The 57,671-nt window shown below is 45.4% G+C and carries 46 protein-coding genes (1 of these 46 running past the window's edge); 28 read left to right on the forward strand and 18 right to left on the reverse strand.

The genetic code is table 11. From position 1 onward, the window contains the following. The 3 genes from LIX84_RS11295 to LIX84_RS11305 form a co-directional block, all read left to right on the forward strand. On the forward strand, positions 1-1,458 hold the 3' portion of the coding sequence (locus LIX84_RS11295) for a fimbria/pilus outer membrane usher protein (protein WP_226421411.1). It extends 918 nt beyond the left edge of the window; only the last 1,458 of its 2,376 coding nucleotides appear in the window; its start codon lies off the left edge, out of view; the stop codon is at positions 1,456-1,458. Continuing rightward, complete coding sequence (locus tag LIX84_RS11300) at positions 1,455-2,426, forward strand: Csu type fimbrial protein (protein ID WP_226421325.1); 972 nt, start codon at positions 1,455-1,457, stop codon at positions 2,424-2,426. Before LIX84_RS11295 ends, LIX84_RS11300 begins: the two co-directional genes overlap by 4 nt. A gap of 141 nt (positions 2,427-2,567) precedes the next feature. Next, positions 2,568-3,287, forward strand: a complete 720-nt coding sequence (locus LIX84_RS11305; protein WP_226421326.1) for a carbonic anhydrase — start codon at positions 2,568-2,570, stop codon at positions 3,285-3,287. Positions 3,288-3,359: 72 nt separating this feature from the next. On the opposite strand, the gene LIX84_RS11310 is transcribed toward LIX84_RS11305, so the two are convergent. After that, positions 3,360-4,463 carry a mechanosensitive ion channel family protein gene (locus tag LIX84_RS11310; RefSeq protein WP_046875767.1) on the reverse strand — a complete coding sequence of 368 codons (1,104 nt, stop codon included), beginning with the start codon at positions 4,461-4,463 and terminating at the stop codon, positions 3,360-3,362. Between the two features lie 300 nt (positions 4,464-4,763). Here LIX84_RS11310 and LIX84_RS11315 point away from each other — a divergent pair, with 300 nt between their 5' ends. Further along, on the forward strand, positions 4,764-5,111 hold the full coding sequence (locus LIX84_RS11315; protein WP_005375109.1) for a helix-turn-helix domain-containing protein: 348 nt from the start codon (positions 4,764-4,766) through the stop codon (positions 5,109-5,111). Between the two features lie 91 nt (positions 5,112-5,202). On the opposite strand, the gene lldD is transcribed toward LIX84_RS11315, so the two are convergent. Together lldD and LIX84_RS11325 are read right to left on the reverse strand one after the other, a co-directional pair. Then, positions 5,203-6,342: an FMN-dependent L-lactate dehydrogenase LldD gene (gene lldD / locus LIX84_RS11320; protein ID WP_005383962.1), complete on the reverse strand. Its 1,140-nt coding sequence runs from the start codon at positions 6,340-6,342 to the stop codon at positions 5,203-5,205. 315 nt (positions 6,343-6,657) lie between these two features. Continuing rightward, positions 6,658-8,349, reverse strand: a complete 1,692-nt coding sequence (locus tag LIX84_RS11325) for an L-lactate permease (RefSeq protein ID WP_226421327.1) — start codon at positions 8,347-8,349, stop codon at positions 6,658-6,660. A gap of 162 nt (positions 8,350-8,511) precedes the next feature. Between LIX84_RS11325 and LIX84_RS11330 the strand changes: the two genes are divergently transcribed. Together LIX84_RS11330 and LIX84_RS11335 are read left to right on the forward strand one after the other, a co-directional pair. Then, positions 8,512-9,411: a LysR family transcriptional regulator gene (locus LIX84_RS11330; protein ID WP_226421328.1), complete on the forward strand. Its 900-nt coding sequence runs from the start codon at positions 8,512-8,514 to the stop codon at positions 9,409-9,411. A 121-nt stretch (positions 9,412-9,532) separates the two neighbouring features. Beyond that, positions 9,533-11,566 (forward strand): prolyl oligopeptidase family serine peptidase, encoded by a 2,034-nt coding sequence (locus LIX84_RS11335; protein WP_226421329.1) that lies wholly within the window; start codon positions 9,533-9,535, stop codon positions 11,564-11,566. A gap of 241 nt (positions 11,567-11,807) precedes the next feature. Here the strand turns inward: LIX84_RS11335 and LIX84_RS11340 are convergent, their stop codons facing one another. Beyond that, a complete protein-coding gene (locus LIX84_RS11340; protein ID WP_226421330.1) occupies positions 11,808-13,439 on the reverse strand; it encodes an ABC transporter ATP-binding protein in 1,632 nt (543 codons plus the stop codon). Between the two features lie 86 nt (positions 13,440-13,525). Then, positions 13,526-14,023: a hypothetical protein gene (locus tag LIX84_RS11345; protein WP_226421331.1), complete on the reverse strand. Its 498-nt coding sequence runs from the start codon at positions 14,021-14,023 to the stop codon at positions 13,526-13,528. A 187-nt stretch (positions 14,024-14,210) separates the two neighbouring features. Between LIX84_RS11345 and LIX84_RS11350 the strand changes: the two genes are divergently transcribed. The 3 genes from LIX84_RS11350 to LIX84_RS11360 all read left to right on the forward strand — a co-directional run bounded on the left by LIX84_RS11350 (position 14,211) and on the right by LIX84_RS11360 (position 19,852). Further along, entirely contained in the window at positions 14,211-16,571 is a 2,361-nt protein-coding gene (locus LIX84_RS11350; RefSeq protein WP_226421332.1) for a Lon protease family protein, read from the forward strand. Between the two features lie 294 nt (positions 16,572-16,865). Beyond that, entirely contained in the window at positions 16,866-18,494 is a 1,629-nt protein-coding gene (locus LIX84_RS11355; RefSeq protein WP_005394881.1) for a methyl-accepting chemotaxis protein, read from the forward strand. Between the two features lie 398 nt (positions 18,495-18,892). Further along, positions 18,893-19,852 carry a porin gene (locus LIX84_RS11360; RefSeq protein ID WP_226421333.1) on the forward strand — a complete coding sequence of 320 codons (960 nt, stop codon included), beginning with the start codon at positions 18,893-18,895 and terminating at the stop codon, positions 19,850-19,852. A 122-nt stretch (positions 19,853-19,974) separates the two neighbouring features. On the opposite strand, the gene LIX84_RS11365 is transcribed toward LIX84_RS11360, so the two are convergent. Then, positions 19,975-20,721: a flagellar brake protein gene (locus tag LIX84_RS11365; RefSeq protein WP_443083699.1), complete on the reverse strand. Its 747-nt coding sequence runs from the start codon at positions 20,719-20,721 to the stop codon at positions 19,975-19,977. A 127-nt stretch (positions 20,722-20,848) separates the two neighbouring features. Between LIX84_RS11365 and LIX84_RS11370 the strand changes: the two genes are divergently transcribed. Both LIX84_RS11370 and LIX84_RS11375 read left to right on the forward strand, forming a co-directional pair. Further along, positions 20,849-21,124: a GNAT family N-acetyltransferase gene (locus tag LIX84_RS11370; RefSeq protein ID WP_006741945.1), complete on the forward strand. Its 276-nt coding sequence runs from the start codon at positions 20,849-20,851 to the stop codon at positions 21,122-21,124. Between the two features lie 2 nt (positions 21,125-21,126). Next, positions 21,127-22,101 carry an ecdysteroid 22-kinase family protein gene (locus tag LIX84_RS11375; RefSeq protein ID WP_301579098.1) on the forward strand — a complete coding sequence of 325 codons (975 nt, stop codon included), beginning with the start codon at positions 21,127-21,129 and terminating at the stop codon, positions 22,099-22,101. A 43-nt stretch (positions 22,102-22,144) separates the two neighbouring features. On the opposite strand, the gene LIX84_RS11380 is transcribed toward LIX84_RS11375, so the two are convergent. Next, a complete protein-coding gene (locus tag LIX84_RS11380; protein ID WP_164665886.1) occupies positions 22,145-22,645 on the reverse strand; it encodes a GNAT family N-acetyltransferase in 501 nt (166 codons plus the stop codon). A gap of 395 nt (positions 22,646-23,040) precedes the next feature. Here LIX84_RS11380 and napG point away from each other — a divergent pair, with 395 nt between their 5' ends. The 4 genes from napG (at position 23,041) to LIX84_RS11400 (ending at position 26,534) form a co-directional block, all read left to right on the forward strand. Then, a complete protein-coding gene (napG, locus tag LIX84_RS11385; protein ID WP_006741942.1) occupies positions 23,041-23,811 on the forward strand; it encodes a ferredoxin-type protein NapG in 771 nt (256 codons plus the stop codon). Beyond that, positions 23,811-24,665 carry a quinol dehydrogenase ferredoxin subunit NapH gene (napH, locus tag LIX84_RS11390; protein ID WP_226421335.1) on the forward strand — a complete coding sequence of 285 codons (855 nt, stop codon included), beginning with the start codon at positions 23,811-23,813 and terminating at the stop codon, positions 24,663-24,665. Before napG ends, napH begins: the two co-directional genes overlap by 1 nt. A 204-nt stretch (positions 24,666-24,869) precedes the next feature. Beyond that, entirely contained in the window at positions 24,870-26,051 is a 1,182-nt protein-coding gene (locus tag LIX84_RS11395) for an MFS transporter (protein WP_005394895.1), read from the forward strand. 171 nt (positions 26,052-26,222) lie between these two features. After that, positions 26,223-26,534, forward strand: a complete 312-nt coding sequence (locus tag LIX84_RS11400; RefSeq protein ID WP_043884592.1) for a YrhK family protein — start codon at positions 26,223-26,225, stop codon at positions 26,532-26,534. A 124-nt stretch (positions 26,535-26,658) separates the two neighbouring features. Here the strand turns inward: LIX84_RS11400 and LIX84_RS11405 are convergent, their stop codons facing one another. From LIX84_RS11405 to deoD, 9 genes are all read right to left on the reverse strand, one after another. Then, a complete protein-coding gene (locus tag LIX84_RS11405) occupies positions 26,659-27,498 on the reverse strand; it encodes an energy-coupling factor transporter transmembrane component T family protein (protein ID WP_226421336.1) in 840 nt (279 codons plus the stop codon). Continuing rightward, positions 27,495-29,234 carry an ABC transporter ATP-binding protein gene (locus tag LIX84_RS11410; RefSeq protein WP_226421337.1) on the reverse strand — a complete coding sequence of 580 codons (1,740 nt, stop codon included), beginning with the start codon at positions 29,232-29,234 and terminating at the stop codon, positions 27,495-27,497. Before LIX84_RS11410 ends, LIX84_RS11405 begins: the two co-directional genes overlap by 4 nt. Positions 29,235-29,240: 6 nt before the next feature. Beyond that, a complete protein-coding gene (locus LIX84_RS11415) occupies positions 29,241-29,789 on the reverse strand; it encodes an ECF-type riboflavin transporter substrate-binding protein (protein ID WP_005375133.1) in 549 nt (182 codons plus the stop codon). Positions 29,790-30,126: 337 nt separating this feature from the next. Continuing rightward, on the reverse strand, positions 30,127-31,257 hold the full coding sequence (locus LIX84_RS11420) for an HlyD family secretion protein (protein WP_226421338.1): 1,131 nt from the start codon (positions 31,255-31,257) through the stop codon (positions 30,127-30,129). Next, the gene (locus tag LIX84_RS11425) at positions 31,257-31,637 is read right to left on the reverse strand and encodes a DUF3302 domain-containing protein (RefSeq protein WP_006741936.1); all 381 of its coding nucleotides are present in this window, start codon (positions 31,635-31,637) and stop codon (positions 31,257-31,259) included. The genes LIX84_RS11420 and LIX84_RS11425 overlap by 1 nt, the downstream gene beginning before the upstream one ends. A gap of 243 nt (positions 31,638-31,880) precedes the next feature. Beyond that, complete coding sequence (locus LIX84_RS11430) at positions 31,881-33,464, reverse strand: diguanylate cyclase (protein WP_226421339.1); 1,584 nt, start codon at positions 33,462-33,464, stop codon at positions 31,881-31,883. Beyond that, a complete protein-coding gene (locus LIX84_RS11435) occupies positions 33,448-34,932 on the reverse strand; it encodes a tetratricopeptide repeat protein (RefSeq protein ID WP_226421340.1) in 1,485 nt (494 codons plus the stop codon). The genes LIX84_RS11430 and LIX84_RS11435 overlap by 17 nt, the downstream gene beginning before the upstream one ends. A 160-nt stretch (positions 34,933-35,092) precedes the next feature. Continuing rightward, positions 35,093-36,562, reverse strand: a complete 1,470-nt coding sequence (locus LIX84_RS11440; RefSeq protein ID WP_005394913.1) for a hypothetical protein — start codon at positions 36,560-36,562, stop codon at positions 35,093-35,095. Positions 36,563-36,633: 71 nt separating this feature from the next. Continuing rightward, a complete protein-coding gene (gene deoD / locus LIX84_RS11445) occupies positions 36,634-37,344 on the reverse strand; it encodes a purine-nucleoside phosphorylase (RefSeq protein ID WP_005394915.1) in 711 nt (236 codons plus the stop codon). Between the two features lie 397 nt (positions 37,345-37,741). On the opposite strand from deoD, the gene LIX84_RS11450 reads away from it, so the two are divergent. The 4 genes from LIX84_RS11450 to LIX84_RS11465 are packed head-to-tail and all read left to right on the forward strand — an operon-like array spanning position 37,742 to position 41,853. Further along, positions 37,742-38,692 (forward strand): YbgA family protein, encoded by a 951-nt coding sequence (locus tag LIX84_RS11450; protein WP_046875782.1) that lies wholly within the window; start codon positions 37,742-37,744, stop codon positions 38,690-38,692. After that, positions 38,682-39,485, forward strand: coding sequence for a MerR family transcriptional regulator (locus LIX84_RS11455; RefSeq protein WP_047009571.1), 804 nt, complete (start codon positions 38,682-38,684; stop codon positions 39,483-39,485). The genes LIX84_RS11450 and LIX84_RS11455 overlap by 11 nt, the downstream gene beginning before the upstream one ends. A gap of 19 nt (positions 39,486-39,504) precedes the next feature. Beyond that, positions 39,505-40,920, forward strand: a complete 1,416-nt coding sequence (gene phrB, locus LIX84_RS11460; protein ID WP_226421341.1) for a deoxyribodipyrimidine photo-lyase — start codon at positions 39,505-39,507, stop codon at positions 40,918-40,920. Between the two features lie 6 nt (positions 40,921-40,926). Further along, on the forward strand, positions 40,927-41,853 hold the full coding sequence (locus LIX84_RS11465) for a L,D-transpeptidase family protein (protein ID WP_005394922.1): 927 nt from the start codon (positions 40,927-40,929) through the stop codon (positions 41,851-41,853). A 26-nt stretch (positions 41,854-41,879) separates the two neighbouring features. Here LIX84_RS11465 and LIX84_RS11470 read toward each other — a convergent pair whose 3' ends face one another. Beyond that, the gene (locus LIX84_RS11470; protein WP_005375145.1) at positions 41,880-42,134 is read right to left on the reverse strand and encodes an Lpp/OprI family alanine-zipper lipoprotein; all 255 of its coding nucleotides are present in this window, start codon (positions 42,132-42,134) and stop codon (positions 41,880-41,882) included. Positions 42,135-42,686: 552 nt separating this feature from the next. Here LIX84_RS11470 and LIX84_RS11475 point away from each other — a divergent pair. The 6 genes from LIX84_RS11475 to LIX84_RS11500 all read left to right on the forward strand — a co-directional run bounded on the left by LIX84_RS11475 (position 42,687) and on the right by LIX84_RS11500 (position 52,812). Continuing rightward, the gene (locus LIX84_RS11475) at positions 42,687-44,030 is read left to right on the forward strand and encodes a DEAD/DEAH box helicase (RefSeq protein ID WP_104972894.1); all 1,344 of its coding nucleotides are present in this window, start codon (positions 42,687-42,689) and stop codon (positions 44,028-44,030) included. 326 nt (positions 44,031-44,356) lie between these two features. Beyond that, positions 44,357-46,354 carry a prolyl oligopeptidase family serine peptidase gene (locus LIX84_RS11480; protein WP_226421342.1) on the forward strand — a complete coding sequence of 666 codons (1,998 nt, stop codon included), beginning with the start codon at positions 44,357-44,359 and terminating at the stop codon, positions 46,352-46,354. Beyond that, positions 46,355-48,493 (forward strand): TonB-dependent hemoglobin/transferrin/lactoferrin family receptor, encoded by a 2,139-nt coding sequence (locus tag LIX84_RS11485; protein WP_226421343.1) that lies wholly within the window; start codon positions 46,355-46,357, stop codon positions 48,491-48,493. 12 nt (positions 48,494-48,505) lie between these two features. Further along, positions 48,506-50,758: a proprotein convertase P-domain-containing protein gene (locus LIX84_RS11490; protein ID WP_226421344.1), complete on the forward strand. Its 2,253-nt coding sequence runs from the start codon at positions 48,506-48,508 to the stop codon at positions 50,756-50,758. 25 nt (positions 50,759-50,783) lie between these two features. Continuing rightward, entirely contained in the window at positions 50,784-52,235 is a 1,452-nt protein-coding gene (locus tag LIX84_RS11495; RefSeq protein ID WP_182036017.1) for an Lcl domain-containing protein, read from the forward strand. Position 52,236: 1 nt separating this feature from the next. After that, a complete protein-coding gene (locus LIX84_RS11500) occupies positions 52,237-52,812 on the forward strand; it encodes an Lcl C-terminal domain-containing protein (protein WP_053808314.1) in 576 nt (191 codons plus the stop codon). Positions 52,813-52,921: 109 nt separating this feature from the next. Here LIX84_RS11500 and LIX84_RS11505 read toward each other — a convergent pair whose 3' ends face one another. Next, positions 52,922-54,565: a methyl-accepting chemotaxis protein gene (locus LIX84_RS11505; RefSeq protein WP_226421345.1), complete on the reverse strand. Its 1,644-nt coding sequence runs from the start codon at positions 54,563-54,565 to the stop codon at positions 52,922-52,924. Between the two features lie 328 nt (positions 54,566-54,893). Here LIX84_RS11505 and LIX84_RS11510 point away from each other — a divergent pair, with 328 nt between their 5' ends. The 3 genes from LIX84_RS11510 to pstA all read left to right on the forward strand — a co-directional run bounded on the left by LIX84_RS11510 (position 54,894) and on the right by pstA (position 57,637). Next, positions 54,894-55,715 (forward strand): phosphate ABC transporter substrate-binding protein, encoded by an 822-nt coding sequence (locus LIX84_RS11510; RefSeq protein ID WP_005397879.1) that lies wholly within the window; start codon positions 54,894-54,896, stop codon positions 55,713-55,715. 103 nt (positions 55,716-55,818) lie between these two features. After that, a complete protein-coding gene (gene pstC, locus LIX84_RS11515) occupies positions 55,819-56,751 on the forward strand; it encodes a phosphate ABC transporter permease subunit PstC (RefSeq protein WP_006741921.1) in 933 nt (310 codons plus the stop codon). A 22-nt stretch (positions 56,752-56,773) separates the two neighbouring features. Further along, a complete protein-coding gene (gene pstA / locus LIX84_RS11520; protein WP_226421346.1) occupies positions 56,774-57,637 on the forward strand; it encodes a phosphate ABC transporter permease PstA in 864 nt (287 codons plus the stop codon). The last annotated feature ends 34 nt before the right edge of the window (positions 57,638-57,671 follow it).

Here is a 57,671-nt window from a genome sequence, read left to right on the forward strand (position 1 = left end):
CCATTTTTCCTTTCAGCTAACTTGCTGAAGGCTAACTACACCTCTTACAACGCCAGTTTTGGTGCTTTACGCCAAAACTATGGCAACGCTTCAAATGACTATGGCGATGGTGCTGTTGTCGCAGCTGCGAGGCACGGAATGACAAACTGGCTAACGTTGGAGGCACAAACCGAAGCGAAAGATGACTTAATTGTTGCGGGAGTCGGTTTTGTTACCAACCTATTCAATATGGGAACGATTGATGGGGCGGTAAGGTTTAGCAATTATGAGCAGAGAGCGAGTTCCTATTCAGTTGGTTATAGTTATCAATCTCGAATGTTTAGCTTTTCCGCTCGTACCCAAGTTGAGAGCGAGGGATTTTACACGCTCTCCCAAACACCAGAGAACTTGAGAAGTGACGACACTAACGAGCGAGAGAATTTATCTCGGCATGTCTCTCAGATAAATGTTGGCGCCCGGCTGAATGAGTGGGGTTCGTTATCAGGGGGATACTTTGATGTTCAGCAAACCGACTCTCGATCGAGAATACTTAATGTAACTTACAGCCGCTCGCTTCCGTTCGATATCAACATGTCATTATCGTTTAATCGGAGCATAGGTGGAGAGGCCGTTACGCTAGCACAATTCTCATTACCTTTGAGTGCCTTCTCTGGTAGCGCGGGATTAACCATGAAGCGTGAAAGCGATGGTCATATTGGTGGCCGTGCTAGTGTTAGTCGACTTGCGCCGATTCGAGGTGGTTGGGGAATCAACTTAGCGCATGATATTAATGAAAAGCCTGACAATAGAAAGCAGGCCGATGTTACTTACCGAGCCTCTTGGGCGGAGTTCCGAGCGGGCTTAAATGGGACGAGTGGTAATTACGATTATTTTGCCGAAATGTCGGGTTCGGTTGCGTCACTCGATGGTGAAATATTCCCTGCAAATAATGTGTATGATAGTTTCGCTGTTGTCAGTACTAGCGGTTTTGAAGGTGTGCCCGTCAAATATGAGAATCAAGTTGTTGGATTGACTGATGATGACGGTTACTTACTTGTGCCTTGGGCAATGGCATATTACACCGCAAAATATGAAATTGATCCGCTTAGATTACCAGCCAATGCTTTTTTCCCAACAACAGAACAATACGCGTCGATACATTCTGGGTATGGCTATTTGCTCGAGTTCCCAATAGCTTTGCAAGTTGCGTTAAGCATGGAGGTTGTTGATGAAAATGAAGCCTACTTGCCGTTAGGAACTTATGGTCAATCAGATACTGGAGTGGTTGGGCAAATTGGTTGGGATGGAGTAACGTATTTTGAGGGGCGTAATGTAGGTGAGTACATTATCTTTTACCCCGAAGGCTTTCCACCATGTAAAGTGTTTATAACGGGACTCTATCAAACACGGAGCGAGAAGATACAGACATTAGGTAAACAAGTCTGCACGAAAGAGCAAAAAGCAGAGGTACAATTATGAGTTGGTATTCTCGTTATCTTTGGTTTTTTCTTCTTTTTATATCGTCCGGTAACATGGCTTGTGAGCTCACTGCGCCGACGCCTTTGATTCAATTTGGAAGCGTTTCCTCGTTTACCGTTTCAACTATTCAGCAACAGAGCTCAGCCCAGCCTCACGCAGGGATAACGTGTGACTTTTCTACACTTGTTTCTTTGTTGAGTGGCGATTATGTGTCTGCAACGTTTAACAGCGCTAACGATGGGCGGTTGCTTAATGCGGCGGATATCAGTTCGGAACTTAGCTATCAGATTTTTGGAGACCCAAGCCTTTCGCAAGAGTACATTTTTGGCCAAACTTACAATTTTTTTGAAATTGGGCTGCTCGATTTACTAGGTTTATTTGGCACTCAAGCTGAATTTCCGCTTTATGCCCGGACAGGAGCTGGTAGTAATCTCTCAGCAGGGACTTATCGAGACCAAATTACGGTGTCTTGGATTTGGAATTATTGCTCAGGAATTGGAGTTGGAGGCGTATGTCTTGGGCGAGAAACAGGCAATGCACAAAGCTTGATTACGGTAGAGTTGGAAGTCACTCCCGATTGTATGATCACGGCGCCAGATATTAATTTTGGTTCATCGCCATTGGTGGCAGGTTTTGACCCTGTCAGTCAGGTTATATCATTAACCTGCACCAAGAACAGTGCTTTTACCATTGGTTTAAACGACGGTGTGAATGCCTCCGGAGGCCAACGACGCATGGCATCTGGCGGTAACTATTTGGAGTATGAAATCTATAAATCCTCATCGACGGAGCGGTGGGGGGGTACTGGTTCTGAACGTCGTGAACAGAGCGATGTGGATACGGGTGACACCATTCCCGATGGCATCACTCCGCAGAACTTCAATTATCGCGCAGAGATAATAACAAGCCAAACCACCCCTCCAGCTGGTATGTATACCGACTCGATAATCGTTGATGTTCAATTTTGAGCATCATATCAATTGCATAACTAGAGGCATCTATTCCAAAAAACTTTTGTAATCATAGTTTTCACTCTATTCCCGCTTAATTCTGTGCGATTAGTATGGTTTTGTTTTCACAACATTTAACTTGAAGGAATAAGGAAAACTATGAAGAAGTCACTGGCAGCACTAGGTTTGGCGTTGGTATTTACAGGAACAGCTTACGCAGCAAGCTGGGGCTACGAGGGGAGTCACGGGCCTGAGCATTGGGGCGAGTTTGCGTCTGAATGTTCCAAAGGTCAAAACCAAAGCCCAATTAATATTGTCTCCGCAGCAGAAGCGAAGTTAGACAAATTGCAGTTTGACTACCATGGCAAAGCAATCTCATTGCTTAATAACGGCCACACCCTGCAAACCAGCATAGAGGGTGACAACACACTGTTGATTGATAGCAATGCATTCACGTTAAAGCAGTTCCACTTCCATACTCCGTCAGAAAACCATGTGGATGGCAAAGAATACCCATTAGAAGCGCACTTTGTGCATGCTGATACAACTGGCCATTTGGCGGTTGTGGCAGTGTTTTTTCAATCCGGAAAAGCGAACCCAGATTTAGCTAAGTTACTAGCAAACATACCAAGTAAAGATCAAGATGTAGAGATTAAATTGCCATTTGAAGCGGATGCATTGCTTCCAAAAGACAAAGCGTATTATCGCTTTAATGGATCTCTAACGACACCACCATGCTCTGAAGGGGTACGTTGGTTAGTGATGAAAGAAGCACAAACCATTTCCCCTGAGCAGATTAAAGCGTTTACGAAAGTGATGGGGGAAAACAATCGTCCCATCCAACCATTGAATGATCGTATGGTGTTAATGCAACACTAACCAATCCAAGCAAATAAAAAATGAAAAAGCCCGCTTAAATAAAGCGGGCTTTGTTACTGGTATTGGTGGAAATTAGAAGCCGTGATCTTCTTGCTCTTCAGCTTTTATCATTTGAACTGGGTCGAGCTTGAGTGTTTGAGTTGGGAAGGCGATATCTGCTTCGTGTTCTTTAATGATGTTAATTACTTGAAGAAGAACATCCTGTTTAACCTCATGGTATCTCACCCAATTCACGGTTTTTGTGAAGGTATAAATGAAGAAATGCAGTGACGATGGACCGAACGTATCGAAGTTGACGATAAGCGTTTGGCGTGCATCAATATCTTTGTGATTCTTAAGCATCTCTTTCACCGCTGTAATGATTTGCGGCATTTTTTCGGCGTCGTCGTAACGAAGTCCAATTTTTTCGTAGATGCGTCGGTTTAGCATGCGAGATGGGTTTTCTACGACTATGTTGCTAAACACAGAGTTTGGCACATAAAGAGGGCGCTTGTCGAAAGTTCGTATGATGGTCATTCTCCAGCCAATTCGCTCTACCGTACCTTCAATTTGGCGATCTGGAGAGCGGATCCAGTCGCCAACTTTAAACGGACGATCGAAGTAGATCATAAGGCCGCCAAAGAAGTTCGACAGCAGATCTTTCGCCGCTAAACCAACGATTAAACCACCGACACCACCAAAGGTGAGCAATCCTGACAGTGACAAGCCAAACGCCTGCATCACAGTGAGAATTCCGACGGTAATAAAGAACAAGCGCGCGACTTTAGCTATCGCTTGCACTGTGGTTTCATCTCGGTTTTTTTGTTCTAGGACGTATTCTTCAACATTGGTGATGAGTCGCATAACGGTCCAGACGAAGATACTGATCACCAAAATCAGTTTCAGCGTGCTTAACCAGTTTATTTTATCGTTGAGCTCGCTCTCTAATATGATGCCGATAGAGACGGTTGCAGGCCAACACCAAATGAGTGTACTGACTGGCGCTTTTAGCGCATCAAGCAACATGTCATCCCAGTGGAAAGGGGTTTTCTCTACTAGTACTGCGAGACGAGAGCGGATCAGTCGCCAAGCTATCCAAGCAATAAAGCTGGCGAGTGTAATGAAAAGGACACTCCCACTCCAATCTTGATGAGATGTTTCAATATAGCTTTGCAAATCGGTAAACCACTGTGACATATGTAACTTCTTTCTAGTGAACCATGGAAGGAAAGGTAGCAGATATTACTCCTTCACCCCAGTGATTTCCTTTAAATCATTTACTTATGTATAAATCGCCTGAGGTAGGCTAGTTCGTGAGGTGAAAAGTGAGTGGTCGAAACTGGGTGATGAGCCGCCGTTCCATTCGTGTGCGGAGCTTCGTCATCTCCGATGTGCGTTGATATTTGAACGATCAATTATAACTTCTCTGACTTATCGCTAACATTTATCTTAAGTAAGTGTGAGAGTGTATTGGCTCTTGAATTAGCGGAGGCAGATATGGAATTTACAGAGCTGGATCGAAACGCGCTCTACGACATCTGGATGTCACAAAAAGCCAAAATGCACATCACTCAAATGGAAATGGCGAAGCGCCTTGGTTTGAGTCTACACGAGTTTTCTGGCTTGTTACGTGGTAATTCTCCACTGACGCTAGGTTTTGTAAAACAGCTATGCGAGCAGCTACATGTACGTCCTGGTCAGGTGATTCCGTCTTTGACGGAGCGTGATCTATCTGCATCTGGTACGGTTTATTTACAAAATCGTGTGACGGTGGATGGCGATATCAGTAACGTGTTTATCGACGGAAACCAAGTCGTGATTGAGTACGTTCATCAAGTAAGCTAGCTTGCTCGTCAAATTATCGGGTTGAAGAGCAATAAAAAACGAGCCAATTTTGGCTCGTTTTTTCGTTTCTGTTTTTAATCGCCTGCAAAGATTATGGGATTTTCACCAAGGAATCGCGAGAAAGGTCCGCGATAGACTTCGCACCAGTAAGCGTCATAGCTACACGCATTTCTTTGTCGTACAGATCCAGTAGGTTTTCAACGCCTGCGCCGCCTTGTGCAGCCAATGCGTACACAAATGAACGACCAAGCAGTGTGCAGTCAGCACCCAGCGCGAGCATACGAACCACATCAAGACCAGTACGGATACCAGAGTCAACAAAGATCTTAAGATCGCCTTTTACCGCATCTGCAATGCTTGGTAGTGCTTTAGCACTTGAAAGTACGCCATCTAACTGACGACCACCATGGTTAGATACTACAATGCCATCCGCGCCGAAACGTACCGCATCTTTCGCGTCTTCTTCGTCGAGGATGCCTTTGATGACCATAGGGCCATCCCAAAAGTCACGAATCCACTCAAGATCTTTCCAGGAGATAGACGGGTCGAAGTTTGCGCCTAACCAGCCGATGTAATCTTCTAGTTTTGTTGGTTCGCCGCGATACGTTGAGATGTTACCTAAGTCGTGCGGTTTACCAAGTAGACCCACATCCAGTGCCCAGCTTGGGTGGCGCATCGCCTGGAAGACACGACGCATGGCTGCGTTAGGGCCGCTCATGCCTGAGTGCATGTCACGGTAACGCGCGCCAGGAACTGGCATATCAACGGTAAACACCAGCGTTGTGACGCCCGCTGCTTTTGCACGCTCAAGCACGTTTTTCATAAAGCCACGGTCTTTAAGCACGTAAAGCTGGAACCACATTGGACGTTCAATTGCAGGTGCGACTTCTTCAATCGGACAAACCGAAACAGTCGACATAGTAAACGGGATGCCTTTTTTCTCGGCTGCTTTTGCTGCTTGCACTTCGCCTCGGCGCGCGTACATACCAGTTAGACCAACAGGAGCTAGCGCGATTGGCATTGCCAGTTTCTCACCGAAGATCTCGGTTTCTAGGCTCAAATCTGTCATATCGCGTAGGACGCGTTGGCGAAGAGCGACATCACCCAAATCGTCAGTATTACGCTTCAGCGTGCGTTCGTCGTAAGAGCCGCCATCAATATAATGGAATAGAAACGGGGGAAGCTTGGCTTTCGCGGCAGCGCGGTAGTCAGTAGAAGCTGAGATAATCATAATGGTGTCCTAGCGGTTATTCTAAGCAAAGTTGTGGAGCAATTTGCTCTTTCGTTGAGCCTTCATCGCAAAGCAGTGAAGGCATCAAAATGAGTATAGTTACCTATGGTTCACTTACTTTTGAACTGCTGATGTTGGTAACTCATTTACATAATTGATTGAAAAATTTTGTTAAATCACTCAATCAGTTATACAAATTGGAAAGGATGACACAGCTGCCGGGGGGATTGATGTAGCAAGCTAAATCAACATGTCGGGGTAGTAGTGCTGACAGCTGTGTCAAATTTGGCAGGGCTACAAACCCTGCGTTTCGCGTTACTTCATCAAGACATCTGTCATTTGGAGGCCGTAAATCAACACCAAACCAATAATGCCCGTCATTACAATGTAGTAGAACGTAGGGATAATCGTCTTACGCAATGTTGCGCCTTCACGACCAAGTAAACCTACGGTGGCTGATGCGGCAACAACGTTGTGAATCGCAATCATGTTACCTGCGGCAGCACCAACGGCTTGAAGCGACACAACAATCACACTCGAAATAGACAGTGTTTGTGCGACTTCGAATTGGAACTGGCTGAACATCATGTTTGAAACCGTATTTGAGCCAGCGATGAAAGCACCCAGCGCACCAACAGTGGCACTCAGTGCTGGGAACGCAGAACCGACAAGGTCAGAGGCAAAGTTCGCTGTTGTGACCGGCATACTTGCTAGGTCAGCGCCGTTAATGCCAGAGTTGATGAAGATACGAACCATCGGGATGGTAAATACCAAGACAAAGCCCGCACCAATCAGTGTTTTGCTTGACTCGCCAAACGCTTCACGCAATGGTTTTGCGCTGCCACTTTGTAGCATTGCGGCAAGCAGTGCGACAAACACCAGAATGCCGCCTGGCAGGTACAACGGCTGAATAGCGGCGCTCACACCAGTCTCACCAAGAATATTGCTGAACGACAAACTTACGCTTTGTACAAAGCCTTTCAGTTCCGGACTTACGCGGCTTGCGACGAGAATTACTGCCAGCATTACATATGGTACCCAAGCTTTTACGATGCTCATTGGTTTGCCTGGATTGTCGTTTAGATCGACTTTTAGCGAGCCCAGCCATTCAGCAGGCCATTTGTCTTCGCTTTCGAAATCCCACTTAGTCTTTGGTACTAAGAAGCCTTTTTTCGCTGCGGTAACAACAATAGAAAGACCAACCAAACCACCGATTAGTGAAGGGAATTCTGCGCCCAAGAACACACCGGTTAACGCGTATGGCACAGTGAAAGAGACGCCTGCGAATAAAGCAAATGGTAGAATATCCAGACCTTCACTCCAGCTTCTGTTCTTGCCGAAGAAACGTGTTAACATCATCGCCATTAATACAGGGATCATCGTACCTACAACAGCGTGAATCACAGCAACGTGCGCGGTGATATCTTGCAGGTACATTTCCCATGTTGCGCCTTGTGCAGTCAAAGACTCACTGATGTTATGGGTGTCTAAACCTTTGTTTACACCCACGATGATTGGCGTACCCACCGCACCGAATGAAACAGGCGTTGACTGAATCATCATGCCCATTAGGACAGCGGCTAGCGCAGGGAAGCCGATTGCAACCAGTAATGGTGCAGCAATTGCTGCCGGGGTACCGAACCCTGATGCGCCTTCAATGAATGAGCCAAAACACCAAGCAATGATGATGGCTTGCACACGGCGGTCAGCTGAAATATCGGTAAATCCATTACGGATAGTGGTGATCGCTCCAGTGTGTTTTAAAGTGTTGAGCAAGAAGATGGCACCAAACACGATCCATAGAACAGAGACAGTAATGCCTAGCCCTTGGAATACAGAAGCCAGTACGCGATTGGCTGACATATCCCAAAACATTAGGGCAATAGCGACGGTTAAACCGAACGCAACAGGCATGGCTTTTTTAGCAGGCCAGTTGAGACCAACCAATAAGATGGCGGCAACAACAATTGGCGAAAATGCCACTAGGGCAAGTAGGGTTTCACTCATTTGTACATCCTTCGTACGCTGACTTCTCGAACGGTGTCAATCCGCTGTAGAGGTGACTTTTTGTTGTAATGGTTTTGTTAATTTGGCGTGAATTTACTCCTTTATTTTTTGTTGATATAGGGAAATAATGAAAATAATTAATTCCAAAAGTGACATAATCGTATGAGAGCAGACGACTTAATCCTATTTTCTCAAGTAATCGAACTGGGCAGTTTTAGTAAGGTTGCAGAGGCAAATAACCTTACAAATTCGGTAGTTAGCAAAAGAATGGCAAGGTTGGAGGAAGAGATAGGGGCGCAGCTATTATATCGAACAACGCGTAAATTGACCTTAACCGAAGCAGGTAAGGTGTTACTCCACAGTGCTAAAAATGTGAAGCAGGCCACTCAGGAGGCTATGGACGCTGTTGCAGGCTTTGGAGAGAATGTGAGCGGTCACATAAAAATGTCCGTGCCGTGTATCTCTGGAGATTTGATACTTGCTGATGCTGTTGCCGAATTTTGTAACCTTCATCCGGGTCTGACCGTGGACATGTCATTGGATAACCGCTTTGTCGATTTGGTTGCTGATGGTTATGATTTGGTCATTCGAACCGGTTACCTAGCGGACTCCAGCTTAATTGCTCGACATATTCTCGATTCTCAATGGGTGGTGTGCGCGTCCCCCTCATATATCGCTAAAAATGGGAAGCCGATCGAGCCTATTGATCTCACTACACACAATTGTCTGCAATACGCTTACCAAACCACGGGCGCAACAGACTGGGAGTTTAAAGGCGAAGACGGAAATTACATCGTCAAAGTATCGGGCTGCTTTTCTACTGATAACGCGACCGCATTACGTAAAGCCGCTTTGGGCGGCCATGGTATTGCTTACGTCCCGCGCTGTTTGGTGTATCACGATATTCGCAATGGTCAACTGGTGGATATTTTTCCTGAACTAGTGGGTAAGAAGTTGGGTATCTATGCGGTGTACCCGTTTACTCGTCAACCACCAAATAAAGTGAAGCTGCTTATTGAGCACATTCGTGAACGGTACTTAACGATATCTCATTATTTCTAGGTTCTTCATAGATTTAAAATAATGTCGTTGAAATCAATATTAGGTGCTCTAAGGTAATCACCGCAATAAAACGATATGAAAATAAACAACTTAATAAAAACAACGGAGTAACACGGACGTTATGCATTACCCAAAAACACGTAAAGATTCTGTCGTGGACACTTACTTTGGTCACGACATTGCCGACCCTTATCGCTGGTTAGAAAATGATCGCAGCGAAGAAACCGCACAATGGGTTTCGGGTCAAAACTCGGTAACATTCGATTTTCTTGGTCAGATCCCGTACCGCCAACAGATTCGTGACTTGGTCGCAAACAGCCAAAACTACGAAAAATATTCCCAACCATTTGTACGTGGTGACTACACCTATTTCTACAAAAACGACGGTTTGCAAAACCAAAGCGTATTGTATCGCCGTAAAGGCGAGGGAGAAGCCGAGGTTTTCCTTGATCCAAATACGTTCTCTGAAGAGGGCACGACCTCTCTTGGCGAAGTTAGCTTCTCTAAAGATTATCGTTTGGTCGCGTATTCCATCTCGGAAGGGGGCAGTGATTGGCGCAAGATCTTTGTTATTGATGCGGAAACCAAAGAACAGTTAGAGCCTGAGATTGTGGATGCAAAGTTTACGTCGATTTCTTGGCTGGGCAGCAAAGGCTTCTATTACTCAAGTTACGATAAGCCGCAAGGCAGTGAGTTATCTGCGCGAACTGAACATCACAAGCTTTATTATCATGAACTTGGTACACCTCAGTCTGAAGATAAAGTGATTTTCGGTGAGTTGGATACGCAGGTTCATCGTTATGTGTCTGGTACCACGACGACGGACGATCGCTTCCTCATTATTTCTGGCGCAGAATCCACATCGGGTAATCGTCTGTTTTATATCGATTTACAGTCTGAGTCCCAAGCGATTGTGACGCTTCGTGATACAACGCAAGGCGACACCTACTTGATTGATAGTCAAGACGAAACCTTGCTGCTCTACACCAACCTAGATGCGCCGAACGGCAAAGTTGTCAGCTATAACACCCAAACAGAACGATGGACTGACGTGATTGCTGAACAAGAACAGCCGTTAGAAATTAGCAAAGGTGGCGGTTATCTGTTTGCGACTTATATGGTGGATGTTCTTTCTAAAGTGCAGCAGTTTAACTACCGAGGTGAGTGGATTCGAGATGTTGAACTGCCGGGAGAGGGTACGGCTTATGGTCTAGCGGGTAAAAAAGAAGAAACCACGCTGTATTACACCTTTACTAACTACGTGACGCCACCGACGATCTTCTCATTTGATGTTGAGTCTGGTGAATCGACGCTGTTTCAAGAATCAAAAGCGCCATTCGATCGCAGTGAGTATGAATCAAAACAGGTGTTCTACACCTCAAAAGATGGCACGCAAGTTCCGATGATCATCTCATACAAGAAGGGCATCGCGCTTGATGGCAGTGCGCCAACCATGCTGTATGGTTACGGCGGTTTTAACATCAGCCTCACTCCGATGTTTTCTGGCAATGTGGCCAACTGGCTGGAATTGGGTGGTATTTACGCTGTCGCCAACATGCGAGGCGGCGGTGAATACGGTAAAGCTTGGCACAACGCAGGCACTCAGCAGCAAAAGCAAAACGTATTTGATGACTTTATTGCGGCGGCGGAATACCTGATTGAAAACGACTACACTAGCTCCGAGCGTCTAGCGATTCGTGGTGGTTCAAATGGCGGCTTGTTGGTTGGTGCGTGTATGACGCAACGTCCTGAGTTATTTAAGGTGGCGCTGCCAGCCGTAGGTGTGCTTGATATGCTCCGTTACCACACGTTTACGTCTGGAGAAGGCTGGAAGTATGACTATGGCACCTCTGAGCAAAGCGAAGCGATGTTCCAATACTTGCTTGGCTACTCTCCTGTTCACAATGTAAAAGAAGGCGTGCAGTATCCTGCGACATTGGTGACAACCGCCGATCACGACGATCGTGTGGTTCCAGCACATTCGTACAAGTTTATTGCGGAGCTGCAAGACAAGCAGCAAGGTGCTAATCCAGTATTGATACGCATTGATGTCAATGCTGGTCATGGTGCAGGGATGCCGCTGAGTAAGCAAATTGACCTCACCACAGACGTGTATGCATTTACGTTACATAATATGGGTATTGAGTCGATTTAATGCCCTAGTTACTCTCAGCTTCTGAGAATAAAAAATGCCGCGACACTGTCGCGGCATTTTTCATGGTTGGGGGAACTCAATTCATACTGTTTGCCAGTATGTGAGTCAGGTTGACTAAGTCTGACTCTTGAACCAACCAGTCTCGGCGGCCAAACCGAAAGGCAGCTACGCCATTCTTAAGACAAGATGAAATCATCACCTTTTCTTAATCCTAGTTTATGAATATGAAACTGTGATGAACCTAAGCCGCATTGTGCTGATTTTCACTGTTTTCAAGATCAAATGAGGCATCTATCAGCTTTTTCGTGTAGTCATTTTTAGGGTTTTGGAAAATATTTTCGGCTGTACCTTGCTCCATGACCTCGCCTTTTTGCATGACAAGAACACGGTCAGAAAGAGCTTTGACGACTGATAGATCGTGGCTAATAAACAAGTAGCCAATGTTATGCTTTTTCTGTAAATCTTTCAGGAGATCAATCACAGTCAGTTGAACCGAGCGGTCCAATGCAGAGGTCGGCTCATCAAGCAAAATAAACGAAGGTTCAAGGATCAGTGCTCGCGCGATAGCAATACGCTGACGCTGGCCTCCCGAAAACTCGTGCGGATAACGGTTGATGGACGCGGGATCTAAGCGAACCTCTCGAAGCACGTCGCGTGCTTTCTGCATACGTTCTTTTTTACTCAACATGGGCTGGTGGACAGTTAATCCTTCTGTGATGATCTCACCGATAGTCATACGAGGAGAAAGCGAACCATAAGGGTCTTGGAACACCATCTGAACGTCTTTTTTCAGCTCAAAACGTTCTTTGTTTGTTAGCAAAGCCATATCTTGGCCTTTATATTCTATTTTACCTGTGGATGGCAGGAGGCCTATCAATGCGCGGCCGAGGGTAGACTTACCTGAACCGGATTCCCCAACAATCCCGAGTGTTTCGCCTTGTTTGAGCTCAAGAGAAATGCCTTTTACGGCTTCGAAGTACTCATTTTTACTGGCAATAAAATGCGACTTTATCAAGAATTTGACTCGTATATCGTCAGCTTTTAATAGTTGTGTAGCACTCTCGCTAATAGGGTCCTTACTGCCTTTTGGAATAGAGTTGATCAGCATACGTGTGTATTCGTGCTTTGGGTCTTCGAAGAGTGTTTGCGTTTCGCCTTCTTCGACGACTTCCCCTTTACACATCACAATGACACGGTCGGCAAAGTGTTTTACAACGCCTAAATCATGAGTAATAAAAAGTATCGCCATGCCCATCTGAGCCTGAATTTCTTTAATCAGGTGCAGCACTTCTGCTTGAACCGTGACATCTAACGCGGTGGTTGGTTCGTCGGCAATTAAAATATCGGGTTCGTTAATCAGTGCCATTGCAATCATGATGCGTTGCAACTGACCGCCAGAAAACTCGTGCGGATATTTGCTGTACGCTTTCTCTGGCTCTGGCATGTGAACCAGTTCAAACAGCTCTAACACTCTCGCTTTGGCTTTCCGTCTATCCACTGGACGGTGGCACATGATGGCCTCAGCAACTTGGATCCCCACCCGCATGTATGGGTTCAGTGAGGTCATCGGCTCCTGAAAAATCATACCGATACGATCACCGCGAATGCTTTGCATTTCACGCTCCGCTTTATCCAAGATGGAGCTACCCTCAAACATGATGGATGAGTTCGTATGCAAAATAGCGTTGTCTGGCAATAGTTTCATCAGTGCATTGGTTGATACTGACTTGCCAGACCCAGACTCCCCAACGATGGAAAGCGTCTCGCCTGCTTTTAAATCGAAGCTAACATTCTTTACTGCATCGACGATCCCATCGTTTGTCGTAAAGCTGACCGATAGGTTATTCACCGAAAGAATGGTTTTAGAAGACATCACAGATCCTTGTGGTTGATAAAGCAAATGAAACACAAGCAATGGGAAGCGCGAAGTCTGGCAGACCTCATTGCTTGGATTCTAGATTAATTGTACAGGTGAGAAGGCGAAGACTTTGCCGAACTCATCGCTTGCAAATGCAAAAACTGCTCATGCGCGCGCGTTACATGGTCTAGCTCAATCATCCATTGAGCATTACGTTGAGCAGAGCAAAATGCCGCCATATGAGCTAACAAGTTTTCACTTTGTTGACCAAGTAAATGACCCACACGCTCAATAAGTTCATGATTCTCTAGTTGCAAGAATTGGAATAGTGCGTACGTTTGATTGAGTGTTGAAAAAGCATCGTTCTGTAATCCGAGTTTGTTGAGAATCTCCGATTGTGCGACGCACACATCTCTAAGCCCGGTGATGAGACAGACAAACTGACAAGGTTTGGTTTGAGCATTTTCGAGCGCCGAATGAATGTGGTTGGGTAGATTGCTGAGTACATCGTCGTATAAACGATGTGCCTCGGGCCAGTGGCCTTGTTCCATCAATTGCTCTGCTTTCAAGTAGCGCATCCAGCATTGCTCAATATTCATGTCCATCTCCACAAGAGTTGATTTGTTTTGATATTAAATGAAATTGATTATCAATTGCAAGTGCGTATTGATATCACTTTTGTGCTCATAAAATGTTCAATCAAACTAGGGTGGAAGGTAAATCACTTAAAATTAAGCAAATAATCTCTACACTCAAATGACGAAAATAAGAAAAAAGGAAGTGGATATGGCAATACTAAGATTGGAAGCTAAGCAGCTATATTCTGTAGCAGATCTAGAGAATATGCCATGTAAGTCGACCAAGGAGTTACCTCCAATTGATGAGATTGTGGGCCAAGAGCGCGCGCAAAAAGCGGTCGAGTTTGCGATGTCCATCAAAGAGAAAGGGTATAACATCTACGCCATTGGTCAGAATGGGCTAGGTAAACGCACCATGATCCTGCGCTATCTGAATCGTCACCAGCACGATGCAGCAGCCTTGTTTGATTGGTGTTACGTTGCGAACTTTGAAGATACCCGTACACCCAAGGTATTGAAGCTGCCTTGTGGTATCGGGAATAAGTTACGTGTTGATATTGAAGCCTTAATGGGCAAACTACTGAATGCTTTACCCCTAGCGTTCGACAATGAAATGTACTTTAGCCGCGCTGAGCGATTAAAAAACCAATTAGCGGCGAAGCAACAAAACGAACTGGACCGCATTAGCCGAGAGGCAAAAGAGAAAGGCATTAGCTTGACGCTTACCACACAAGGCGATTATCAGTTTGTTGCCATGAATGGTGATGAGCTTCATACGGAAGAGTCTTTTGATGCACTAAGTAAGAAAGAGCAAGAGCAGTTCAGCGATGCCATTGATGAACTCGAAGTACGATTACGTTCGATGGTCCGTGAACTCACAGAGTGGGAGGAAACTTACAGCGACAAAATCAAAAAGCTTAATGATGAAGTGACGCTCGATGTGATTACTCACTTCATTAAAAAGCTCAAAGTGGATTACGCGGAATATTCTGAAATCAAAACGTACTTAACTGAGCTGCAAAAAGATATTGTTGAAAACGCAGATATCTTCCTTGATCAAAGTGGTGAGCAAGGCGAAATTGCAACGGCGTCGTTGGATAAAAAATTGCCACGTCGTTATAAAGTGAACGTCTTGGTAAGCCGCAACAGCAGTGACTTTCCTATCGTTGTTGAAGAAAACCCCAATTACCATTCGCTCTTCGGTTCGATTGAGACAGCCACTTTCAAGGGAACCGTATTTACCGACTTTTCGCTGATTCGTGCGGGGAGTTTGCATAAGGCGAATGGCGGCGTTTTGCTAATGGATGCACAGAAAGTGCTTGAACAGCCTTACGTTTGGGATGGTTTGAAGCGCGCACTGCGTGCTCGTCAATTGAGCTTTACCTCCCTAGAAAAAGAAGTGACATTGACAGGGGCGGTATCACTCGATCCCGAGCCTATCCCGCTCGATATTAAAATCATTCTGTTTGGTGACTACCGAACTTATCAATTGCTGCAGCATTACGATCCAGAGTTCAGTGAATTGTTCAGAGTGACAGCGGATTTTGAAGATGAGATGAAGCGAACGCCAGAGTCGGAACTGCACTATGCGCGCTTTATTTCTAGCGTCGTGAACGACAACAATATGCTGCACTGTGATAGAAAGTCCATGGGACGGATTATCGAATACAGTTCACGCTTGTCTGGTGATCAAACCAAGCTATCACTCCACTCTGCCAATATTGCGAATTTATTACGTGAGTCAAACTACGTTGCTCGTCAAGCCAACTCCAACATGATCCGTATCGGTCATGTGGAAGAGGCGCTCAAGAACCAAGAAATGCGAGTGAGCCGATTACGCGACAATGTGATGGAAACGTTTGTCAACGGTACAACCTTGATTCGCACTGAAGGGAAGGCTATCGGTCAAGTGAATGCCCTCTCGGTATTAAGTACCAGCGACTACATGTTTGGCGTGCCGAATCGCATCACCGCGACGACGTGTTACGGCGATGGGGATGTTATCGATATCGAACGCAGTGTGGATTTGGGCGGCAGTATTCACTCTAAAGGCGTGATGATTCTATCGGCCTACTTGTCTTCCGTGTTTGGTAAAACGGCGCGAGTACCATTAACCACAACGATTACGTTTGAGCAATCTTATGGTGGTGTCGACGGTGATAGTGCCAGCATGGCTGAGCTATGTGCTGTAGTGTCTGCTTTTTCAAAGCAACCAAACCGACAAGACATTGCGATTACAGGCTCGATGAATCAGTTTGGTGAAGCTCAGCCGATTGGTGGTGTGAACGAAAAAATTGAAGGCTTTTACGATGTGTGTGTGATTAAAGGTCGTCATGAAGGGCAGGGGGTCATTATCCCGCAATCTAATGTTCATAACTTGATGCTCCGTTCCGACATCGTGAAAGCAGTAGAAAAAGGTGAGTTTAATATTTGGGCGATTGATCATGTCACTGAAGCCATCGAGCTGTTCACGGGGAAAGTCGCCGGTGAGCCAACCGATGAAGGTTCTTATCCAATAGATACGATTTTTGGCCTTGCTCAAGCTAAGCTCAATTCGTTGAGAAAATAGCCTAAAACCGCCCTAAATGTGAATGTATCTCATCATAAGTGATCACAATTTATCATAACGACAATATCCCGACACTACTGTCGGGATATTGTCAATAACAGATTGAAAATGGGGACTTTTTGTACTAGACAAAAGTGTGATCGACCTCTAATATTCGCCACTTGTTTATTCGTCTGGGAACTTTCCCGTCGCAAGGAAGCATAGATATTCAAATAACCGAAATGCAGCTTCAGTATTGAGAGTTGCTTGAGTTCGTTTGGATATAGGCATCACGCATACAACTGAGGTCCAGTCATGCAGTTATCACTGAAAAATTTGTCAGTACGAACGCAAATTTTGGTTCCGGTATTATTTACCGCGATTGTTTTGTTTATTGCTTTGTGGATTACTAAAAACAATCTTCAAGCTGAGCAAGATGTTATTGCTTCCAACCAAGAGTCTTTGGTTTTCCATAAAGACACTTTGGCGCGTATTGACGATGAAATTTATCCACTTCGTATTACAGCGGTTTACGCTATCTACGACGCTTCCCGTCGTGAAAATTTTCTTAATGAATTGAAAGAAGGCTTAAAGCAGGTTGAAGCTGATTTAAGTGCGATTGAAGCTCGTAATCTGTTTCGTGAAGATGCGATTAAAGTTCGCCAAGCGATCGAAGCCTATGTTCGATATTCAGAGCGCTCAGTGGCTTTCTTTAACCAGTACGATCAAGGCTTGAAGTCGGACAGTGAGTACCGTGCATTCATTAAAGAGTACCGTAATGTTGGCCGAGAAATGGTTCAACAAATCAATACTCTGTCGAAGCATGTGAATGACCAAGCAGAGCAGTCAACCATAAGAAGCCATCAACAGAATGAGCGTGTACAAAACAACGCTATGCTGACAGTTCTTGCGGTATTTGCGTTCTCATTGGTGGGGGCGTGGATCTTATCAGGCATGATTGTTACGCCTATTCAAAAACTTCAAGAAGTGATGCGTCAGTTGGCAATGGGCAACTTATCAGTTCGCGCAGATGTAGACGGTGATAACGAAATTGCGAAGCTGAGCAAAGATGTTAACCAAACAGCAGAACAGCTTTATAACACGGTCGACCAGCTAACTCGCATCAGTGAAGAGGTTGCCTCGGCATCGACTGAGCTTGCCGCAGTAATGACGCAAGCAGAAGCGAATGCTCAGCTAGAGCTAGCTGAGATCGAACAAGTTGCATCGGCTGTTAATGAACTTGCTAGCACGGCAAACAACGTGAGCGATAACGCAACGTCTGCGGATTCGACAGCTCGCGAAGCTGATGGTCTTGCGCAATCAGGTCTGGCTATCTTCCAAGAGAGTGCAGAAGCAAGCGCACAGATGTCTCAGGCATTGAACGATGCAGCGCAAGTGGTACTGCGTTTAAAAGAGCAGTCGGTTCAGATCAACGACGTTATTGAAGTGATTCGCGGTGTCTCTGAGCAGACCAACTTACTCGCATTGAACGCTGCGATTGAAGCAGCGCGTGCTGGTGAGTCTGGTCGTGGTTTTGCGGTTGTTGCGGATGAAGTACGTATGCTCGCGGCACGCACGCAAGACTCGACTCAAGAGATCCAAACGATTATTGAAGAACTTCAAGCGCAGTCTGGGCTTGCGAATGACAGCATGCAAGTCAGCCTAGACATGCTGAGTCGTAACAACGAACTGACGCAGCAAGCGAATGAGGCATTGGTTGGTATTACCGAGTCGGTAGCCAACATTAACGATTCAAACACGCAAGTGGCAACCGCAGCCGAAGAGCAGTCTCAAGTCACTCAAGACATCAACCGCAACGTGGTTAACATGTCTGAACTGGTTAACCAGAATGTGGCGGGTATTAGTCAAAGCGCAAGCGCGAGTACTGAGCTTTCATTACTTGCAGAGAAGCAGAAAGAGCAATTGAGCTTCTTTAAGCTTTAATTCGCTATTCGCCTAACAAAATGTATAAATCCCTGAGCTATTGCTTGGGGATTTTTTTGTTTGTGAGAAACTGATTTAAAATCAGGAAGTCTATCCAAAACAGTCATTTAGTGAAAATATTGTGCGAGCAAAATCACATATAATGAGATTGTTTTTATATTTTTTGCGTCAAATTTTTTTTGACGCGAACGATTTTTTTACCTCAACCGATAACTTGATGGTTGAGAGGTATTCATATCGTCATTTTACTTGGTGTTTTCTTCTATAAGTGCTGTTTATTCAACGCGTTGCGTGAAAAATAACAGCTGCTACTATGCCGCCAGTTTTCTCGTTGGTACAGAAAAGTCCTGTTTTTCTGGTGAGAAAATACATATAAAACAATGATATGGAAAATAACAATGAAATTAAAAACTTTAGCTGTAGCAGTGGCGCTAATGGCATCAGGATCTCAAGTTGTCGCTTCAGAACTATACAACCAAGATGGCACTTCTCTTGAGATGGGCGGCCGCGCTGAAGCGCGTCTTTCTATGATTGATGGTAAGGCAAAAGACCGTACTCGCATCCGTCTTAACTTCCTAGGCAAACAGGAAATCAATGAAAACCTATACGGTGTTGGTTTTTGGGAAGGTGAGTTCGAAACAAAAGAAGAAGGTGCCGTAGATAACAACAGTGATCTTGAAACTCGTTACGCTTACGCAGGCCTAGGCGGTAAATACGGTGAAGTAACTTACGGTAAAAACGACGGTGCATTATTCGTTCTTACTGACTTTACCGATATTATGGCTTACCACGGTAACACTGCAGCACTTAAACTGCCTGTATCTGACCGTACAGACAACATGCTTTCTTACAAAGGCCAATTCGAGCAACTAGCTGTACGTGCTAGCTACCGCTTTGCTGATCGCACAACAGATGCAAAAGGTTTTACAGACAACGAGGAAGATGGCTTCTCTCTATCTGGTATCTACGCATTTGCTAATACTGGTATTGAACTAGGTGCTGGTTATGCAGACCAAAACGATAGTGATGAGTTCATGCTTGCTGCTGCATACTCTGTAGGTGATTTCTACTTCGCTGGTAACTACACAGGCGCAGACGTGGATGTTGCAGGTGAGTCTGCGGATTACAAAGGCTACGAACTAGCTGCATCATACACTATGGGTCAAACTGTATTTACTTCTACGTTCAACAAAGGTGAGCTAGAAGATGCTGATACTGTAGAAAACCTAGCTGTTGATGTTACTTACTATTTCAAGCCTAACTTCCGTGGCTACGCATCATACAACTTCGATCTAATGGATAACGAAGGTGCTGATGAAAAAGATGAGCTAGCGCTAGGTCTACGTTACGACTTCTAAGTCGAAACTGTTATCTAAGATTCTGCCTTATTCTTAGTAAACAAAACCCCTTACTTTACAGTAAGGGGTTTCTTGTTTTCCGGGTATCAAAACTGGCCGATGCTTGGTGCTCGTTATCAAAGCTACCTTTTTAGTGTTAGTTTAGTCCCATCAAATTTTAGGTGACTCAGGAGACTTTTAGCGTTGGTTTTACCAACCTCATCAAACTCCATTCCATAGCGAGCATGGTGTGTCGATTTTTGTAAGTTACAAATACGACCTCGCAATGGCGCGAGCATGTGGCTTTCACCGGGCATGGTTAGGTCCAATGAAACGCGATCACCAACCTGAAGTGGTCGGCTCATTGGTGATGTCACAAAGCGGCACCCACTACGAGATAAATCTCTTATCTCGCATTCAGTTCGATAGGCTTCTAAACAAACGCGCGCTCTCAAATTCACTTCGTAACGTACTTCTTTACGAAGCTGAAAGACCTGCATGGTGTTAGGTAGACTTAGCACTAAAATTGGATACGGGTCGCCGAGTCGGTGCTGCAATTGCGCCCGAAATGGAATGACAGCACCTTCCCCTCGATGAGAGTACGCTTTTACATTGATCCAAAAGCCTTCTTGAAAATAGAATTTCAAGTCCTCATCGGAGATGTTCGGAACCTCTATCAATGCGGTATTATTTGAGTGACAGCCGACAAATGTGCTGGTTGTAATAAACTTGGTACCAACAGGTGTCGTGACGTTTAAACTTACTTCACTGCCATGTTCGACCATTGCCATTGCATCGGTGCTATTTAGTGTACTTGCCTGACGTTCGGGTGCCTTCTTGCTTTGCAGAGGTAGTTTGCCGTCTCTGGCAGTAGGGCTCATATTTCTCATTATTATTGTCGTACCTGATTTGAGAAGGTAAGGGCGTGAAGTGACAGAGCACTTCCGCATGGTGTTGATTCTATTCAGTGATATAGTTTGATTCAATCAATCCGTAACAAAAATTAGAGAGCAAGATATGCATAAAGTAACTCATGAAGTTGAAAACAACACATTTTGGGTTGATTTAGAACAAGGTTATAAAGCCAAGGTGGTTTATCAGCTTGAGAATAATGTCATGCACATCACATCAACCGTAGTTCCTGAAGCATTACGAGGTAAAGGGTACGGAAAAGTGATGATGGAAGCGGTATTGCCAGAAATTGAGGCACTCGGTTATCAAATCAAACCAGTCTGTCCATATGTCATTCATTATATGGAGAAAAACCAAGCGTGGTCACATCTGCTTGCATGATGATGAACGACAACCACCAACGTTACCAAAGCATTGGCCAGGAGCTAAAGCTCGGGAATTATCAATCGGTAGAAGTCATACAATCGCTATGGGGAGGCTATGGTGAGTTAGTCCGAGTTACTTATTCAACTTGTTCGGTGATCATTAAGCATGTAAAACTCCCTAAGCCTTCAGAGCATCCAAGAGGTTGGAATACTGACCGATCTCACCAAAGAAAGCTGCACTCTTATCAGGTGGAAGTGAATTGGTATACGCATTTTTCCAGAGAGGTGAGCACTCGCTGCCGAGTACCACAAGGTCTAAAAACATTCCAATCGGAGAATGAATGGCTAATTGTGATGGAAGACCTCGCCGAGGCGGGCTTTCCAAAAGTCATCACCGATGCAAAGCTAGAGCATCTACGAGCCTGCCTTGCTTGGTTGGCGAACTTTCATGCGCGTTACATCGGTGTTCGCTCGGATAAGCTGTGGCATATCGGCACGTATTGGCACTTGGCAACCAGACCTGATGAGCTTGAGGTGCTGCAAGACACCGAGCTAAAAAATGCCGCTCAATTAATTGATCAAACGCTTTCGCAAGCCAAGTTCAAGACGCTTGTACACGGTGATGCCAAATTGGCTAACTTCTGTTTTGATCGAGAAGAATCAAGCGTTGCTGCGGTCGACTTTCAATACGTTGGACATGGTTGTGCGATGAAAGACGTAGCACTGTTCATGAGCAGCGCCGTCAAGCCAGAACGTTGTGCAGAGATGGAAGTTTGGGTTTTGGACACGTATTTTGCTCAGTTGCAACAGGCGTTAATGGTTTATCAGCCGAATCTCGACCCCAATGAAGTCGAGCGCGAATGGCGTCCTTTGTTTGCGGTTGCGTGGGCTGACTTTCAACGATTTGTGAAAGGTTGGAGCCCCGATCACTGGAAGATCAATCCTTACACAGAAGCATTGACTCGCAGAGCGCTGGCTCACTTACGAAAGTGAGTAGAAGTTTAAAAAGAAAAGCCTCCAATTAGGAGGCTTTGATTTACTTTTTACTTGGCCTGATACGTGCCATGTAATAGGTATTGATGAACTCGCCATCTCGGAAGGAGCCATCAATCGCTTCGCCCTCAATTTGAAATCCATGCTTTTTGTACAGGCCAATGGCGGTCTCGTTGTCGGCATTAACTTCTAACTGGATGCGTCTTACATTCAACCAGTTATCCGCCAACTCGATGATGGTTTCAATTAACTTACTTCCCACGCCTAGGCCGTGAAACTGGTCGTGAACGCCAATACCAAACGCGGCCGTGTGCGCCGTTCTTGGACGCTGCGAGTGATGAAAGCCAATGTTACCCACTACTTTACCATCGATTTCAGCGACGTAGCTGTAAACGCCAGCGGGCATATTTGACAATCGTTCTACCCACATTGCGAGCGAAGGTTTTGGGAGTTGCAGGGTTTCACGTTGTGCTTTTGGTTGTGAATAGATTTCTACGAGTGCCGCTGCGTCTTCAACGGTTGTTGGACGTACGATAATTTCCATGCTTCTCTCCTTCGCTTTTTAGTATTAATTTTCAATCTAACCACAGTTCCTTATTTTGGATAGTATTTTTTGAGGTTTGAGAGATAAACACCTTTTAAATTAGGTTGTTATAGCGATATTTTTCTAAATTTTAGTAGTCATTTATCTTTGAATTTAGCGAATAGATTGCAAAGGTGTTGAATTATTGTACTGAAAATGGCGTGCACGGCAGAGTATCGTGGTGAATTTCATGTTGGAGGAAATAAATGGAATTATTCAAACTGTGACGACGGCACTGTACATCAGTTGACTTGAATCAATTGAGGGTGGAGTTACCTCTTATGAGGTATGGGGAAGAGGTACGTTTAGCGCTATTTATGCTTAACTTGATAAAGGAGTTTCGTTGAGGAAATAGCATGAAATCCTCTCAGTCTAAAACATCGCAAAGTCGGCGTCGATTTTTGCGTGATACTGTCCGAACTGCGGCAGGCGTTGGCGCAGCGGCGTGTGTGTTGGGCTTACAATCGCTGCAAAGCCAAGCTCGAGAAACGAAAGGTGTGCCTATTCGCCCACCCGGTGCTTTGCCAGAAGGCGATTTCGAATCAGCCTGTATTCGATGTGGCTTGTGTGTTCAAGCATGCCCTTACGAAACATTGAAACTTGCGACATTACTTTCACCCGTCGCGACAGGCTCACCTTACTTTACTGCACGCGATATTCCCTGCGAAATGTGCGAAGACATTCCTTGTGTTGTCGCTTGTCCGAGTGGGGCGCTGGATCCGAAACTAACCGATATTGATGATGCTCGAATGGGTACAGCGGTTCTTATTGACCATGAAACTTGCCTTAACTGGCAAGGATTACGATGCGACGTTTGTTATCGCGTTTGTCCGCTGATTGATGAAGCCATCACGTTAGAGATGGTTCACAACGACCGAACCGGTTATCACGCCAAACTTATCCCAACAGTGAATTCCGAAGTGTGTACCGGATGCGGTAAGTGCGAACAAGCGTGCGTGTTGGATGTCGCTGCTATTAAAGTCGTCCCGACGGATTTGGCGAAAGGCAAAGTGGGCAGTCACTACAATTTTGGTTGGAAAGAGATCGACAAACCACTCGAAAATATCCTCCCTAGTGAGACGCCTGTGCCGGAAGGTGCGCTTGAATCGCTAAAAGGAGGTAAGTAATGGCAAAGAACTTAGCTCAAAATGCTGGCAAAGAAGCGGTTGAAAAGCTTGGCTGGTGGCGCGCGCATCGGTTTTTGATTTTACGCAGACTATGCCAGCTCACCATCATTGCGCTGTTTATGGCTGGGCCGACATTAGGGGCTCTAACTGGTAACCTCTCATCGAGTATGTTGCTCGATGCAGTGCCGTTAAGTGACCCGTTAATTTTGCTTCAAGCTTTGGCGACAGGGCATGTTCCGGAGTTTAATGCGCTGTTAGGCGTAGTGATTGTCGTGGTGTTTTACGCGATTTTAGCGCCGCGCGCATTTTGTGCGTGGGTGTGCCCGTTAAATGTCGTGACAGATTTGGCGGCTTGGCTGCGCAGAAAGCTCAACATTAAAGCGAGCTATCGTTGGTCTCCTACTATTCGTTATTGGCTGATCCCTGTTTTGATGTTGGGTAGTGCTCTGTCTGGCGCGATTCTTTGGACATGGTTAGATCCAGTGGCGGCATTGCATCGCGGATTGGTGTTTGGTATGGGCGCAGGTTGGATGTTGATCGCCCTGGTGTTCGTACTGGATTTACTTTTGGTTGAGCATGGGTGGTGTGGGCACTTATGTCCACTGGGTGCTATCTATGGGGTGATAGGCCGAAAAAGCCTGTTGCGCGTTACCGCTGTTCGCCGCGAGGATTGCACCAAATGCATGGATTGCTTTTACGTCTGTCCAGAACCTGAGGTGCTTCGACAACCATTGAAAGAGGGGGATCGTCGAGTTATGGATCAAAACTGCATCAGCTGTGGCCGCTGTTTGGATGTGTGTCCAGAACATGTGTTTGAATTTAAGAATCGTCTAACAGTAAAGAATATCGATTAAGTTACTGAGCCTCATCACTGGCGTTTCTACCTATTTCTCTCGATATTTCAACATCGCGCTTAGCCAAGGAATTGAGTGCGATGTTTATCTTCATAACAATATCCCTATGCCATATCTGCTTGGTTTGGGCTGAAAATAATAATGATATTGCGAATTTGTTACATTTGAAGCTATGATGATGCCTTCATATTTAAAGGAAACATCATGACTACCTCATCGCAAGGCTGGAGAACGCCGCAAAATTTCCTCCTGTTAATTTCCATTATCGTGCCCATTGCTTTTTCTACCTGGATGGCGTTGTTGAACAACTTTGTTATCGAGAAAGCGAACTTTGATGGCGCTGATATCGGTTTACTTCAAAGTGTTAGGGAAGTACCTGGCTTTCTCGCTTTCACCGCGGTATTCGTTTTACTTTTTATCCGTGAACAACGCTTTATGCTCGTCTCTTTGGCGATGCTTACGCTTGGTACGGCATTAACAGGTTATTTTCCCACTTTGTACGGTCTACTTTTTACCACCTTGTTAATGTCCACCGGTTTCCACTACTTTGAAACACTAAAGCAGTCTTTGTCTTTACAATGGCTATCGAAAGAAGAAGCCCCGGAAATGCTGGGTAAATTTATTTCTGTTGGGGCTTTGGCTTCTCTGTTTACCTACGGTGCGATTTGGGTTTCGCTCGAACAGCTCAAACTTGATTTTAAAACGGTCTACTTAATGGCTGGTGGCCTAGGTTTTGTGCTTATTTTGGTGATGGCATTCGCTTTCCCTCAATTTAAAACAAAAGTGCCTCAAAACAAGAAGCTCATTCTGCGTAAACGTTACTGGTTGTACTACGCGCTCACGTTTATGAGTGGTGCTCGCCGTCAGATTTTCACGGTTTTCGCTGGCTTCTTGATGGTAGAGAAGTTTGGCTACTCTGCCGCAGACATTACCTTGCTGTTTTTGATCAACTATGTCTTTAACTTCTTGTTTGCGAAGCGAATCGGCCGCTTCATCGGCGTTGTTGGTGAGCGTAAAGCGCTGATGTTTGAGTACGTCGGTTTGATCTTCGTATTCGTCGGTTATGGTTTGGTGCAAACCGCGGAGTGGGCTGCTGCATTGTATGTTGTCGATCATTTGTTCTTCGCGCTAGCGCTTGCTATCAAAACCTACTTCCAAAAAATTGCCGATCCTGCCGATATGGCGTCGACCGCTGGGGTTGCGTTTACTATCAACCATATTGCGGCGGTTGTGATACCTGTTACGTTTGGTGTGATTTGGCTGGTTTCTCCTGCTAGTGTATTTTACATCGGTGCAGGTATGGCGGCTGTGAGCTTACTGCTGTCACTTAATATTCCAGCGAAGCCAGAAGAGGGCAATGAGACCCGCTTATTAAAGTGGAGCTAAGTTGGTACTTACTATCTAGTAATAGAAGTTAATTACTGTTAGTAGCTTCATTGAATTGGGTGCTTAGGCACCCCTTTCTTTATCTTCATGTTGTTTCCTCTATGGTTGTACATATCTATTGAGTCCGTTAGGGTTTTATACCTAAGTATGTTGAAATTACTCGGGTACAACATGAGTCGAAACACTAAGGAGGGTTTTACAGTGCAGGTACATGGCAGGGAGTTGGATTTAGATCTAGGAAACCGTCACGTCGTTATTCAACGTCGCTATGAGGCGTTAGGTGCTGCCAACGATCTGCTCATAGCTATTTGGTTTTTAATTGGTAGTTTTTTCTTTTTGAATGATTCGTTGATTGAAAGCGGGACTTGGCTGTTCATCGTAGGCAGCGCACAGTTGATCATTAAGCCCCTGATAAAACTGATGAGTTTAGTTCATGTTGGTCGCTTAAATAAGCAACTTTCTGGCACATCAACGAGCCGCTGAGATTACACGCCTATTTTGAGCACCTGCAAGCAAGAGGCTAATGAGCGGGTTATCGAGGGGAAAGAGGGAAACATAACGTGGTCACAACACTAACCACGTTATGTTCAGTTTGAAGCTTCAGAATTTAAAACGGATACCAGAACAGTTGTGTGTCCATAACACGCTTGCTGATCGCAGCAATCACTATCACTGCAATCCCCGCCATGCAGATCATATCGGGTTTGGTCAGGGGTTTTAGGCTGTACCAGGTGCGAGATGAGTGACGGCCAAAACCACGTAGCGTCATCGCGTTTGAGATTTGGTCTGCTCTGTCCAAACTAGAGAAAATCAGAGGGCCAAGAATCTTCGCCACATTCTTCATACGAGTGAACAACGGAGCCTTCTTACTCAGTTCTACTCCGCGTGCTTGTTGCGCGTGCATGATGTTAACAAAGTCCTTTTTCACTTCCGGCAAGTAGCGCAGCGTTAAGCTCACGGCATAGGCGATTTTGTAAGGCACACCCAAGCGGTTCAAGCTGGCTGAAAACTCCGTCGGGTGAGTGGTAAATACAAACACTAACGCGATTGGGAACATGCTGAAGTATTTCAACGTCACTGTTACTAGGTAAAACAACGTCTCTTGAGTGAGCGAGTAATTACCGGGTAACGAGAGTAAAACCGTTGATGAGCCCATGAACTCAGTACCTTGTTGCGGCGCTAACGCGAACATAAACAGGGCATTGATCAGCAATACCGTGCCTGTACCCAGTAAAAGCGGTTTGTAGACATGAAATGGCACTTTGGTCATTTTCAACAAGCCCAAACCAAGCACGATCAACAGTGCAATGATTCGTAAGTCAAACGTGGTCAACACCACCGTTACCCAGGCAATGAAAAGCAAGAACTTAGTAATGCCATTCAATTTATGAAGTGGCGATTGGGTATCGATGTAGTTGATACCAAACTTCATCTTAATGTCTTTCATGCCACTGCTTTCTCTGGTTGGTTTACTTCGCCTCTTTTTTGTTGGCGGTGCGCTTTTTCTACATTGATAAAATGCTGCATAAAGCCATTGGTGTCTTCGATGCCAACTTTCGTTGCCAACTCAAACAGACTTGTTGTGGTGAGGTTCGCTTGGTCCAGTAGCTCTGGACTGCTGAATACCTGCGTCATTGGTGCATCCGCGACTAATTTACTGTCTGCAATCACGATAGAGCGCGTAGTGTATTCCAGCACTAAATGCATGTCATGAGAGATGATCATCACGGTTACGCCCAACTCGCGATTGAGCTTTTCGATGAAACTCAGCATAGACGTGTAGTTCCGGTAGTCCTGACCTGCCGTCGGTTCATCAAGGATCAGAAGCTCTGGTTCCAAGACCAAAATTGAAGCAATGGTTACGCGCTTTTTCTGGCCGTAGCTCAATGCTTCGATTGGCCAGTGACGGTATTTGCTCAAACCGCACAGCTCAAGGACTTCAAGTACTTTAGCTTCGATCTGTTTCTCTTCAATGCCACGATTACGGAGGCCGAAGGCCACTTCGTCAAAAATCATGTGATGGGAAATCATGTGATTCGGGTTTTGCATCACCACGCCCACTTTCTGGCTGCGCTCGAAGATGGTCAGTTCGTTAAGATCTTGACCATTCATGCTCATTGAGCCGCTATCCGCTTCAATAACGCCCATAATCAGTTTGGTGATGGTCGATTTACCCGAGCCATTTTTGCCAAGTACAGAGACAAACTCGCCACGCTTGATGTCAAAACTCACGTCTTCTAACGCGTTTTTCTCACCGTCGTAAGAATAGGTGAGGCCACGGACTTCAAGCAAAGTCTCGGCTGGCGTTTTAGGTGGTTGTGCTGTTGAACCATCAAACCATGCTTGTACTGCTGGTTTATATTGCTCTAACGGTAATGTGGTTAAGCTAGAAGGTTTTGCATCGCCCTCAATCGCGCAGCCTGCTTCTTTCAGAGCCGAAATATAAAGCGGTTCGCGGATGCCGTAATCTTCTAGCAGAGGCGACGCTAAAATTTCATCTGGCGTTGTATCGGCAATGATTTCGCCGCTTTCCATCAAGATAATACGGTCAATTGAGCGATGCAGAACGTCCTCAAGACGATGCTCAATGATTACGATGGTTTTGCCTGTTTCGCGGTGTAGCTCATCGATGATCTCGATGGTTTTTTTACCCGTTTTAGGGTCAAGCGCAGCTAGTGGTTCATCAAACAAAAGAATATCGACGTCATCGACGAGAATGCCCGCCAAAGAAACACGCTGTTTCTGTCCGCCAGATAAATCGTGGGGAGAGCGATCTAACATCTGTTCCAAGTCGACCATTTTGGCCGTAGCTTTGACCAATGGGTACATGTCGATGTTAGAAGTTAGCTGGTTTTCCAGCGCAAATGCGATGTCTTCGCCAATGCTCAAACCGACGAATTGGCTGTCCGTATCTTGCAGTACGGTGCCAACTTGTTCAGTGTATTGGTGCATGTCGAAAGGGGCGGTGTCTTGACCATTGATGGTCAATGTTCCACTGGTTTCCCCTTTGATTGCGTGTGGGATCAGTCCGTTAAGACATTGCCCAAGGGTAGATTTACCACTACCACTTGGACCGATAATGACGATTTTCTCTCCTTTCTCTATCCTTAGATTGATATTTTTTAGCGTCGGTTTGTCCAGCGACTCATATCTAAAAGAGAAGTTAGAAAATTCGATTGTCATTCGACATTAAGCCTCTGTTAAGTTACGGCTTTGCTTGTTACGTTTAGCGACAGACTTAAGAATGAAGAAGCCAACAATAGCAATAAGAATGGTGTTACCGATCGCGATAATAGAAAGCTGGGTAAACACTTTAGTGAACGGTTCTGCGTATAAAATCGTGTCGAGGAATGCAGAGCAACCGTAACCAAATACGTTGCCTAATAGTGCAAGTACTACGAATAACGCGAAGTCTTTCATATTGAAATCGCCTTTCTCTAAACGGTAGCGCGTTAGAGAAGGGAATAGACCGATAATCAAACCAACAATACCTGAACCAAGTACCCAAGTGAGCCATACGCCCCAACCTGCGAATAGGTCAGTGACCCAGTGGCCAATAAAACCAACCAAAAAGCCAACAAGTGGGCCAAATAGTACTGAGAACAATGCTAATACTGCCATGGCTGGTTTTAGCGTTGTGTTTGCAAACACAGGGATGCCAAACATAGGTAAGCCACCGATGCCGTAAAGAGCAGCACCGATTGCAATAACCACAACGGTTTTAGCAGAAAGATTCATAGATAACCTCAGTTCAATGGTCGATTTTAAAGAACGTTCATTTATATTGTTGGAAAGCATTGGTTATTTGATTGTGTAACATATATACAAAACAACCAAGTTGCTTATTGTTTGCTCTATTTTTCTTCAGGAAATGTGTGATTTGATTCACGTATCCCTTTGACTGGCTTTGTTTTTTAGCAAGCATTAAAAATAAGGCGCGCATTATACAGAATATTGATAAAAGTGGGAATGCTATCTGTCTGGATGGCTAGAATGAAATCGGGGGCTGATTGTCAGCCCCCGATTACACTTTCTGATACTATTTTCATCGATAAATGAATGAGCTAGCTGTTCATTAATGGTCTAGGTACAAATAGTTCTGCCAGCTCTTCATGCGAATCAGCACTTTGCGCATCACTGACACGTGAGTAAAGCTGTCTGAGTAAACGGCGACTTCAACCGCGGTACCCATTGGTAGGTGGTATTCGCTCAAATCGTCCGTGATTTTCAGCTTCGCAAATACACGTCCGCTTGTGCGCAGGGCATCGGTACCAAGCAGAGCACCTCTGGCTTGAATTTGGCTTTCACCAATGGCTGGAATCACGTCGATGACTTCGCCACGGAATACCTTGCCCGGTATCGCACGGAACATAAACTCCGCTTCAAAGCCTGCCTTCAAACGTTGTAGCGAGTTTTGTCTGAACGCAGCGGTGTACGTAATGTCTTCGGTATGCACGAAGGTCATTGCAGGGGCAAGCGGCAACGGCACAGCCATCACACCAGGGCGCAAAGCCAATTGCGTAACGTAACCATTGGTTGGCGCACGAACGACGGTTTGCTCTAGGTTAAACTCTGCTTTACGCAGCTCTGCGAGAAGTTGCGCGACTTGGGTGTTTTCACCGCCGATTTCCGACTCTAATGCGATCTGTGCTTGCTCTTGCTGCAAAATGGCAACGTCTAGCATGGCTTCTGCCGCTTTGTACGCTTGGCGTCGAGTATCTAAATCTTGTTCCGTAAATGCGCCGCGATCAAAGCCCCTTTGATATCGGCTAAATTCTCTTTGTGCTTTATCTCTATCGGCTTGCGCTTTCAAAACCGCCGCTTCTGTTTCTCTCAAGTCAGACTCTAAACCCAACGCACCTTGGCTTGCTTCTTTCACTTTCGCTTCAAGGCGTGCGACTTCTGCTTCAAAAGGCACAGGATCGATTTTGAAAAGAATATCGCCCGTTTTAAGCGGTTGGTTGGCCTGGACTGGTACTTCCACCACGCGGCCACGCACGCCAGAGACGATAGGCGTAGTCGGGAACACTTGGTTACCTAGTTGAGTAAATGGGTGGTTGTAGTTCATAAGAAGGACGAGTGTGCCCACCAACACTACGCCGCCAAGTACGGCTGTAGGTACGGTCCATTTGTTCAAAGGAATATTAAAGACTTTAAAAATGGCGATACAAAGGGCTGTGTAAGTCAGAATCAGCAATAAATCCATTATTCGTCCTCTTTACTTTGTTCAGTCAAAGGCCTTTGCTGAATCTTTTGTTGTTTCAACATCGATACTTCGTTTTTGAGTTCGTTGACTTCGTCGATGAGCTCTTCAAGGCGGTGATGAATGTCGTGCGTTTCTTGCTCAAGCTGTTTGAAACCCCATCCGCGCTCCTTGCGCCACAATGTTGCCCATATCCATAAAAATGGCCACAGTGCATGTAAAGTGAAAAGGCTAACCCAGCCTGCGTAATGAATTGCGTCTTGATGAGGGTGTTCGCGTTCTTTAGCAATTTCATACGGAATATCATGAATAACGATAATCCCGTAGAAGATCACCAAAGCAACGAAGATGAGTAACCCAAGTGCAAAATAGTCTAGAAACATCTTACCTGCCTGTGCTTGTTACCTAATGGAAAATCTTACGTAAATGAACAGTTTAAGTATTTGTCTTAACTATCGTTCAATCAAGTTATTTTGTACTTGAATTATGTTTATGCGATATCCGTATCGATTGCGATTCGAGGACAATAAGAAGTGAAGGCGCTTATAATCAAACTAAGTAGTAATAAAGGAAGGAATGGAGAATAAAAGCCACGGTTATGCCCCAAGTGAAGATTGGGGCATGGTTTAAAGTTCGGTACAGACTTGGTTTCGGCCATTGGCTTTGGCGCGGTACAAGGCTTTGTCGGCGCGATAGAAGGTACGTTGGGTATTCTCTCCTTCTCGATGTAAGGTAATCCCGATCGATACGGTCAACCCCCGCTCGCCAAGAATATCGTCCCAACCATATCGATAAATGCGTTCGCGGTAATTCTCGGCATGCATTTCTGCCCGTTCTAGATTGCTATTCTCTAGAATGACAAGAAACTCTTCACCGCCAAAGCGAACGCAAGAAGCGCCTTTAAATTTGAAGTATCCTGCTAATTCTTGAGACACACGTTTAATCGCTTTGTCTCCAACAAGGTGACTGAGCTCGTCATTGATGGACTTAAAGTGGTCAATATCGATGACCATCAACGCAAATTCAGTATCGTGCAAAAGCAGGTCTTTGAGTTTGACTTCTAACCAACGTCGGTTGTGCAAAGAGGTTAGCGGGTCAGTAAAGACATCTTGCTGTAGTTGGGCGACCGTATTCTTATGTTGTTTGGTGGTTTCCTTGAGCTCTTTGTTTTCAAGTTCTGACAAAATGAGTTTGAGCTGTAGCTCAAAACGAGAAAGTCGACGTAATTGAGTAGAACCCAATTCACCAATTGGAATGTGTTTGACAAGGTCAGATTCAATGCGAAACGCTTTTTTTTCACAGTTTAATGCTTTCTGAAATAACCCTTGAGAAGCGTAAACTTGACTCATTGCGTTGTAAAAATGCTGAGCGACAAGAGGAGAGGAGTGCTTCTGAATTCGTTTACCGATAGAGTCCAGCACTAAGTTGGCTAAAGAGATGTGTCCGACACCGTTTAGACAATATGCGGTCTCGATTTTGACCATCGTGGATAACCAGTACGTGGTAGCACTGCCCGTCGTATACTGGACATTAGAGATAGCAAGCAATGCGTTAGGGTAATCCTCTTGCAAACGATGCAGTTTGGCTCGGTAGAGATGAATTTGCGCAGCAAGGTTTTTATCACTGACGAGGATACTTAGCTCTTCACACTCACTCAATAATTCTTGTGCATCTGCGGTACGGTTCAAACTGATGTAACAGGCAAGCATGTAAAGTTTGTAGCGCAGACGTAGGGAGCGACTGCTAATGGCGTGGTCGATCGCATCGATTTTTTGGTAATAACGCAAGGCGCGATGGTGATCCCCATAGGCATCGCACAAATTGCCCATTCCAATAATAGCCAGTACGTACTCATCAATATAGCCATATTCGACGGCGATATTCGTTGCAGCAACATACTCGGTTAATGCTGCGTTGTAGTCACCTACTTCTACCAAACGATCACTCAAGCTTGCTTTTACAGACAGAATATCTTCTACATCGTCGGGTAAAACGAGCAACTCAAGGGCTTGTCGTAGTTCTTCGATGCTGTCGTTGAGCTGTTTAATTTCTCGTCGATACTCGGCACTAATGATATAGCAATGTGCTTTTTCTCGGTTCGTGGATGCAATATGTAACCCGATGTGCTCCCACAGCGTAATCGCTTCTTCACCAGAGACGGAAGAAGGATCGATGCCTGCGTCAGTAACCTTGCTAAGCAGTTGTTCCATGCTTCATTACCTCAATATAGCTTTCTTCGAGTTGCTCTAAAGTGAATGGGAAGGTCAGGATATCTTGCAAATACAGTATCGGTTTGGGACCTTTCAGCCCGCGACGTTTCCATGGATAGATGTCTAACATTGCCTGAACCGTACGATAGACATCTTCTGCTGCTTGACCTTTCTCTGCAATTAACATAGCTAGTCTGTCACTGGAAATTCGTGAGATGAGATCACTTGAGGTCGTCAATGCATGAACTAGCTCAGTACAAACATCGAGAAATTCGGGGTTTGCATGCTGAATCATAATGATCGCGTGGTTGGAGCGTTTGAGCTCTGTTTTAAACAGAACTAACTGTTCCCACCAGTAGGTCTCGGACACAACATTAGAAAACTGTTTTTCAGGGTCATATTCATGTTGAGAACGGATACGATTAATCAGCTTACGCGCTCGTTGCTCTAGCTGGCGTTTGGAGCCGCGTGCTTTATCCATACTGACTCGATGAGTCTGTTCTTTGAGCATTTTAAGTGCATGTTTACGGTATTTTTTAAACGCGTTAAACGCTGATTCAAAATCACCTTGCTCTTCAGCGACTCGAGATTGCTGAAAGCAGATCTGACTTAGTAGCTCGCCGTTGTCAAAACTAAGCGCGGACTCTTCTGCTGCGAGTAATAACTTTGCTGCACTATCCGTATTTTTGCGCAAGAGTTCGAGCCTTGCGCGGCTAATAAACGAGTGTGCTTTTATCCAAATTAGATCATGTTCAATAGCGAGTTTATGGGCCTTTTGTGTGGCTTCTTCTGCGGCATCAAGGCGTTCTAGCCCAAGTAGCGCTAGGCCTTTAAAGTCCCAGATTTCGGCTTGCCATGTGCTGTCATCATGATCTTTTAGTACTTCGGTTGCACCATCCAGCACAGTGAGCATTTCGACAAATTTATTCAGTAAGTAATAGTCCCAAGCCAACAGGATACGAGCTTTGCCTTCCAACCAAGCAATACGGACGTTGTTTGCCACTTTAACGGCCAACTCATGAGTGGAAGCGGCAAGTTGATGCTCATTTGTGATACGCCATACGTTGCCAAGCCCAATTAGAGATTCGATTTGAATTTCAATATCATCAACGAGGGCAGATTGTTCGAGTGCATTAATCCAATATTGTTGGGCTGAGTAATACTTTGCTTGTCCCCAATATTGGAGAGCAAATAAATGAAGAATTTCGGGCAGGTGGTCGTCGGTTTCAAGTTGGGTTTGCTTGCTGTAGGCGTCTTTGACTAGCTTTAAGCCTTGTCGGTAATCCATTAGGCACCAACAGCACTGCGCCATTATCAGCAATGCTCTGATTTCACCATCCACAAATAAAATTTGCTCCGCGCGGATACGGTATTGCTGCGCAATACTGAAGGTGTGTTCAGGGGCCGTTTTTATTTGGCCTTTAAGCTTTTTGAGCTCATCTTCTAGCTGAATTTGGTTTTTATCCAACGTTCACATCCATGACTATCGAACTGGAATTCACACCTAATATTAAGTGGTTAGATGCATGTTTTATTACCAAAACGATGCGGATAACGCTTTGGTAAACGATTAGGTGCCGTAATGTATACTGTCACAGCCCCTAATTACTACATCTAAATGCCAATAGTTACGATAGGAGCTGTTTGATGGTCAAAGGAGCATCAGTGACTTCTAGCCTTTGTGCGGCGGTAAGACCCTGCTTATCCTGATAGCACAAATTATGCCAAGCTCTGAATATATCTAAAAGAGGTAAAATTCCAGCAGGTCGTAATTTGCGACGTGGCTCGTTAATGAAGCTTTCGAAAAGGATCTGGAAGCGATTTTGATAGAACTGCACATGGCGAGTTGTTGCAACGTTAAACCATTTCTCGGGCTCATTTCTATCACCTGCAAGGTAGCAAATGCCTTTGTGGCTTTCGTCTTGAGTGGAGATCGCCCAGCGATCTCGCCACCAGCTCATATAGGCGATATCGACCTTGCCAAAAGGTGTGCTCATGTCCCAATTTGCATCTTCTTCTACGTACATCAAGTCGACATTTTTCTCTTTAATTCGAGACAAACAAACGCTCAGTGCTGCCGAACGTAGCAGGGGATCTTGAGGCATATATAGAGATACACGTTTGTTGGGGCAACACATATCAAGTACATGCAAGTAATGAGCGTATGATGTGTAAGGCGGACGAACTAATGCACCTTTAGATGGGTAATGGAATACGGAAAGATTACCAAGAGGATCTTCCACGTTACCGCGAGCCAAAATGGTTTGGTATTTTTGGTCAATACGCTCACGCAGGAGGTTCGAAGGTTCCGCTGGCGGTTCACTTGCTTCCGCAGTGTACTCTTGGGAAACAAAACGAGAGACCTCGTCGTACGGGTTATGGTCTAGCGTGGCGATTGGCTCTTCATCAGCAGAATAGTTCACATGTTGACAAAGAATATAGCCTGAGTGGGCTTCACCAGAAACAATCCAGTAGACACCATTATTGCTGTTTGGCTGCAATGCAACATAGTTTGAGGCCAATTCATAGTGCGTTGCGTGGTTTACCCAACGAGCATCAATAGTGGCTAATTTACGGCGACAGCGACTCGCAATATGATCAACATGGTCGTAAAAGGTTTTCGGGTTGATACTGAGTTTTCGGCAGATCTCGCGCACAGAGTAACCAGTAAACAATAAGCCCATTAAATTCTCTTGGAATTGTAGCTTTTTGTTCGCGCCTGACCATTTATCAACAAAGGTACTTTGACACGCTTTACAACGGTAACGTTGACGATCACCACTGTAACCGAAAGCGTGGTAGAGGTGTTTATGTGTGTGGACGGATAGTCCAAAGTTCTCGCAATCATCATTGCGGCACGCAGGCAACCCGTCACTGTGGACGTGTCGCAGGCGATGAAGTTCGTTAACTACATCGCGATTGTTAAGTAAGGGGGGGAAAGCTCCACATTCACGGCATACCATCGCCGGACGTTTAGGGTTAGCATGTTGCAGAACGTAACGCTTTGCATCACTCAATCCAAAGTTGTCACACGCCAATGTTTTACAAAAGTTGAGTTGTAACCCATCTGCGTCTTTTGGCAGTTCGCCGTTAGACACAATCGCCCCCTCGGGATAATTCGGGCAGCCAGCAATAACTCTGGCTGCAAATTATTACTTACTACTTGTTCTTAGATGTTGATTGCGGTTTCTAGCGCAACTTTCATCATGTCGTTGAACGACTTTTGACGCTCTTCTGAGCTTAGTTTTTCGCCACGGATGATGTGGTCAGAAACCGTTAGGATAGTTAACGCCTTCGCACCTAGGTCTGCAGCAACACCGTAGATACCAGCCGCTTCCATGTCTACACCTAGGATGCCTAGTTTTTCCATCTTCTCGAAGATGTCAGCTTCTGGTGTGTAGAATAAGTCTGCAGAGAATACGTTACCAACTTTCACTGGTACTTGTTGAGCACGCGCTTGGTTTACCGCTTCTTCTAGAAGGCCGTAGTCAGCGATTGCAGCGAAGTCGTGGTTGTTGAAACGGATACGGTTCACTTTAGAGTCTGTAGAAGCACCCATACCGATAACAACATCCATTAGGTTAACGTCGTCACGTACCGCACCACAGCTACCTACACGGATTACGTTTTTCACGCCGTATTCTGCGATTAGCTCGTGTACGTAGATACAGCAAGAAGGGATACCCATGCCGTGACCCATAACAGACACTTTTTTGCCTTTGTAAGTGCCAGTAAAGCCGAACATGTTACGAACGTCACAAACTTGCTTCACATCTTCAAGAAACGTTTCTGCGATGTATTTAGCACGTAAAGGGTCGCCTGGCATTAGAACCGTTTCAGCGAAATCACCTGGTTGTGCATTGATGTGTGGGGTTGCCATAAGTGCTCTCCAAAGTTTTGTTTTGATAAAACGCCTCTAGTATAGAACGCTATTACCAATTCTGTTGAACTTGTTCGTTTTCGTTGAAGCAATAATATCGGGACGTACAGTGGCCCCTTGAGAGCTTAGTCACAAAAACCACGCTTTTAGAAACCATGAACATCATTGATAACTAAATCTGTTGAAATCAAAAGAGCAATCGATTCGCTTTTGAGCGATTTGTCGATTGCGCGCACAAAATGGACATTGAGAACATAAAAAACTTTTGAGAAAGCGCTGATCGAAATGCTCTTGAGAAAAGTAAAACGATTAAATTGTACAGTTTATTTTCTTGTACAATTTAAAAAGCCTTGCTATAAGTTATACAACAAAACATTTTGTATAGGGATGCGTCATCATGGAATCTTCAATCAAAGTAGGTATCAGTTCTTGTGTTTTGGGTGAACGGGTTCGTTTTGACTCTGGTCATAAAGTAAGTAACTTTGTGACTAAAGAGCTCAGCCCATATTTTGACTTTGTTTCGGTATGTCCCGAAGTGGGCGTCGGAATGCCAGTGCCGCGACCAACAATTCGTTTGATTTCCGAAGAAGAGCGTGTGGCGCTGGTAGAAACTAAAAATCCAGAAAATGACCATACCGATAATATGCTTGCTTACTCTGCTAACAAAGTGGAGGAGCTACAAAGCGAGCAACTTTGCGGTTACATCGTCTGTGCCAAGTCTCCAACTTGCGGTATGGAGCGCGTCAAGGTTTATAGCAAAAATAACGCAGCGAAAGAAGGCGTTGGCTTGTACACACAAACGCTGATGAAAAAAATGCCTTGGTTGCCCGTCGAGGAGGATGGCCGACTCAACGATCCTGTATTAAAAGAAAACTTTATTACCCGAGTATTTTGCCTAAACGACTTTTATGACTCGATGGACGGAGAGCCAACTCGAGGCAAAATTATCGATTTTCATTCGCGCTATAAGTTGACCTTGATGGCGCATCACCCTGAGTCATACCGCTCTCTTGGTCGTTTAGTTGCCGATGTCGCTAGCTATGAAATCGAAGAATTCTATCAAGAGTATCGCTTAGGTCTTATGAAGGCACTTGCGAATCGTGCTAGCCGAAAAAACAACACTAACGTACTAATGCATTTACAAGGGTATTTTAAGCGCGCTTTAACTAAAGACGAAAAAGAAGAATTAGCAACAGTAATTCATGACTACCGTACTGGTACATTGCCATTATTAGCACCGTTGACATTGATTAAGCACTACTTAAACACTTACCCAGATGAGTATTTAGCAAAACAGAAGTTTTTAGAACCGTATCCGCAGGAGATGAGATTACGCTATGGTTTGTAGTTCAGAAGAAAAACTATACGCGATCCGAGACGTCGCAGAAATCACGGGTGTGAAGCCAGTTACGCTGAGAGCTTGGCAGAGAAGATACAATTTGATCCAGCCTCAGCGAACAGAAAAAGGGCACAGACTTTATCGACAGCAAGATCTCGATACCATTCGTGAAGTCCAGAGTTGGCTCGCGAAGGGGATTGCAATCGGTAAAGTAAAGGGACTTTTGGGAAAAAGTGCTGACGTAGAAGTCAACAATGAAGTTCGTACTCTCGAAGAAGTAGAAACTATGTTATCAGCACTTTCGAAACTGAATCGAGGTAAAGCGGAGAGCTTACTTGCCTCTGTTCTCAAAGAGTATCCATTGAACTTGGTTATTGAACAATTTATCGACCCTGTATTTGACGCGCTGGAGATGGTCAAAGGATCGCTGAGATCGTTGCAGATGGGGTTATTTCAAACTTGTTTGATTACTCGTCTTGCCCTTGTTATCGACTCTGAAAACAAAGCCGCTTCCAAAGGGAAGTGCTTGCTTATCAGCTTTGAACAACATAGGGAAGCAGAGAGCTGGATTCAAGCGGCGAAGTTGTGTGAGCAAGGGTATCACACGACGTTGATCGACAAAGTTGATGATGTCTCTGGTTTACTGGAGCACGAAGTTGTTGATAGCTACTCGCTCATTTACCTGTTTTCCAATAAAGCGCTGGCAGCTAAGCAAGTGGAGTCCATCAAAATGCTTCAAACACGTTTTGGAGAACGTATTGGATGTTCTGAAGTGATTGAGAAACTGCACCTAACAGAGTAGACGAAACGAAGGAGACACCATGATCTTAGTATGGTTTCGACGTGATTTACGAACGTTAGACCACACCGCACTTAAGGCGGCGTTAGATTCAGGTCAGCCTGTTGTCGCTTGTTTTATCTCGACGCCAGAGCAGTGGCGAGAACACCACATGGCACCGATGCAGGCGGATCTCATTGCTCGTCGTTTAGAGTATCTCAACGACGAGTTGGAAAGCCTGAATGTTCCTTTTTTATATAAAGAGGTGCCGTCGTTTTCTGATTGTACCGAAGTGATTAGTGAATGGGCGAAAACACTTGAAGCAACGTCTGTTATGGCGAATATTCACTATGAAGTAAATGAACGAGAGCTCGATGCACAAGTGAGTGAGGCGCTAGCTTCCCATGATATCGATTTTGAACTGTTTCACGACAAATGTGTGCACCCACCAACGACGGTTCTCAATAAGCAAGGTGAGTATTTTAAGGTATTTACACCATTCAAACGTGCTTGGTTGACGCAGTTTCAAATGCCAACGGTAACAAAGCCTCAAGAACAAGCGCCGCTAAGCAGCAAAATATTGGAACAATTAGAGCCGATTCGATTTAGTTCAGACTTCACGTTTAGCTATCCTCGAGAGTCCAGCGAGAATTGGTTTACTTCGACCAATGATGTTTTAAAGCAGCTTAGGGAATTTGCTCGTGAGCGCAGTGATGCTTACAAGGAAGATCGAGATTTTCCGGCTATTGATGGCACCAGTCAACTGTCTCCCTATCTTGCGATTGGTGCGTTGTCACCAAGGCAATGTATTGCTCGCTTGTATGCTGAAAACCAACAAAATGACCTAACAGAAGGAAAAGCAACTTGGTTGAGTGAGATCATTTGGCGTGAGTTTTATCAGCATCTGTTGGTTTTCGAACCAAAGCTCGTTAAAGGCAAAGGCTTTATCGACTGGGAGGATAAAATTCAGTGGTCTTATGATGAGCAGGCTTTTGAGCGATGGAAGGCTGGAGCGACAGGGTACCCGATCGTCGATGCAGCAATGCGTCAGCTCAACCAAACAGGCTGGATGCATAACAGGCTTCGTATGGTTGTCGCGAGCTTTCTCACCAAGGATTTACACATTGACTGGCGTTGGGGCGAAGCGTACTTCATGAGTAAGCTGGTGGACGGCGATTTCGCAGCAAACAATGGTGGTTGGCAGTGGTCTGCATCGACGGGTTGTGATGGGCAGCCGTACTTCCGTATTTTCAACCCGATAAGCCAAGGTGAGAAGTTTGATTCTGATGGCCAATTCGTGCGCCACTGGGTGCCTGAAATCAAAAGTGTGCCAAACAAATACATCCATAAACCTTGGACTTGGGAGGGATTTTCTTTACTGGAATATCACAAGCCGATGGTTGATCACAAGACAGAAAGAGAGATAACCTTACGGCTCTTTAAAAGTGCCAAGGAATAAAGTGAAATGCTTAGCAAAAAGCGATCAATGAGTTTCGCAAAACGTACGCTGTTATCTGTATCGTTATCTTTAGCGAGTGGTTTGTCATTCGCTAAAATGTACGAGCTACCAGAGGATGGCAGTCGTTTAATTGGTCGCCTTGAAAACCACGTCGTGCAAGAAGGCGAAACCATGGCAAATATTGCCAAGCACTACGATGTCGGGATGCTAGGTTTAATGGCGGCAAATAAAGGCGTGGATCCCTTCTTACCAGAAGAGGGACACGTTCTTACTATTCCAACACAACTGATCCTCCCAGATGTACCCCACAAAGGCATTGTCATTAATTTAGCGGAATTGCGCTTATACTACTTCCCGAAAGGAGAAGATATTGTGCATGTATTCCCCGTGGGAATCGGGCGAATTGGGCGAGACACCCCGGTGATGACAACGCGTATTAGCCAAAAGCGTCCAAACCCTACGTGGACGCCGCCAGCCTCGATTCGTGCCGAGTACAAAGCGAAGGGCATTGACTTGCCAACCGTTGTACCTGCTGGTCCAGACAACCCACTTGGGATGTTTGCATTGCGTTTAGCCTACGGAAATGGCGAGTACCTTATTCACGGTACCAACAAAGATTTCGGCATCGGTATGCGAGTCAGCGCGGGTTGCATTCGTATGGACCCAAGCGACATTGAATGGTTGTTTGAAAAAGTTCGTAACGGTGAAGAAGTGAATATCATTAACCAACCAGTGAAAGTATCACTAGAGCCGGACAGAAGTGTATTTTTAGAGGCACATGAGCCATTGACTCGCAGCAATGGTGAGAAAGATCACCTACAGGTACCAAAAGAGTTAAAGTGGTGGCTGGATGAGTTCGGACTGAAAAATGTGAAGGCTAAAGCAGCGATTGCCGCACAGAATGGGGTTCCTGTCGAAATAACCGCGCCTTAACAGGCATTAAGACGCGGTATCAAATCTTACTTAGTGTAAGACTGAGCGATGTTATCGATACGCTCGTTAGCACGCTCAGCTTCTTCTTGAGCAGCCATTGCTGCTGCACCTGATTTTTGAACGTCAGATTGAAGAGCTTGTACGTCTTGGCTTAGTTGGCTAACTTGGTTGCTTAGTTCGTCTAGTTTTGCTGCATTTGCTGTTGCTGCGTCATCAGAAGAAGCACAACCTGCTAGTAGAAGTACTGAAGTTGCTGCAGCTGCGATCAACGTTTTGTTCATATAAGAACTCCTTGCTTATAGTGAAAGTCTCGCTACCAACTATTATTTTATACAGTAGCGAGGTTAAATGTGGATACATTTTATCAGTACATGATGTAGCAAAAGTCAAAAAAACCCAAGAATTTCATGGAGTACCTGACGTCAACTTTTACCTGAGCTTAACAAAGGTGAGTGAATTATCCTCTCCCTTATTCCCACAACAGTTCTCATAGCAGGTGTTTTTGCCACGTTCCTGATATCAATAATTTAGACGATATTGACACAAATGAAAGTTTCTCGGCGCAAATAACTGCCATTTACGCAGTTTTATTGGAGAAAGAGAGGCACACCTTGAGCTCGCTTTTCTCTAAATCTTAAGCCAAGCAGCTGACCAATAAAGCGAGGGTTTGTTCTTAATTGAGCCGCAAATGATGTTTTGTTTTCATCCGTGGGAATTAGTTTGTGTGATCTCTATCTATACTCCTATGATTTGCGGTATTATACCGAGCTTTATTTTTTTGCTGCGTTAGAGCGGAAACGACATTACAGAGCGCTCAGACGCTGACTGATTTATTGGAGAATACTTTGCAATTTAAAGATCTAGGCCTAGACAACCGATTGTTGAAGAACCTAAAACACTACGATTTTAAAAAACCAACTGACATTCAAAAGCAGGCTATTCCTGTTGCGATTGCAGGCAAGGATTTATTGGCATCTTCGAAAACGGGTTCGGGCAAGACTTTGGCGTTTGTATTACCAATGCTTCACAAGTCTTTAAAGACAAAATCGTTTTCTGCCAAAGACCCTCGCGCAGTTATTCTTGCTCCCACTCGTGAGCTAGCGAAACAAGTGTATGGTGAGCTTCGCTCTATGCTTGCTGGCCTATCTTATGAAGCTGCATTGATTTTGGGTGGTGAGAACTTTAATGATCAAGTGAAAGCACTGCGCCGTTACCCGAAATTCATCGTGGCGACACCAGGACGTCTGGCTGACCACTTAGAGCACCGCTCGCTTTACCTTGAAGGTTTGGAAACTCTGATCCTTGATGAAGCAGACCGTATGTTGGATTTGGGCTTTGCACCAGAGCTTCGTCGTATCCATAAAGCAGCTAAGCATCGTCGCCGTCAAACATTAATGTTCTCTGCGACGTTGGATCACGCAGACGTAAATGACATTGCGGCTGAAATGCTTAATGCTCCGAAACGTATTGCTATCGGTGTTTCTAACGAAGAACACAAAGATATCACGCAAAAATTCTACTTGTGTGATCATCTTGATCATAAAGAGGCGATTCTAGATCGCGTACTTTCAGAAGCAGAATATCGCCAAGTTATCATCTTTACGGCGACGCGCGATGATACTGAGCGCCTAACAGCGAAGCTAAACGAGAAGAAACTGAAGGCCGTTGCACTGAGTGGTAACTTGAACCAGGCTCAACGCAATACGATCATGAGCCAGTTTGAGCGAGCGGTATTCAAGATCCTAGTGACAACAGATGTTGCTTCTCGTGGCTTGGATATTGCGACAGTGACACACGTCATTAACTTCGATATGCCAAAGCATACTGAAGAATATGTACACCGTGTTGGCCGTACGGGCCGTGCTGGTAACAAGGGTGATGCGATTTCTCTTGTTGGTCCAAAAGACTGGGATAGCTTTAAACGTGTAGAAGCTTACCTACAACAAGATCTTGAGTTTTCAGTATTCGAAGATCTGAAAGGTAAGTTCAAAGGCCTGAAGCCACCTAAGCCAGATTTCCGTAACAAGAAAGCGACAGCTAAGAAATCACGCCCTCAAGCGAAGAAGTCGGCTAAGAAACCTGTTAAACGTGACAAGAGTTTCTACAAAAACGTATCAGTGGGTGATGATGTGTTCATCCCGAAGAAAAAGCCAGCGGCACCAAACTCTGAAGAGTAAAAGTCGCTCCAGTTTTCAACTGATTTTAGTTTTTCAAAACCCGAGTGTTCGCACTCGGGTTTTTTTATGCTTATCTCCAGGCGAAATGATGTCTTTCTATACTAACGTGTTTGCTAGGCTTTTATATTTATCTGGTTTTATATAAACAGCATAGATCGCTAATTTAGAGAGGTATTAAGTTTTATCAACTCGGTCCAAGCAAACGTTTTTCCTCACATACTAGATAAAAATCTCACATGATTATGAAAATGATAATTGATCTCATTTTTATTTAAGGGCAGAATACGCGCCATTGTATTAATCCTATAAATGAATTTGCTCTCTATATGAAATTTACTCATGTTTTTTTAGGGCTCATAATTACCTCTAGTTCTTGCTTTGCCGTTAATGACTTTAATTGGTTGCGAGATGACGCTCGTAAAGATGAGCGAGTTCTTACCTACCTAACAGAGCAGAACCGTAAGACTGAACAGCATCAAAAAAAATATCAGACGTTGACGCAAGATCTTCTCGCGCAGTGGGAAGCCATGGTGGCAGATAAAGGTGATAAACCATGGTCGATCGTAAATAGACGCGAATGGACGTTAACGCGTCGTGACGGTGGTTATGTGTTGCTATCACGTTCGAACCAGTATGCACAAGAGAACACAGTATTTGATTTCTCTGAACGTCAATCTGCATATCCGTATTATCAAGTAGGGCAGTGGCAAGTAAGCGGAGACACGTTGCTTTTTACTGAAGATATTGATGGCAGCGAGCAATATCGCGCCGTGGTTGTTGATTTACTCTCTGGCCAATCTACGGAGCTGGCAACGCACGTCGATAGCGGTGTATTGCTTTCACCTGATGGTAAGATGGCTTACCTCGTTTCGAAGGAAATGCGTACACAGCGACCTCATCAGATCCTACGCATCTCCACTGAATCTTTGGCTAAAACAGTTGTATGGCACGAATACAAATCAGATTGGTTACTTTCTTTCTACCGTGCGGCAGATAGCCGTTACGTGGTGCTGCAAAGCAACAACGAGTCAACCACAGAGCAGAAGCTTGTTGATCTAGAAACGGGCACCGTAAGCGATTCACTGAGAGTGCCGGAAGCGGGCGTGGAATATTACGCGGATGTGGCGAAAGGGCGCGTTTACGTCAACAGCAATCTTGAAGGTACATTTGCACTTTATCAAACCGATCTAGCACCTCTTAGCGCAACATGGCAACGCTTTACTACCCCTCGTGAACCGCTTGACCAGTTCTACCTTTATGATGCAGGAGTTGTGGCACTCAGTAAGCCGAACAACGTAGCGACATTGACGGTGTATTCATACCAAGGTCAGGAAAAAGTGATACTGCCATTGGAACACGATGGCAATGTCGCTTGGTTGAGCACGTTAGGCGATTTTGAATCAAACAAGATTCGTATCCGAAGCATGTCGATGACCACGCCTCCTCAATGGGAAGAGTTTGATGTAAAAACGCTGACTAAATCTTTGTACTCTCAAGATGCTTACCAAGATTTTGGTAGCCAACATTATGTTTCCCAACGAATTTTCATTAAGCACGATGGTGTTTCTGTTCCCGTCTCTTTAGCGTATCGCAAAGACAAATTACACGCTCAATCACCCGTGATGATTTACGGCTATGGCGCATACGGTTTTACGATGAAACCGTACTTTATGCCTCAAGTCATAAGCTTGCTCGACCAAGGCGTGATTTACGCTATCGCTCATGTTCGTGGCGGTGGGTACTTTGGCGATGAGTGGCATGAGCAAGGCCGTGGTGTGCGCAAAGCCAATTCTATTGGCGACTTTGTCGCGGCCGCTAAGACGCTGAAAACGTTTGAACGCGGTAATCGAGAGGTTTTCGCCATTGGTTCTAGTGCTGGTGGCACGTTGGTCGCGGGAGCGGTTAATCGAGATCCTAAGTTGTTTTCAGGTGTCGTGCTTAAAGTACCTTTTGTTGATGTGGTAGCCAGCATGTCGGATACCTCACTTCCGCTGACCACACAGCAGTATGGTGAATGGGGTAACCCAACCAAACCTGAGCAACTGGCACTAATGAAGGCGTACGATCCAATTCTCAACATTCATAAAGACGCTTACCCACCCATGCTGGTTCAAGTCGGTTTGATCGACCAGCGCGTGCCTTACTGGGAAGGTGCCAAGTATCTCGCCAAGGTTTCTGAGCTAAGTGAGCACACCGGGCCGTACTTGTTACAGACCGATTTTAACTCGGGTCATCAAATGGACCCACGACAAGCGCAAGAACAACAAGCAAAAGAATACGCCTTTCTTTTATCACTAATTAAAACATCTAAAGCGGAGCAGTAAATGAAGCTTACCCCAGTGTCAGCGGCAGTACTTTCGGTACTAGCTGCCAGCCAAGTGCACGCCAAATCTGACGTTTTCTCTATGGAAGAGGTCGTGGTGACGGCGAATCGGATTGAACAACCAATGTCTGAACTAGCAGGCAGCGTCGCAGTTGTTACTAGCGAAGAGATTGAACAAAAGGGCGAAACAGAGCTTTATGATGCGCTGCGTCATGAACCTGGGGTAAGTGTGTCGGGCGGCGCTGGGCGTCCACAAAACATCACGATTCGAGGCATGACGGGTAACCGCATTATGATCATTCGTGACGGTATTCGCTCAGCAGACGGTTTTGGTGCGAATGACAGCAATGACAAAGTGGGCCGCGATACGTTTGATCTTTCTAATTTGGAATCATTAGAAGTAGTGAAAGGGGCGAGCTCCTCAGTCTTAGGTTCTGGTGCTATCGGTGGCGCTGTGATTCTAAAATCCAAACAGCCGGGCGAGTTTTTAAAAGATCGTGACTTTTATGTTGATGCCACGGGCACGTACACGGGGATCAGCAATAAATACAAAGGCGCGAGCAATCTGGCATTTCGTTCTGGCGACACGGAAAGCTTAGTCAACGCGGCGTATTGGCAAGGTGAAGAGACGCGTAACTTCAGCCAAGATTTGTACAACCGCGATTTGGATGGTTACAGCGCGTCATACGCCATCAATCATTTCCTCAATGATGAAGTGATGGTCAAAGCGCGTGCCGAACTTTATCGGCAAGACCAACAACGCCTGGAAGGTTCGCCATCTATACAGAAGGATGGCAAATGGCATATCGAAGACTTCGCAGAAGATGAATCGACAAAAGAGTACAGCGCTTACATTGGTGCAGAGGTTACACCGATTAATCCAACTTGGTTCGAAGAGTTAGATACAAAGGTCTACTGGCGCCACACCGAAGTGGTGGAAGACACGAATCGTTTAATGAGACAAGTTGACCACAATGGTTTGACTGTTAGACGTCGCGAGCTAGAACACAAAACCTTCATTGACGAAACAATTGGCTTCCGTGGTGATTTCACCAATACGATTTATGCTGCAAATGCTGAGCACCAATTGGCTTACGGTATCGAGCTTTCTACTGACTATTATGAACGCACAGATAGCGATTCCAAGATTGATTGGAACGGGGTAACGCCTTCGACCAAACAACCTTTCGCTCCTGCTCGTGCTTATAACATTGGTCTGTACGTTCGAGACATGGTGGAGCTGGATAAATGGACCATTACAGGCGGCCTGCGCTTTGATGCGCATCGTCTAACACCGGACGGTGAGGGTGAAGTGGGCGGTTTCCCATTAAAAAACATGGATAGCTCAGAGGTATCTCCAAGCCTATCGATTTCTCGTGAAGTGTTTGCCAATAACATCGCTTATGCATCTTATAACCACGGTTATCGTGCTCCGGAATACGACAAAGCGTATGGCTTCGTAAACCATGACTTTGTGCCGCTAACGCCGTTTGTCATTGCACCGAACATGGACCTAGAGGCTGAAACTTCGGACTCCTTTGAAATCGGTAACAAATTCGATAATGGCCGCGCGCAACTTTACGTTTCTGCATTTTACAACAAGTTCCAAAACTTCATTGATGTTGTTACCACAGGGCAAGATAACTTCGGTAACTACATCAAGCAATACCAAAACTTACACGGCGTTGAAACCTACGGCGCCGAGCTTTCTGCCGCGTACGCTTTCACTTCGTCTTGGAAGCTAAGTACCAAGCTTGGTTATGTGGACGGAAAGGACGCCGAAGGCGAGTACGTTCGTAGCATCACACCTTTCGAGGGCAATGTTGGGCTGAACTATCAGCAGCAAGACTTTAATGCGTTCGCGACGTGGAACTGGGCTGGTTCGATGGATCGTGTGCCGAGTTGCCAAACGTCACTTGGACAAAAGACCGAGTGCGCACAAACAGATTCATGGAACACGCTCGATTTGGGGGCAAGTTACCAAATCACCAAAGATTTTCGTTTGAGTGCGACCATCATCAACCTGTTCGACAAAGAATACATTCGCTACCAAGACGTTGCTGGCATAGCGGATGAGAGCAAACGCTACTCAACGGAACCAGGTCGTTACTTTACGGTTAACGCGAAGTACATCTTTTAGTAGGAGCCCTGCATGAAACTCAAACTTTTGGCGCTTTCTCTTGCGTTGGCAGGCGTTCAAGTGACGAACGCTGCCGAGTGGGATTACCCTAGCGCTGCCATTACGGTTACGAACCAAGCTGAAGCGCTGCGCTATTTACAAGCGAATTACGCTAGCGCTGGCGAACTTAAGTTTCGCTATCAAACTCGTTCTCAGCTCGGAGATCATTACAACTTTGATGTGTGGGTCGATGGGCAGTATCAATCGCAACGCACCATTGTGCTGTCGACTAACCAAGACAGCGAAGTTGAACGTATTTTCAAAAGCCTTGAAGATACGGTGATTCGTAATGGTGAGGCGATGCCAGCCGGAGAACTGGAACTGCCTGTTCGATTGGAAGTGACCGAGCCGCCAGCATTGAGCTCTGGTGAGTTAGTGACTGTTCCCGTCTCACTCTTTGATCCTGATTTACGTACAATGCAACAACAAGCTGCGCCTGATTCTGCTTGGAATTCGTTAGAGGATTATCCGCAGCCACTTCAATATGTTGAGAAGCAGATTCAAGTTTTGCAGTCCGGGGGCAAGTTCTACCTAGCCAACGAGCGCGTTAAACAGGTGGATGCACTTGCATTACTGTCTTCACCTGCGGTAGGTGCGGAGCCTATGCGTGATACAAGCAGTATTTTGCCGCCTGAGGGGGTTCAATCTTTTGCGGATGTAAAAGCGATGCAAAGCGCTCAACTTGGCGACAATGCCTTTTTGCAGTTGATGGCGTTTTACCATCTTGATAGCTCACTGCAGTACTTATCGAGCTTGAGCTATGACTTATTTGAAGAGCCGCTTCGTTTTGATGGGCGTGGTTTAGCGCTCGACAACTCTTCTTACTACACAGGTTCGCGTGCGCTGATGTTAGGCGTTGGCGGAGTATCTCCAGATGCTGCAGATGCAGATGTGATTTTGCACGAGCTAGGACACGGTATTCACTATCAAATCGTTCCTGATTGGGCGTATGGCCATACTGGCGCGATTGGAGAAGGTGTTGGTGATTACTGGGCGGGCAGCGCGAGCTACCGAACACAGTATTTAGATGCAGCTCGCCGTGGCCAAGAATTCGAGTTAGATACGGTGTTCAACTGGGACGGTATGTTCGGAACACGCAAAACAACTCGTAGCTTATGGAACCAAAGAGCGCGTTACTTCGAGAGCTCAGAGTATCCAGCGCACGTTAGTGTGGGCGGTGAACTAGGCGATGAGCTGTGGTCAACGCCACTGTTCCAAGCACTTAAAGCGTCGGTTGAACGATACGGTGATGATACCGATAACGTGTTCCGCGAGTTTGACGCCATTGTACTTGAAGGCATGTACGGTATTGGTCGTGGCGTGAAAATGCATGATCTGGCGGAATCGACCGTGTTTGCCGCAAGCATTTTGTTCCCAAATAAAGACTATGCCCAGTTCCTGACGGACAGCTTCAACAAACACAACTTGCTTAAAGCGCCTTTTCGTGTTCGCTATGACGCTCGATACATCGCACAAGGTCAAGACGTGGGAGTGAGCCTGAGCCAAACTGGCCGCGAAGCGAGCATCAAAGGGCAATGGCAGCTAAATAACGCATCCGTTTTTGACTTTGATGAAACGCTTTCTGATTCGACCTCAATGAAGGTGGCGTTACCAAGCGGTCTGACATGTGGCACGCAATTCGATTCCTCTATTTCATTGGATTACCAATTTGCTGAAGGCTTAAAGACTCACCAGTGGAGTGAAAAGTTGATGCTGGTTAATGGTACGCCAGAGCTCGATATCCAGTCTCAACCAGTGAACTCCGCTTTGCCGGAGCAGGGTGACAGATTGTTCTCTCAGACGCTATCGGACAAGTCACGCACGATTGATGATTCGTTTGCGGTTTACCTGAACATCGAACATGACTCACTGCAGGATCTGCAAGTGACGCTTGTGTCTCCACAAGGTAAATCGGTTGTGCTACTTAGCCATCAATCAAGCAATACCAATGGATTTAAAGGTTACTTCACCGCTCAGTATGACGAGGAGTTACAAGCACTTGTCGGTCAGCCGAGTTGGGGTACTTGGCGTCTCGAAGTATCTGACCGCGTGTCAGGGAACTCTGGGGTGTTGAAAGAGTGGGGTGTGAGTCACTTTGCTCAGTATCAGTGTAGTGCTGATACCACTAAAGAAAGCAGTGGTGGTGGTTCAGGTGGCAGTGGTTCGCCTTGGACCTTGTTAGGACTTTTCCTGCTTTCAATGGTGAGAGTGATTCGTTCTCGTTAATTAAAATCTAAAGAAGACAAAATTTATGAAGTTTCAATATTCTTTCGTTGCTATGTCACTAGCCCTAGCTGGTTGTGGCGGTGGTTCTGGTGGTGACACGTCAACACCGACCTATAATGTAGCTGGCACCATCGTTTCTGCAGGTACACTTCTTGATACGCCAGTATGTATCGATTTAAACCAGAACTACGTTTGTGATACTACTGAACCGAGTGCTAAAACGGATAATGCTGGTAAGTTCTCCCTGACGTCAAGCGACAAGAACATTTTGACTAGCACGATTCTTGCTCAAGTTGATCAAGGCTCAAACCAAACGTTGCGTCTTGCAGCTCCAGGCCAAAACTTAGCCACGGGTAACACAGTAAATGGTGTAACAACATTGCTCGCAGGTCTTGTGGTTGACGGTAAAACCGTTGCTCAAGCTGAAGATATTGTTAAAGCGCAACTCACGGATGCCGGCGTTTCTCTATCTGGTACGGTAATGTCTAACGCAGAAGCCAGCGAGCTAGACAAGCTAGAGCAAAACACGGTTGCACTATTAGCTGCGATGCAACCACAACAAATGACCAAAGGCGTAGCGCTGCTTGCTCAAAGTCTTAGCTTCCAAGGTAAATCGCTAGCCTCTGATCTTCTGTCTGAAGCGGAAGTGAGTGCATTTGCTGAAGAAATTGCAGCGGTTGCTGAACAAACGGTTGGTAGTAACGATACGGGTGCCATTCTTCACTTTGCTGATGGCGCTGCAGACGTTGCAGAGGTTCAAGCTTCTTACCCTGGTCAAGATGCGGAATACGGCTTCGACAAACAGGACAAGCAAACGTCGACAGGCGCGGGCTTTAAGTTCGTTAAGCTAGATTCACAAGGCGCTGCTTTAGCTGCAGATGCCACTGAGTGGGCTTGCACTTTGGATGAGCGTACTGGTCTTGTTTGGGAAAACAAGAGTGCGGATGCGAGCTCTATTCAATTTAAAGACCGCCTATTTGCGTTTGAGTCTGAAACATTTAAGCCATTTAGCAAAGATGTAGATCTTGCGGGCTGTAAAGAGGTGGGCGATGAAATTTGTACTACGAGCCAATACGTTGAGTACATAAACAAACAATCGTTATGTGGAATCACTGGTTGGCGCCTGCCTACTTACCGTGAAACTTATGACTTACTAGATTTCGGTGAAAAGACACTATTTGCGCCGAGCACAGAATATGAACCGAACAATGTGTATGGTTTTAATGTCAAATACTTCCCACAGCAAACTTTAGGCAGCCCTTATTTAGAAAAAGGTGCGTTTTGGCATGATGGTTTTAGGTTTACGGAAACATCATCACAGCTCATGGATGGTGAGATTTATTTCCCCGCAATTGTCTCTCGGGGCGCAGATAGAGGGGCTACTTCATTCGTTGAGATTCGCTCAAGCAGTACAAGTGAAGATGCCTATGATTCCTACCAATTCCCAATCCGTCTAGTAGCAGTTAAGGGACAATAAGATGAAGAAACTAATGACCGCGCTATCTCTTGTGTTGGCTTCTCAAGTAGCAATGGCAGCACAAGAGTGTTCGACTGAGTTTGCTAAAACAGCACCTAATACACGTTACACTTATTCAGATAAGGGAACTGTAACAGACTTAAAAACAGGTCTTACATGGATGCGCTGTCCAGTCGGTATGACATGGAATGCAGCAAACGAAGAATGCACCGGAACGCGAGCTACGATGTCATGGCAATTCGCGCTGTCTACGGCCCAACAAATTCGTAATCCGTCCGGTAACCACCCTCTACACAACTTTGCTGGCAAAAAGAATTGGCGACTAGCAAACATTAAAGAGTTGGTATCGTTAACGGAGCAAGCTTGCTATAGCCCAGCGATGAATGGTACAGGCTTTGCGAGCGGTTATACACTGACAGACAAGGACGATATTTTAGGACGTAATATCTGGAGTAACACACCTAATGGTGACGGTAAGCATGTTGCTACTCTTGATACGACTAATGGTGAGGTTTTCAATAGAGATCCATTAGACTCAAGTTTCAAAAGCTCTCTCTTGTTAGTGACAGATGAATAATACTTATTACGTTAATAAAGATTGATAGCTTTGCCTTTATAAAAAGCTCCGCCAGTGCGGAGCTTTTTTCTTTTCTAACCTTTGGCACTTATCGTGTTGAGCAGAATGTTTAAACTTGGAACTGCTTAAGTTGGTGCTTTTGGTTTTCCGCTAAGTCTGAAAGCTCTTGAGCGGCAGAGGCGGACTGCGTAATGCCAGTCACGTTCTGGCTCACTAGTTCATAGATGTTCGTTAAGTTGTTGTTGATATCGGCCGTGACCTGTTTCTGCTCTTCTGATGCGGTCGCCACTTGCGTGTTGATTGAGTTCAGAGCGGCGATAGCATTACTGATATTAGCAAGTGATTGGCTAACTTCTTGTGCCAGAGCTTGGTTGTCTGACAACATGGCTAAGCTAGAGTGCATGCTTTCATTCGCGTGACCAGATTGCTGCTGAAGCTCTTCGATGATGGTTTGGATCTCTTTCGTCGATTCCTGAGTTCGCGCCGCTAACATACGTACTTCATCGGCGACTACCGCAAAGCCTCGGCCACTTTCGCCCGCTCGTGCAGCCTCGATCGCTGCATTCAGTGCAAGCAAATTGGTTTGCTCAGAAATGCCTTCAATCACTTCGATCACGCGACCAATGTGTTCTGATTGATCTTTCAGCGATGTCACGACGGCTGCGGCTTCGTTGAGTTGTTCTGCCATTTTTTCGCTTGCGCGAGTGCTTTCCTCAAACATGCTCAGACTTTGTGAGGTAAGCATGCGTGCTTGATTTGATGCGCTATCGGCTTCTTGTGCATTGGTCGACACTTCAGCTGCAGTCGATTCTAGTTGGTTGATTGCCGAAGCCACTTGCTCAACTTCTTGCTTTTCTTGATCTGAGTTAACGCTGCTTTGAGTCATAACAGTCGCTAACTCGGTCGATGCTGATGCCACATCTTCACTAATTCGAACTAATGCACTCACGGTTTCACGCAGTTTGTCGATGGTTTGGTTTACATCCTGAGCCAGTTGCGACACTTCGTTTTTTCCGATGGCTTCGGCTTTAACCAATAGATTTCCCTTCGCGACTTCTTGCATGGTTCCTTGAAGGTTACGAATCGGTGCAACGATATAGCTGGCTAGTATCCAACTAATAAGCGAAGCAGCACTCAAGATCACCGCAAGTGAAACCGCACTGTAAGTGAGCGTGGTTGAATGCTGTTCGCCATTCGCTTCCACTTCATCGGTGACGATTTGATTCAATTGTTTAGACAGGTTGTCGATGGCGTTGATCATTGCTTCGCCAGCCAATCGATATTCTGCCATCGCAGATTCGTACTTTTGATTGAAATCGGATGTGGTGTAGCCAGAAGAGTGTTTGGTGGTGAGCAGAGGTGTCATGGTGACGCGCGTGAAATCAACATAGTGATCCATGGCTTTGCGCATAGTATTCACTTCGGTTTGAACGCCTGGGAGGCTATCGATGGAATTCAGAAAATCGCGGTTTTTGTTTTGTCGTTCAGACAGTTCTTGGTTGAGAGATTGGACATCTTCGGCTCTAAATAGACTGTAAATGGCTTTGATGCGCATAGCGTAGGTGTTGTCTACGATGGCGCTGAGTTCCTCTTTATGAATGATCAGCTTGTTGGTGGAAGTGGAAACCTTATTGAATGCTTGGTCGAGCTTGCCGATTCCGACGCTCAATCCAATGATGAGTAATACAACGGTGAATAGAACAGGTAAAAAGACCTGAAGTTTAATAGAAAGCGTACTAAGAAATTGACGCATGATTGACCCTCTATCGGTTTGATTATTATCTTTTTTATAAATAAGCATTTCGATTTTAATTGCCATACTCGTCAAATCAATGACTTACTCATATCCAATTGTTATGAAATGTACCAAAATCGATGGAGTTATCATTTTGAACGCGCGGCAATTTATAAAAGCGCTAAGCTAAAAACGGTAGAGGGATCAGTCGCGGAATTAATATACAAAAATGACAACGTGTCATAGAGGGTTCAACTAAGTGAAACACAACTGTCATATTCAAATTCTAAAGTGAGCACCGTTCAAGTGAAACACAACGGCAATAAAGCCACTTAAGGAAATTGTGATGAAAAAGACAGTAATCGGTGCAATCGCACTTCTAGGCGCAATGGCAGTGACTCCTGTTTCTGCTAAAGAAACTATCTCTGCAGTGGGTTCTAGCAGCGTAACTCCACTGATGGAAGTTTTCTCTGAAACGTACATGAAGAAGAACCCTAACGTATTTATCGAAGTTCAAGGCCCTGGTTCTTCAGCTGGTGTTAAAGCAGCAAAAAATGGTTCAGCAGACCTTGGTATGTCTTCTCGTAATCTAAAAGACTCTGAAAAAGAATCAACACTAATCGAAGAAGTGGTTGCTCGTGATGGTATCGCAGTGGTTGTTAACCCACAAAACAAACTGCCTGGCCTAACAGCAGAGCAAGTGACTGCAATCTACAAAGGCGAAGTATCAAACTGGAAAGAAGTCGGTGGTGCAGACAAGCCAATCGTAGCAATTACTCGTGACACGGCTTCAGGTACTCGTGGCGCATTTGAAGACATCATGTCTCTTAAAATGAAGATTTCTGGTAAGAAGGTATCAGCTATCTCTCAACGTGCTCAAGTTGCAAACGGTAACGGCGCACTAAAAACAATGGTTGCATCTAACCCATACGCAATCGGCTACATTTCTCTTGGTACGGTAGACAACACTGTTAATGCTCTAGCAATCGACGGCGTTGATGCAACGGTAGCTAACGTGAAAAACGGTTCTTACAAAGTAGCTCGTCCATTCCTTGTGCTTTACAAAGAAGGCAAGCCATCAGCTGAAACGCAAAAATTCCTAGACTGGATGCTAACTGAAGATGCGCAAAAGCTAGTTGACCAAAACGGTTACATCTCAGTTCACTAATTTTATCGGAACTCTTAAGTTTGCTCAGCCCACCATTTAGGGCTGAGCCTTTTCTATCCATAGTGTTCACCGGCAAAACGCCCAGAACCGTGAGATTTTTTAAATGACCATCGCAACAAATAGTGAAAAGCTTATGAATACTGATGCTAAAGCTATCAGCAAGCCCGGCCTGCGCGAGAAACGTCGCGTAGACTGGAAAGAGCGTATCTTCCACGGCTTGTTCCTAACCAGTGCCGTTATCGGCATCGTCTCATTAGCCGTTATTGCTTACTTTATTGTTCGAGAAAGTATCCCGGCATTCCAAGAAGCTGGTGTATCGGGCATCGTTCTTGGACAAAACTGGCTGCCGCCTGCACTTTACGGTGTTGCGACAATGATTGTGGCATCTATTGTATCGACGGCAGGTGCGGTAATCGTTGGTGTGCCAATTGGTGTGCTGACGGCTATCTTCATTGCCGAAATTGCACCAAAGCGTCTTGCGGATATTATTCGTCCTGCAGTTGAGCTTTTGGCAGGTATCCCGTCTGTGGTTTATGGTTTCTTTGGTTTGGTCATCATCGTACCGCTGATTCAAAACATCTTTAATGTCCCTGCGGGTAACACGATTTTGGCAGGTATCATCGTGCTTGGTGTGATGATTCTACCGACCGTAATCACAGTATCTGAAACGTCTATTCGAGCTGTGCCTCGTGCATACAAAGAAGGTTCTTTGGCACTTGGCGCTTCGAAAATATACACAATCTTCAAATTGCTCGTTCCAGCGGCTCGTTCAGGCATCATGACGGGTGTGATTTTGGGTATTGGCCGTGCTCTAGGTGAGACAATGGCGATCATCATGGTGATGGGTAATGCACCTGCTATGCCAGAAGGCATCCTAGATTCGGCACGTACGCTAACCGCAAACATCGCGATTGAAATGTCTTACGCAAGTGGTATTCACGCCAACGCTCTTTACGCCACTGGTGTTGTACTTCTGGTCTTCATCATGTCGTTGAACGCTGTACTTCTTTACCTAAACCGAGAAAAAGCGAAGTAATCGCTCGTTAAAGGTGACTATTATGGATCGCGCAAAACTAAAACAAGCTCGCCAGTTCAAAGATAACGTCTTTAACGCTTTGGTTTGGATTTCGGCTGCACTAACGGTAGGCTTTTTGTTCTGGATTATCTGGTACATCCTATCAAATGGTCTACAACACATAGATTGGAACTTCATTACTGATAACTACACACGTACTGGTGAAGAGCACGGTATCTTCCCGATGATCGTCTCGACCATCTACATGGTTATCGCATCCATCGCGGTAGCGGCGCCACTGGGTATCATGACGGCAATCTACTTAACCGAATACGCGAAAGTCGGTAGCCGATTGGTAAAAATTATCCGATTCTGTACTGAGTCGTTGGCGGGTATCCCGTCGATCATCTTCGGTCTATTCGGTATGACGTTCTTCGTGGCAATTCTTGGTCTGGGCTTCTCTATTCTGTCGGGGGCACTGACTCTAAGTATTCTTATTCTGCCAGTGATCATCCGTACTACGGAAGAAGCACTGATGGCAGTGCCTCAAACGTATCGTGAAGGCTCTTACGGCCTTGGCGCTTCAAAAATTTACACTATCTGGCGTTTGATTCTTCCGAGCGCAATGCCAGGTATCTTAACCTCGGTCATTCTAAGTATTGGTCGTGTCATTGGTGAGTCTGCTCCTGTATTTCTGACAGCAGGCATGGTTGCTCGTATTCCAGATTCTCTGTTGGACTCCGGTCGTACATTAACCGTTCACCTATACAAACTGACTACCGAACTGTTTACCGTTGAAGAATGGAATCAGGCTTACGGTACCGCAACAGTGCTTATCGTGGTTGTTCTTCTGATCAACATGGTAACGAAACTGATTGCTAGACGTTTTAACACCGCAACTTACTAACAACACTAATTAAGAACGCACGTTAAAAGACACG

This window comes from Vibrio sp. E14, assembly GCF_020515785.1.
Taxonomy (GTDB): Bacteria; Pseudomonadota; Gammaproteobacteria; order Enterobacterales; family Vibrionaceae; genus Vibrio; species Vibrio diabolicus.

What these genes read in the sequence shown, in the direction of transcription:
- LIX84_RS11305 (WP_226421326.1), top strand. Translation starts at nt 2,568, where the DNA reads ATGAAGAAGTCACTGGCAGCACTAGGTTTGGCGTTGGTATTTACAGGA.
- LIX84_RS11405 (WP_226421336.1), bottom strand. Translation starts at nt 27,498, where the DNA reads ATGAAAGACATTAAGATGAAGTTTGGTATCAACTACATCGATACCCAA.
- LIX84_RS11490 (WP_226421344.1), top strand. Translation starts at nt 48,506, where the DNA reads ATGAAACTCAAACTTTTGGCGCTTTCTCTTGCGTTGGCAGGCGTTCAA.
- LIX84_RS11340 (WP_226421330.1), bottom strand. Translation starts at nt 13,439, where the DNA reads ATGTCTTCTAAAACCATTCTTTCGGTGAATAACCTATCGGTCAGCTTT.
- LIX84_RS11330 (WP_226421328.1), top strand. Translation starts at nt 8,512, where the DNA reads ATGAGAGCAGACGACTTAATCCTATTTTCTCAAGTAATCGAACTGGGC.
- LIX84_RS11375 (WP_301579098.1), top strand. Translation starts at nt 21,127, where the DNA reads ATGAACGACAACCACCAACGTTACCAAAGCATTGGCCAGGAGCTAAAG.
- LIX84_RS11410 (WP_226421337.1), bottom strand. Translation starts at nt 29,234, where the DNA reads ATGACAATCGAATTTTCTAACTTCTCTTTTAGATATGAGTCGCTGGAC.
- LIX84_RS11455 (WP_047009571.1), top strand. Translation starts at nt 38,682, where the DNA reads ATGGTTTGTAGTTCAGAAGAAAAACTATACGCGATCCGAGACGTCGCA.
- LIX84_RS11480 (WP_226421342.1), top strand. Translation starts at nt 44,357, where the DNA reads ATGAAATTTACTCATGTTTTTTTAGGGCTCATAATTACCTCTAGTTCT.
- LIX84_RS11450 (WP_046875782.1), top strand. Translation starts at nt 37,742, where the DNA reads ATGGAATCTTCAATCAAAGTAGGTATCAGTTCTTGTGTTTTGGGTGAA.
- LIX84_RS11420 (WP_226421338.1), bottom strand. Translation starts at nt 31,257, where the DNA reads ATGGATTTATTGCTGATTCTGACTTACACAGCCCTTTGTATCGCCATT.
- LIX84_RS11310 (WP_046875767.1), bottom strand. Translation starts at nt 4,463, where the DNA reads ATGTCACAGTGGTTTACCGATTTGCAAAGCTATATTGAAACATCTCAT.
- phrB (WP_226421341.1), top strand. Translation starts at nt 39,505, where the DNA reads ATGATCTTAGTATGGTTTCGACGTGATTTACGAACGTTAGACCACACC.
- LIX84_RS11430 (WP_226421339.1), bottom strand. Translation starts at nt 33,464, where the DNA reads ATGGAACAACTGCTTAGCAAGGTTACTGACGCAGGCATCGATCCTTCT.
- LIX84_RS11500 (WP_053808314.1), top strand. Translation starts at nt 52,237, where the DNA reads ATGAAGAAACTAATGACCGCGCTATCTCTTGTGTTGGCTTCTCAAGTA.
- LIX84_RS11400 (WP_043884592.1), top strand. Translation starts at nt 26,223, where the DNA reads ATGAGTCGAAACACTAAGGAGGGTTTTACAGTGCAGGTACATGGCAGG.
- LIX84_RS11325 (WP_226421327.1), bottom strand. Translation starts at nt 8,349, where the DNA reads ATGAGTGAAACCCTACTTGCCCTAGTGGCATTTTCGCCAATTGTTGTT.
- LIX84_RS11365 (WP_443083699.1), bottom strand. Translation starts at nt 20,721, where the DNA reads ATGAGAAATATGAGCCCTACTGCCAGAGACGGCAAACTACCTCTGCAA.
- LIX84_RS11350 (WP_226421332.1), top strand. Translation starts at nt 14,211, where the DNA reads ATGGCAATACTAAGATTGGAAGCTAAGCAGCTATATTCTGTAGCAGAT.
- LIX84_RS11370 (WP_006741945.1), top strand. Translation starts at nt 20,849, where the DNA reads ATGCATAAAGTAACTCATGAAGTTGAAAACAACACATTTTGGGTTGAT.
- LIX84_RS11510 (WP_005397879.1), top strand. Translation starts at nt 54,894, where the DNA reads ATGAAAAAGACAGTAATCGGTGCAATCGCACTTCTAGGCGCAATGGCA.
- LIX84_RS11505 (WP_226421345.1), bottom strand. Translation starts at nt 54,565, where the DNA reads ATGCGTCAATTTCTTAGTACGCTTTCTATTAAACTTCAGGTCTTTTTA.
- LIX84_RS11485 (WP_226421343.1), top strand. Translation starts at nt 46,355, where the DNA reads ATGAAGCTTACCCCAGTGTCAGCGGCAGTACTTTCGGTACTAGCTGCC.
- lldD (WP_005383962.1), bottom strand. Translation starts at nt 6,342, where the DNA reads ATGATTATCTCAGCTTCTACTGACTACCGCGCTGCCGCGAAAGCCAAG.
- LIX84_RS11470 (WP_005375145.1), bottom strand. Translation starts at nt 42,134, where the DNA reads ATGAACAAAACGTTGATCGCAGCTGCAGCAACTTCAGTACTTCTACTA.
- LIX84_RS11300 (WP_226421325.1), top strand. Translation starts at nt 1,455, where the DNA reads ATGAGTTGGTATTCTCGTTATCTTTGGTTTTTTCTTCTTTTTATATCG.
- LIX84_RS11415 (WP_005375133.1), bottom strand. Translation starts at nt 29,789, where the DNA reads ATGAATCTTTCTGCTAAAACCGTTGTGGTTATTGCAATCGGTGCTGCT.
- LIX84_RS11355 (WP_005394881.1), top strand. Translation starts at nt 16,866, where the DNA reads ATGCAGTTATCACTGAAAAATTTGTCAGTACGAACGCAAATTTTGGTT.
- LIX84_RS11465 (WP_005394922.1), top strand. Translation starts at nt 40,927, where the DNA reads ATGCTTAGCAAAAAGCGATCAATGAGTTTCGCAAAACGTACGCTGTTA.
- LIX84_RS11360 (WP_226421333.1), top strand. Translation starts at nt 18,893, where the DNA reads ATGAAATTAAAAACTTTAGCTGTAGCAGTGGCGCTAATGGCATCAGGA.
- LIX84_RS11315 (WP_005375109.1), top strand. Translation starts at nt 4,764, where the DNA reads ATGGAATTTACAGAGCTGGATCGAAACGCGCTCTACGACATCTGGATG.
- LIX84_RS11425 (WP_006741936.1), bottom strand. Translation starts at nt 31,637, where the DNA reads ATGTTTCTAGACTATTTTGCACTTGGGTTACTCATCTTCGTTGCTTTG.
- pstA (WP_226421346.1), top strand. Translation starts at nt 56,774, where the DNA reads ATGGATCGCGCAAAACTAAAACAAGCTCGCCAGTTCAAAGATAACGTC.
- LIX84_RS11495 (WP_182036017.1), top strand. Translation starts at nt 50,784, where the DNA reads ATGAAGTTTCAATATTCTTTCGTTGCTATGTCACTAGCCCTAGCTGGT.
- napH (WP_226421335.1), top strand. Translation starts at nt 23,811, where the DNA reads ATGGCAAAGAACTTAGCTCAAAATGCTGGCAAAGAAGCGGTTGAAAAG.
- LIX84_RS11395 (WP_005394895.1), top strand. Translation starts at nt 24,870, where the DNA reads ATGACTACCTCATCGCAAGGCTGGAGAACGCCGCAAAATTTCCTCCTG.
- LIX84_RS11380 (WP_164665886.1), bottom strand. Translation starts at nt 22,645, where the DNA reads ATGGAAATTATCGTACGTCCAACAACCGTTGAAGACGCAGCGGCACTC.
- LIX84_RS11335 (WP_226421329.1), top strand. Translation starts at nt 9,533, where the DNA reads ATGCATTACCCAAAAACACGTAAAGATTCTGTCGTGGACACTTACTTT.
- LIX84_RS11345 (WP_226421331.1), bottom strand. Translation starts at nt 14,023, where the DNA reads ATGAATATTGAGCAATGCTGGATGCGCTACTTGAAAGCAGAGCAATTG.
- deoD (WP_005394915.1), bottom strand. Translation starts at nt 37,344, where the DNA reads ATGGCAACCCCACACATCAATGCACAACCAGGTGATTTCGCTGAAACG.
- pstC (WP_006741921.1), top strand. Translation starts at nt 55,819, where the DNA reads ATGACCATCGCAACAAATAGTGAAAAGCTTATGAATACTGATGCTAAA.
- napG (WP_006741942.1), top strand. Translation starts at nt 23,041, where the DNA reads ATGAAATCCTCTCAGTCTAAAACATCGCAAAGTCGGCGTCGATTTTTG.